Genomic DNA, 57,671 nt, shown 5'->3' on the forward strand with positions numbered 1-57,671 from the left:
GGCGTAACAAATGCATGGGTGCAGCCCATCAAAACCCGTATTGATATGCTGTCGACGGGCCTAAAAACCCCCTTGGGTATCAAAATAGCAGGGCCTGAATTGACTGAAATTCAACGGATTGGCAGTGAGCTAGAGGGGTTAATCAAGCCATTGCCGGGCGTGCAATCTGTCCTCGCGGAGCGGCCCGCCAGCGGTCGTTATATCGAGATTCGCCCTCGGTTGGAAGCAGCGGCCCGTTACGGCATTGATCAAGCAGCAATTCACCGCATGATTCAGTGGGCGATTGGTGGAGGAGTGATTGCTGAAACCATTGAAGGTACAGAGCGTTACCCGATTACATTGCGTTACCCACGGGCCGAGCGTGACCACCTAGCGTCCCTGAAAACATTGCCCATGTTAAGCCACGATGGGGCTTGGGTTACTTTGGAACAAGTTGCTGACATCCAGGTGACCGAAGGTCCTGCCATGATTCGTAGTGAAAATGCGCGTCCCAATGGCTGGGTCTTTGTTGATGTTGCGGAAGGAGTCGCTTTAGGGGATGTCATTCACGCGGCGGAATCCGTGTTGGCTGATTATGTTCTCCCTCCTAAATATAGTCTTGAGTGGTCAGGTCAATATGAGTCCATGCAACGGGTGCAAGGGAAGTTACAGCAGCTAGTTCCGGCAACGCTTGCCGTTATCTTTTTGCTGCTGTATCTAACGTTCCATTCGGTTAAACAGGCTCTGTTGATTTTGACCCTGGTCCCTATGGCGCTTGCTGGTAGCCTTTGGCTCATTTGGGCGTTAGGTTTTCACCTCTCGCTGGCTGTGGTTGTTGGCATGATCGCCCTTGCCGGGGTGGCGGCAGAGTTTGGCGTGATTATGCTGCTTTATTTAAATCAGGCTTGGCGTGATAGCCCGCAAATGAGTATTGCGGACTTGCGGCAAGCGGTTTTAGAAGGGGCAGTACAACGAGTGCGGCCAAAGGCGATGACAGTGATGACTATTATTGCGGGATTATTGCCTATTATGCTCACCGACGGCACCGGTAGTGAGGTTATGCAACGCATTGCTGCCCCGATGATTGGGGGGATGATTGCCGCACCATTGCTGAGTTTATTTTTAATCCCTGCGGTATTTTGGCTCTATCACCAACACCGTTTAGCGAAGCAATAACGCTTAAAGCAGTACCTGCCAGCCTTGTGTAGGTGCTGCTTTTCTTAATTGCTGGTGAATCATATCGGCCAAATCAGGCTTAAGATGATTGATCCAGATTGCTTGGGGCGGTTGAGTGAGTTCGTTGACCAGTTGTAAGCACAACGCTGGGGTCAAATGGTAACTTTTTCGTGCCACGCTTGCTAATTCGTTGGGGAACGAACATTCAAGTACTAAATGATCCGCGCGGTCAAACTCGTTGAGCCGTTTCACCAAGGCGGCAGAATAGCCGGTATCACTCACCCAAAGGGTTGTTTGTTGGTCTTTCACAATGGCAAAACCCAAGGTTGGCACACCGTGGTGTGTGAGAAACGGAGTGAAGGTGACGCCAGCGATGGTTATCGCGGTATCGGGCTGGAGTTCATGCCAGCGAATCACAGGGGCATCATTGGGTTGTGTTTGCTCAAAATCAGGCCAAATTTGCCAATTAAAGACATGTTGCCGCAGCGAGAGGATGGTATCGGGGTGCGCATAAATGGTCACCGGATCCTTGGCTGATGTGGTGGCTGCGAGCATGGCCAACAATTGTGGCAAACAGCAAATATGATCGCTATGGCTATGCGTCAGAACAATATTCCGAATCCGTTGCAATGATTTTAACGGCAATTGCATGAGTCCTGTTCCTGCATCGAGGATCAGCTGGTTATTGATTTGTACACAAATACTGCCAGTGAGACCGCCCAGACCACCACTGGCTCCTAATACCGTTAAATTCATTTTACTCGCATCACCACGGCGTACATGATGGGCACCACCACCAAGGTCAACAGGGTGGCAAAGCCTAGTCCAAACATAATTACGACCGCCATACTGACAAAGAATTCATCAAACAACAACGGTGCCATGCCAACAATTGTTGTGGCGGCCGCCATGGTCACTGGGCGTACCCGTGACACGGAGGCATCCAGCAATGCTTGTAGAGCGTTCTTTCCGGCATGCAACTCTGCCCGCACCTGTTCGAGTAATACCACCCCATTTTTAATCAGCATGCCCGATAAGCTCAGGAATCCCAGTAATGCCATAAAGCCAAATGGCTGCTGCGTGATGATTAAGCCAAAGGTCACGCCAATTAAACTGAGTGGCACTGCCGTCCATAAGACAAATGCTTGGCGGATTGAGCTAAATAACAGCACGGTAATAATAAACATGACCATAAATGCGACCGGCAAGGCATCAAACACGGCTTTGGTCGCCTTCTGTGAAGCTTCCAGTTCACCCCCCCAGTGCAGCTCATAGCCCAAGGGGAGCGGAATGGCTTCAATGTCGGCTCGAACACGTGCGAGCACCATGCTTGCTGTTTCATTCCCAAAAATATCGTGGTCCGCCATGACCGTGAGCGTTCGCTTCCGATCGCGGCGAATAATCAGGTGGTCTTCTGCTTGTAACTGAATGTCTTGGACCACTTGGCCGAGCGGAATCGAGCGTTGCAATACGGAGCTATAAACTTGCAGTTCTTGCCAGTTATCAATATCTTGGCGCTCAGCAAGCGGGGCGCGCATCACAATGGGGAGTAACTCGGTGCCATCGCGATACACCCCAACGGTTTGGCCACTGAAGTTACGCTGTAAGACGCTATCAATGTCCGCTTTTGTCACTCCCAGTCGGCGGGCGGCGGCTTCATTAAACTGAGGCTGCAACACCTTGGTACGCTGGCGCCAATTATCACGTAAATTACGGACGCCACTGTCAGCGGCGAGGATTGCATGGGCCTGTGCCGCCAGTTGCCGTAAGACGACGGGGTCGGGGCCGCTAAACCGCGCTTCAATCTTAGCTGCTTGCGTCGGCCCTAATTCCAGAGGCTTCATTTGATATTCCACGTCAGGCTGACGTTGCTGAATAAAGGTCTCAAAATCTTGCAACACTGCACGCATTTGTTCGGTCGTCGCGGTACGAACGATGAGTTGGGCATAGCTTTCGTACGCTTTTTCGACCATGTAGGTTAACGTAAAGCGCGGCCCCCCTTGGCCAATGGTGCTGGCAACATAATCAATGCCATAGTCTGCCTCGTGAGCCGTTAAATAATCTTCTAACTCTCGCAGTTGGGTTGCCGTGGCTCGAATATCTGTGCCTTGCGGGTACCAGATATCAATAAAGGCCATCGGCGTGGTACTCGGAGGGAAAAACGACTGTTTGATGGTCGTGAACCCAAATCCGGCCGCAATTAACAAGGCAAGCAGGACGGTCAGCGTGGTTTTGCGCCAGTGGAGGAACCATTGCAGTAATCGCCGATAGCCTTGAAAAATCCAGTGGTCATACACATCGTCAGTATCAGTCGGCTGTTCTCGTGCTGTGCGTGCTCGTGCATCCTTGCGAAAGAGAATGTTTCCTAAGAAAGGCGTGAGCGTGATGGCGGTGAACCAGCTTAGTAGGAGCGAAATAAACAGCACCCAAAACAAGGAATTGGCATATTCACCGCTGGCATCACTGGATAAACCAATGGGGGCAAAGGCAATGATGGCGATGGCGGTGGCACCGAGTAAAGGCCAAAGATTCTGCTGCACCACAGTGCTGGCGGCTTGAATCCGGGATAGCCCGCGACGTACACCGACCAGCATACCTTCGGCAATCACAATGGCATTATCAACCAGCATCCCGAGCGCGATAATTAAGGCACCCAGCGACACGCGTTGCAATTGAATACCCATGGCGGACATAAAAATAAAGCTTCCGAGTACGGTGACCAGCAACACCCCCCCAATCAAAATGCCCGAGCGGAGCCCCATGGTGAGCAGCAGCACCAGCACCACAATCACCACTGCTTCAACTAAGTTGAGTAAAAAGCTATTGACCGAGGCCTGTACTTCGTTCGGCTGGTTGTAAAGCTCGGTCATTGTCATTCCCACCGGCTGGGCATAGCGTAACTCTTGAATGCGCTGTTGAACTCGCGCGCCCACCTCAACCACGTTCACGTTTTCCGCAAATGACACTGCCAGCCAAAGGGAATCGTCGCCATTAAAGCGCACAATATGGGAGGGGATTTCCTGAAATTCCCGAGTCACTGTGGCGACGTCCCGCAGCAAAATACGTTCGTCAGCGCCGGGGTTGCTGATAATTAAGTCAGCCAGTTCAGACACGCTACTAAATTCGCCGCTGGTTTGGAGACGGATGCGCTCATGACCGAGCATAAACCGACCTGCATCAGTGACGGCATTTTGGGTTTGCAATAAATTCATAACTTGTTGCGGTGGAATGCCAAAATTGGCGAGCTTCGAACGGGAAACTTCGACCACCACCTGGGGTTGCTGCTTCCCCACCACGGTCACTTTGCCGACGCCAGGCACTAAGACCAATTCTCGCCGCATGTAATCTGCATAATCGGCGATATCTTGATAACTGTAGCCTGCGCCTGTCACCGCAAAGGTCATGCCGAACACATCAGAGAAGTCATCTTTGACCATGGGGTCAGCGCTACCGGGAGGAAGGAATTTACGCGTGTCATTCACTTTACGTCGGAGTTCATCCCACACTTGGGGCATTTGGTGCTTCCGCAAGGTGGCATGCATTTCGACCGTGATTTGGCTTAACCCGGGCTGCGAAATGGAGGTAACAAAGTCCACGTAAGGAAGTTCTTGAATCGCGTTTTCTAGCCGATAAGTGACTTCTTCTTCAACCTGCTGACTCGTCGCGCCAGGATATTGCGTGATCACCATGGCTTGTTTAAGCGTAAATTCTGGATCTTCTAAGCGTCCCATTTGCAGCAGGGTGAACGTTCCACCCACCAATAAAATTAACAGCAACAACCAACTGGTAGTGGTACGCTTCATGAAATAGCGAGCAATTTTCATTATAAGCCTCGCTCTTTAAGCCATGGGCGAACTTGTTGTTGGTCTGTCAGCGCATGGACTCCAGCGACCACAATTTGCTCACCTGCCTGTAATCCTGCACTGATTTCAGCCCCCTTGTTGGTGATGGCATGCACGGTAACGGCGCGCAGACTGACGCGCTGATTGCTTGGGTTATAAACCCATACCGAATAACTCTCTGAAGGTGCCTGGTGCGTTGGCGAGAACAATGCCGAAGCAGGCACCAACTGCGTGAGCTGGCTTGCGGAAGCGGCAAGATTGGCGCCGATCATCACAGTGGCAGACATGCCAGGCAAAATATTGACGTCGCTGGGGGTTGGTAGTGTAAAAACAACGCGATAGGTATTGGTTGCTGGATCAGCGGTGCTGTCCCACTCTTTCAGTCGCGCGGTAAAAGATCGCTCTGGAAGCGCTGGGAAAATGACTTCGGGTTGATAATCTACTTGGCGCTGTACCCGTGCAAAAAGTGTCTCAGGGACACGAATACTGACATCAATGGCGTCATCCAATTGCAAGGTAGCAATCGGCCGTTGGGGTTGGACGGTTTCAAATTGTTCGACCAAAACATTTGCAATGGTGCCCGCAAAGGGGGCGCGCAACTCGGTGTAACGCAAATTGGCGCGGGCAGTTTCCAAGTTCGCCCGAGCGATTTCAAGGTTGGATTTAACTTCGTCAAATTGTTGCGGCGAAATAACGCCTTCGGTGACTAAGTTGTAAGTCCGTTGGTATTGCGCTTCGGCAAGGTTGAAGCGAGCGGTTGCTTGATCCACCACCAGTTGATAGTCGGTTGGATCGAGTTGCGCAATGAGCTCACCGGGCTCGACTTGGACGCCGGGTTTGGCAGGGAAGGCAATAATTTCTCCCCCTACGCGGAATGCCAGTTGTGCCACTTTGGCAGCTTCAACAACGGCCGGAAATTGGCGAACTAAAGGTTCATCCGCGGCGCCCACCGTATAGAGCTTTACCGGTTGAACCAGCGGTTCGTGGGGCGCTAACTCCGAGCGTTCGCCGCATCCACTGATTGCCAGTGACAAGGTTAACGTTGCAGTACCGATTAAAATATAACGTCGAAGATGCATGCAGTACTCCTTGGAATAAGAACTCGTGTTAAACCGATCACTGAAATTTTCGTCAACTGATTGAGTCGTTCATTGCTTTAGTTGTTAGTTGCTTTAGTTTAGCGCATTGAACGTAAAGTTATATTGAATTAATCTTCACACCATGTTCAATAAAACTTAATATACTTGTGGGTTGGGCCGTCGATGATAAAAATTCAGCAACTACAAATGCTTAATGCGTTAAGCGAAACCGGAACTTTGCAAGGTGCTGCGGAGCAACTGCATCGAACTCAAGCTGCTGTCAGTATGGCACTAAAAAAGCTTGAGGACGATGCAGGGTTCCCGTTATTTAATCGCCAGAGTTACCGCTTGCAACTCACTGCCTATGGTGAGCAGTTTTTGCGCCAGGCACGGGAAGTGCTGCGGCAACAGCAACGCCTGCAATCACTGACCCAACAGCTCCGCGAGGGAGCCGAATCAATTGTCCGTATTTCTTATGATAGAACCTGTGCCCCCAGCTGTTTATTTCCAGCGGTGCAGGCCATGCATGAGCGATATCCAGCCACGGATTTGCACTTATCCGGAGAAGCCCAATTGCGTTCGTTGCGAGCCGTCAGGGAAGGGGATGCCGATTTAGCATTAATTCCGTGGTTACCAGTGTTTCGGCAACACGGTGACTTTGAAACCAAGCGTATCCGCCCGTTTGAGTTGCTGGTCGCTGTTGCCCCGGCACTGGTAGCACGCTATGGCATGCCGGTGCATCGCCGCGATTTGCTGGATATTCCGATGCTCATTCCACAAAACCAAGACATCGGGATTGATCTTGATCAAATGGTTCGGATGCCGGGGCTGCAGCGTATTCGGGTGAATGATTCCATTGCGCAACGAGAGTTATTGGTCGCCGGCATGGGATGGGGGATTATTCCGGGAGATATTGTGCAGGGGGAATTAAGTCGTGGCGAGTTGATTGCCGTTGATATTCCAGATTTTATTCATCAGGTTTATCTCGAAATCCATTTGGTGCGCTCGGCGGAACGAATTGCAGGCCCAGCCGTGCAGCAAATTTGGGAGCATTTCTAGCATTCACCCCATTTATCACAAAGATACACACTTATAGTGTCAGATGAATTTAATTCAGACCTGAAATCACGTATAATTCCAGATACATTATTAACCACAACGGCAAAAGGGGTACCCAGTGCTGCAAGAGTATCGTAAGCATGTTGAAGAGCGGGCTGCAGAAGGCATTCCGCCAAAGCCACTCACCGCAGAGCAAGTGGCTGCATTAGTCGAATTATTGAAGAACCCACCAGCGGGCGAAGAGGATTTCCTGTTTGAACTGCTTGCTGAACGCGTACCACCTGGTGTTGATGAAGCCGCTTATGTGAAAGCTGGTTTTTTATCGGCCATCGTGAAAGGCGAAACAACAAGCCCAGTGATCAGCAAAGAAGCGGCAGTTTCCTTGCTAGGAAACATGCATGGTGGTTACAACATCACCACGTTAATTGAGTTGCTTGATGACGCTGAATTAGCGGAGCTCGCGGCGGCTGAATTAAAGCATACGTTGTTGATGTTTGATGCATTCCACGACGTGGAAGAAAAAATGAAAGCTGGGAATGCCCTAGCGAAAGAAGTGGTTGAATCATGGGCGAACGGGGAATGGTTCACCAGCAATGAACCGTTACCACAGAGCATTAAAGCCACGGTATTTAAAGTAACGGGCGAAACTAATACGGATGACCTGTCACCAGCGCCTGATGCTTGGTCACGTCCAGACATTCCGTTGCATGCCAAAGCCATGTACAAAATGCCACGTGAAGGCATTACCGATGCCGCGAAGCAAATTGAAGAGCTGAAAAAGAAAGGCCACCCAGTTGCTTTCGTTGGTGACGTTGTCGGTACCGGGTCATCACGGAAATCAGCCACTAACTCGGTCTTGTGGTATATCGGTGAAGACATGCCGGGCACTCCAAACAAGCGTGCTGGCGGTATCTGTATTGGTGGGAAAGTTGCACCAATCTTCTTCAACACCATGAAAGACGCGGGTGCGTTAGTGTTTGAAGCCAACGTTGATAAAATGAATATGGGTGATGTCATCACCATTTATCCATACGATGGCAAAATTGAAAATGAAGCGGGCGAAGTCATTGCTGAGTATGATTACTCATCACGGGTAATTTTAGATGAAGTACGCGCAGGTGGTCGGATTAACCTGATCATTGGCCGTGGCTTAACTGAAAAAGCGCGTGAAGCATTAGGTTGGGGCCCATCCGATTTATTCTTGAAGCCTGAGCAACCAGCTGATACAGGCAAAGGTTATACCTTAGCTCAGAAGATGGTTGGTAAGGCATGTGGATTACCAGGCGTGCGCCCAGGTACCTACTGCGAGCCTAAGATGACCACCGTTGGTTCACAAGACACCACCGGCCCAATGACTCGTGATGAATTGAAAGATTTAGCCTGCTTAGGCTTTACTGCCGATTTAACCATGCAGTCATTCTGTCACACCGCGGCGTATCCAAAGCCAGTCGACATTGAAACTCAGCACACGCTGCCAGACTTTATTATGAACCGTGGTGGTGTGAGCTTACGTCCAGGTGACGGGATCATTCACAGCTGGTTGAACCGCATGTTATTGCCTGACACTGTGGGAACAGGTGGCGACTCACACACCCGTTTCCCATTAGGTATTTCCTTCCCAGCAGGTTCTGGTTTAGTCGCGTTTGCGGCTGCCACCGGAGTGATGCCACTAGATATGCCTGAGTCAGTGCTGGTACGTTTCACCGGTGAAATGCAACCTGGTATTACGCTACGTGACTTGGTTCACGCGATTCCATTGTTTGCGATTAAGAAAGGGTTACTGACCGTTGAAAAACGCGGTAAGAAAAACGTTTTCTCAGGACGCATTTTGGAAATTGAAGGCCTTGACCATTTAACGGTTGAGCAAGCGTTTGAGTTGTCTGACGCATCTGCTGAGCGTTCTGCTGCAGGTTGTACCATCAACTTGTCAGAAGAGTCAGTCGCTGAATACTTACGCTCCAACATCACCATGTTACGTTGGATGATCAACGAAGGTTACGGCGATGCGCGTACACTTGAGCGCCGTGCACGGAAGATGGAAGAGTGGTTGGCTAATCCGCAATTGATGCGTGCCGATGCTGATGCTGAATATGCAGAAGTGATCGAAATTGATATGTCGACCATTAAAGAGCCGATTGTGTGCTGTCCAAATGACCCAGATGACGCGAAATTCTTAAGCGATGTCGCGGGTGATAAGGTCGATGAAGTCTTCATTGGTTCATGCATGACCAACATCGGACATTTCCGTGCGGCAGGGAAACTGCTTGAGAAAAACACGCAGGAATTGAGTACCCGCTTGTGGATTGCACCACCAACGAAAATGGATGAGGCACAACTGCGCGAAGAAGGGTATTACGAGATTTACGAGAAGAATGGCGTCCGTACTGAAATGCCAGGCTGCTCACTGTGCATGGGGAACCAAGCGCGTGTTGAGCCAGGTGCGACGGTGCTGTCAACGTCTACTCGGAACTTCCCGAACCGTTTAGGTGATGGTGCGAACGTGTACTTGACCTCTGCTGAATTGGCAGCCGTTGGTGCAATTCTAGGCAAGCTTCCGACTCCGGAAGAGTACATGGTCTATGCGAAAGACATTGATGCCATGGCCGATGAAGTATTCCGCTACCTGAACTTTGACCAAATGGATGCGTTCCGCGAAGCAGAAGCTGCTGCTAAAGCAACGATTATTCCGACCATTCAGTTGTCATAAGTTCGAGCACAACCTTGTAATAAAAAGCCGAGTCAATGACTCGGCTTTTTTATTGTTACCTTTTAGTGCTGAAACACAGCCAGGTATTATTGAGCGTGAGCTTGCACTTGGCTGTCAATCCAATCACGAACTTCTTGTTCCAATACGTCGAGTGGAATGCTGCCATTTTTCAGCACCACGTAGTGGAATTCACGCAAATCAAAGTGACCCCCTAAGGCTGTTTCTGCTTCTTCACGCAACTGGCGAATGAGCATTTCACCCAGCTTGTAAGATAACGCTTGGCCGGGCCAGGTGATATAGCGGTCGATTTCAGTCCGCACGTTGTGCAGGCTGAGGGCAGTGTTGGATGCCATAAACTCCATCGCTTGGTCACGCGACCAACCCATGGCATGCATTCCGGTATCCACGACTAAGCGCGCTGCCCGCCACATTTCATAACTGAGGCGGCCAAAATCGCTATAAGGGTCTTGGTAAAAGCCCATTTCTTGCCCTAACCATTCTGCATACAGCCCCCAGCCTTCACCGAACGCTGAAATGTAGGTGTAACGACGATAGTCGGGTAAGTTTTCCATTTCCCGGGCTAAGGCGCCTTGGAGGTGATGTCCGGGCACTGCTTCATGCAGGGTTAAAGCTTCCATTTGATACAACGGACGGCGCTCTAACGCATAAGTGTTCACCCAATAAAAGCTAGCGCGATCGCTGCGGTTAGTTCCGGCATAGCGGCCCGTGGTGTATTTAGGAGCAATTTCTGCTGGAACTGGCGCAATGCCGTATGGCTGGCGCGGTAATAATTTGAAAAACTTAGGCAATTCGCCATCAGCTTTCTTAGCAATGAAGGCCGCTTCTTTTAATAACTCGGCTTCAGTTTTTGGATAGAACTGCGGGTCATTACGAAGGAAGTCAGTGAACTCTTCGAAGGTTCCTTTAAACCCGGTTTTTTCAATAACCACCGCCATTTCATTGCGAATCCGTTGGACTTCAGCCAACCCGCGCTGGTGAATTTCTGCCGGCGTTAAGTCTAACGTGGTGAAGTGACGAATGCGGTTTTGATAATAGTCCAAGCCGTTCGGTAACTCGCTGGCGCCGACTGATTCACGGCTATTGGGTAAGTAGTCCATCACCATGAAATCAAAAAATGCTTGGTAAGCAGGTACTACGGCTTCGTCAATGACTAGGGCGGCTTGTTGTTGCAACGCTTGCCAATCATCGGCACTGACAAAGATCGGCTTGGGACCACTGAATGGTTGATAAAATAAGCTATCTTGAGGATTTTGCGCGATAAAGGCGGTAATACTTTCTTCAAACCCTTGCATGGCTGCTTTCGGTTGGGTGTAGCCTTTTGCCATGCCCACTTTCAACCAGCCGGTTTGTTGTTCCATGTATCGTGGAATATCTTTCAACCGCGCAACATAGTTGCGGTAGTCATCGACGCTGCGGAAGCTGGCATTGCGCACCATGAAGCCAAGATTACTGTGGAATCCACCCTCGGCGTTCAGCGGCATGTAATGTTCGTTGTAAGTGAAGCCATCAACCTCATTTTTTAGACGATAGGTAATCATGCGGTGGTTAATTTGATTTTGACGTGAGAGCGCGCTGACATCGATCTGTTCAAGTTGGGCTAACCATACACGCTGCTCCGCCGCGCGTTTGGCGAGTGCGTCCGCAGACATATCGGGTAGACGATCACTGGCCCAGGGGTTTTGCGCTTGCAACTGCTTAAAAATGTTATTGGCGAGGGCTTCGTATTGATGATCTGCACTGGCCTGAACTTGGGCTACGTTCGCAGCAGAAGGTGCTTCGGTGGTTGCACACCCTGCTAGGGAAAAGGCAATGGCAGCGGCGATAATTTTGAAACGCATGATTTCTCCGGCTATTCGCTCTATGAATGATATCGTTATAATGTAAAAGATATTTGTTAGACTATGACAGCGACTCCTGTCAATAATAATGGTAGATATGGCATAGCATAAGGGAGACCACAAGCCGATTGCGATTGATGCGCCACTTTTGGCGAGGAACCGCAGCACATCGTGGGATGGATGAGGAAACTATGAACCAACCGCAAACGGGCGTCTACGCAGAACCGAATTTACATGGCATGACCATGCTACTCAATGTCATGACGGACGATGTTGAAGTGATGCAACGCAAGGTTGCGCGAATTCCACAATTACTGGATGAGTTAGAGCGTCGTTTTTCGGAAGCGATGTTGAATGGTTTTGTCGCCATTGGGAGTGATTACTGGGATATTCTTTATCCGTCGGTACGGCCCCTGCAATTAGGCGGCTTTCCGGATTGCAGTGACGGTGATCGACAAACGCCACGCGAGTCTGCTGATTTATTGATCAGCATACGTTCTGACCGCTACGATGTGAATTATCTGGCCGGCCGCACACTCTTGGAGTGGCTTGGGTATGATGTTGAAGTCATTGAGCAGATTACCAGTTTTCGCTATCTCGATGGGCGTGACTTATTTGGTTTTATTGAGGCGCCTGATAATCCTCGCGGGATCCGCCGTCGTGATGTTGCCGTGATTCAAGATGACCCGGTATTTCAAGGGGGGAGTTACTTGTTCACCCAAAAATTTCGTTATGACTTGCGCCGCTGGGAACAATTAAGTGTGACCATTCAAGAGCATGTCATGGGGCGTAAAAAGGTGTCTGGGGAGCGAATCAGCGAGGCAACGTTGAGCCTCGTCACCCATGCCCAAAAGAATCGATTATTGGACGCTAATGAGCAGCCATTAGAGCTGCTCCGACAAAATATGCCTTGGGGAAATTTGCGTGAGCAAGGGCAGTTTGCCATGTACCTCAGCCATCAACCACAGCATGTGGTGCAGTGGTTACGTACGCGCTATCAGGCCGATGACCAAGGGGATTACGACCCCTTATTGGATTACATGGAAGCGGTGGCTAACGCGGCTTATTTTGTACCAGCTATTGAGTTTCTCCAACGCCGTTAGCGTGGTTCTTCAAACAGTTGGCGGACATTTTGTAAGGTAAACTCAATGTCTGCCACTTTCATGGGCGCAATAAAAATTGTGTCGTCACCGGCAATGGTTCCAAGAACGCCTTCTTTTTGTCCCACCGAATCAAGTAATCGAGCGATCAATTGAGCGGCTCCTGGCGTGGTCCGAATAATCACCATCACATCATTGTGCTGTATATCCAAAACAAGTTGATTTAATGGTGCTCGGGTACTTGGGATGCCCAGTTCAGGGGGCAGGCAGTAGACCATTTCTTGGCGTGCGTTGCGCGTGCGAACAGCACCGTACTTGCTCAACATGCGTGAAACTTTGGATTGACTTACGTTGGTAAACCCTTGTTCTTTAAGGGCATCTACAATTTCGCCTTGAGAACCATAGCATTCTTCTTTGAGTAATGCTTTGAAGGCCTCAATCATATCTTCTGGTTTTTTTTGGGGCATGAACTTCGCTCAATTGTTCTAACATCACGTCGTCATCTTAACCTTGAACAACGGGATTGCAACACTTTCGATCGCTGAAACCATGTCGGTTTAGTTGTAATTTTAGCGTAAAAGGAGTAGAGTTTTTTGCCTGAATTTCCCAAATAACTGGATGGAGTCTGAGATGAAAGTTGCAGTTTTAGGTGCGGCTGGTGGTATCGGTCAAGCACTGTCATTGCTTTTAAAAACCCAATTGCCGGTTGGTTCTGAATTAGCCTTGTATGACGTGGCGCCAGTAGTTCCTGGTGTTGCCGTTGATCTCAGTCACATTCCAACCTCAGTGAAAGTCACTGGTTATGGCAAAGACGATTTGAGTACCGCATTGGTGGGCAGCGATGTTGTCCTGATCCCAGCAGGTGTGCCACGTAAGCCTGGCATGGACCGTTCTGACTTGTTTAATATCAACGCAGGAATTGTTGCCAGCTTAGTTGAAGCGATTGCTGATAACTGCCCAAATGCATGCATTGGGATTATCACGAACCCGGTGAATACCACGGTAGCGATTGCGAAGAAAGTGCTCGAGAAGAAAGGTGTGTATAACAAGAACAAACTGTTCGGTGTGACCACCCTTGACGTGATTCGTGCGGAAACCTTTGTTGCTGAAATTCACGGTAAAAACCCAAGTGAAGTGACTGTTCCAGTGATTGGCGGGCACAGCGGTACAACCATTCTGCCGTTGCTGTCACAAACTGGCTTAAGCTTTACCGATGAGCAAATCGAGCAGTTAACTAAGCGAATTCAAAATGCGGGCACCGAAGTGGTTGAAGCAAAAGCTGGCGGTGGTTCAGCAACGCTTTCCATGGGGCAAGCCGCAGCACGTTTTTGCTTATCGCTTGTTAAAGCACTGCAAGGTGATAACAGCGTGGTGGAATACACTTATGTTGAAACCGATGGCGCAGATGCCTTGTTCTTCGCTCACCCAGTTCGTTTGGGCACCAATGGCGTTGAAGAAATTCTGTCCTATGGTGAATTAAGCGACTACGAAGCAAGCGCAAAAGCTGCGATGTTGGATGGTCTTAAAGCAGATATCCAGCTCGGTTTGGACTTCGTTAAGTAAGTTCATCTCTATGGCCGCTAAGCAGAGCCTGTTCGTCCCAATTGGCATCAGTGTTCTGCTTATTGTTGGCTACTATCTCCTAGCGCCTTGGCATCCACAATTGATGTTGCAGGCGCCACAGTTTTATCAAGGCGCTTGGTGGCAGCTCGTCACCGCTCAATTACTTCACCACAACCCACCGCATCTTTGGTTTAATCTTGCCGGGTTGTGGATTCTATGGCTACTCTTTCCGCAGCAGTTTCGTCGCAACCAAGATTGGTGGGTGGTGCTGCCTATTGGTATCGCAAGTAGTCTATTTGAAGTATTATTAAGCCCAGTGAGTTTGACGTATGCCGGTTTTTCCGGTGCTTTATATGGGCTTTATTTTTACGCAGCCGGAAAGGATGCAGTCAATAAACAATGGATTGGTATGCTTGTGATGGTCGGTCTCGCGCTTAAATTAGGCTGGGATTTTATGTACCCTAGTGAAACCGTCCAGCTTGCAGTTTTTGCCCACCTCGGCGGGGTCGTGGCAGCCATGGTGCTGATTCTGCTGGAGCAATATCGGCAGCATTCAGCTTAGGTTGGTCTCACAAAGGGTACGCAATGAGATAAATTGGTGTACACTGAAGACCTTCAATTTATTGTGATAGTGATGCTATGAAGTTATCCGAAATCAATGCCTTAATGGCTGATGATATGGCTGGTGTGAACCAGCTGATTAGCTCCCAGCTGCAGTCTGATGTCGCACTGGTGAATCAATTAGGCATGTATATTGTGAATAGTGGCGGCAAACGCTTGCGACCATTATTAGCGGTCACAGCAGCTCGTGCCGTGGGGTACCGTGGTGAAGGGCATTTAACCTTGGCCACCATCATCGAATTCATTCACACCGCTACCCTGTTACATGATGATGTGGTTGATGCCTCAGAGTTGCGTCGCGGGAAAGAAACAGCGAATGCACTGTTTGGCAACGAAGCCAGTGTCTTGGTCGGTGACTTCCTTTATACCCGAGCGTTTCAACTTATGGTGACGCTAAACTCGATGAAGGTCATGGGCATTTTAGCCGATGCCACCAACATGATTTCGGAAGGTGAAGTATTGCAGTTGATGAACTGCAATGACCCCGATACGACGGAAGCCAGCTACTTTGAAGTGATTTACGGAAAAACTGGAAAGTTGTTTGAAGCAGCGACTCAATTGGGTGCGGTGTTAGCAGAACAACCACCTGCCGTTGAAGTCGCATTAGCTGCCTATGGTCGTCATTTGGGAACCGCATTCCAATTGGTGGATGACTTACTGGACTACACCTCCAACAGCGAAACCATGGGCAAAGAGGCCGGTGATGATCTCGCTGAAGGGAAACCGACCTTGCCGTTGCTCTATGCCATGTGGAATGGCGACGAGGCTGAATCTGCGTTAATTCGTAGTGCCATTGAACAAGGCAATGGGCGCGAGCTATTAGGAGAAGTCTTGACCATTATGGAGCGGACTGGAGCTCTAGATTACACACGAGAGCACGCATTGAAAGAAGCCGCTTTGGCACAAGAGCAGCTGATTGCATTACCTGACTCGCCCTATCGCGATGCTCTGTATGCGCTGGCCGATATTGCCGTAGAACGGGTGGCGTAATCGAGAGCCAATTGGGGCTTTACTCACCGCATGAGTTCGAGTACAATTCGCGGCCTGAATTTATTTCAATTTAAGCCCCTCAGGGGGATCGGAGAAAAACATGTACGCAGTATTCCAAAGTGGCGGTAAGCAACACCGTGTAACTGAAGGCCAAATCGTCCGCCTGGAAAAACTGGAAGCAGCCACAGGTGATGTGGTTGAGTTCGACCAAGTATTGATGGTGTCGAACGGTGACGACGTTAAAATCGGCGCACCTTTTGTTTCTGGTGGCTCTGTTAAGGCGGAAATTATCAATCATGGTCGTGCTGACAAAGTGAACATTATCAAGTTCCGTCGTCGTAAGCATCACATGAAGCGTCAAGGTCATCGTCAGTGGTTCACCGAAGTGAAAATCACTGGTATCAACGGTTAATTTAAGGAGTAACGACAGATGGCACACAAGAAAGCCGCAGGTTCCACACGTAACGGTCGTGACTCAGAAAGTAAGCGTCTTGGTGTTAAGCGCTTCGGTGGTGAGTCGGTATTAGCTGGTAGCATCATTGTTCGTCAACGTGGTACTAAGTTCCACGCTGGTGACAACGTTGGTATCGGTCGTGACCACACTTTGTTCGCATTAGTGGACGGTAAAGTTTCCTTCGCGGAAAAAGGTCCGAACAACCGTAAGTTCGTTAGCATCGTTACTGAATAATCAGCAATGATGTCGTAGCCGCCCCATAAGGCAGGCGCGAACGAGCCTTTACGGTGATAGATGAAATAGACAAACCCCGTCCGCAGTGACGGGGTTTTTTGCTTGTTAGCAGGTAGGTTTAAGATGAAGTTTGTAGATGAAGCCGAAATTCGCGTCGAAGCCGGTGATGGTGGTAACGGCGTCGTTAGCTTCCGTCGTGAAAAGTATATCCCTAAAGGCGGACCTGATGGGGGTGATGGCGGCGATGGCGGCGATGTGTATCTTGAGGCGGATGAAAATCTTAATACCTTAATCGACTACCGTTTTGAACGCTTTCACCGTGCTGAGCGGGGTGAAAATGGCGCAGGCAAAAACTGCACGGGTAAACGTGGCGCAGATTTAGTGCTTAAGGTGCCTGTGGGAACACGGGCAACGGATGTGGATACCGGTGAAGTGATTGGTGATCTTACCAAGCATGGTCAACGGCGCATGGTGGCCAAAGGCGGCTTCCATGGGTTAGGGAATGCCCGTTTTAAAAGTTCAACCAACCGCGCGCCACGCCAAAAAACCATGGGTACTCCCGGTGAAATTCGAACCTTGAAGTTAGAATTGATGTTGTTGGCGGACGTGGGTTTGTTAGGCATGCCGAATGCGGGTAAATCCACCTTTATTCGTTCCGTGTCCGCAGCGAAACCTAAAGTTGCGGATTATCCGTTTACCACCTTGGTGCCTAACCTAGGAGTGGTGCGGCCAGCTCCGCATGCAACCTTTGTGATTGCTGACATTCCTGGCCTGATTGAAGGGGCCGCGGAAGGGGCTGGGTTAGGGATCCGGTTTTTAAAGCACTTGGAACGTTGTCGCTTGCTGTTGCATTTGGTGGATATTGCTCCTTATGATGAAAGCGATCCTGCTGAACAGGCTGTGAAAATTGTCAATGAATTAGAAAAGTATGATGCTGAGTTAGCCAGTAAGCCGCGTTGGTTGGTGGTGAATAAGGTTGATTTATTGACGGCTGAAGAAGTGAACGAACGGATTCAACAAATTAAAGATGCATTAGCTTGGGATGGCCCTGTGTACCAAATTTCCGGTTTGACGCACCAAGGCACTGAAGCGCTCTGTAAAGAAATCCTGCATTACCTTGAAAGCTTGCCAAAACCAGAAGTGGCTGACGAAGAAGCTGCTCCGGTTGAGTTTAAGTGGGACGATTATCATCGTCAGCAACTCGCTGATTTCGACGATTTTGATGACGATTACGATGACGATGATTACGATGATGATGACGGTACTGAAGTTATCTATCAGAAGTAATTATGCACGCGATTGAAGGGAGAGCGGATTCATGCGAATAGCACTGGTTGCGGCAATGGCTGCCAATCGTGTCATCGGTAAAGATGGTCGTATGCCTTGGCACTTGCCGGCTGAATTACAGCATTTCAAACGGGTGACCTTAGGCAAACCCGTGGTAATGGGGCGGACAACCTTTGAATCCATTGGTCGGCCGTTACCAGGGCGGACCAATATCGTGCTAAGCCGCCAAGTCGCAGCACCTCGGATTGATTCGCAAGGGGTGGTGTGGGTCAATTCGCCTGCCCAAGCCATTGCCGCGGCAGCAGACGCTGAAGAATTGATGGTGATTGGCGGCGGTCATATTTATCGTGAGTTCCTCCCCCACGCCACACGTCTTTATCTGACGGAAATTGAGCTTGAGACAGCAGGGGATACCTTTTTCCCTGATTTTCAGGCTGAAGCAACCTGGAGCTGTGTTGAGCAGGAACTCCATCCCGCTGATACGAACAATGCTTATTCGTTTGTTACAAAAATATTTGATCGGTGCTGATTCTTCGGCTATCGCAATTTGATTGTAAACACGCTGTTAAATAACGGATATTGTTAACAATATAATCCGTTGCAGAGCGAATACAGGCTGGCTAACATAGTTTGCAATCTTAGTAACTGTGAGTAGCTATGACGAGTCGCAAGTTGGTTCAGCAAGGCCTCATTGGGGCGTTGGGTTTCGTGCTTTATGCGGGAGCACAAGCGGCGGTTGCCCAAACTTATATCACGTCGATTGGTGATGAGCTCGCATTGTTATTTTGTAGCCAAGTTCGTTATAACAACACCAGTCAGTTCCGTAATACCCTCCGTGAATACCGGTTGCGTATTCGTGATATATATCCACGCGTACGCTGTAACGGTGAAACCATGATTCAATTTGCCCAGCGCCATCAAGCTGTGGACATGGGGTTATTCTTAGCGGCGAGTGTCCCATTACGTGAGCTTGAAGCTTCGGATGATAGAACATGGTCAGAGAAACTTCCCGAGCATAATGTTATTCGGCAAGCCATTGAACAGCGCTTTGAATAGCGCCGCCTAAGTCATCTATACAAAGATTTACAGTTTGTTACTTCCCCCTCTTCGTGACACCCGCTAAACTAGTGCTAATTGTTACAACTGGATAACAAACTATGCATTATCAGGGATTGTTAGGGATTATATTTCTCGTTGCTATGGCGACGCCACTCGCTCCAGCCCATGCGCAAGCAGCAGCGAAGTTAGAGTCATGCTATTTACCTCGAATTAAGGAGCAAGTGCTTTGTGGGCAACTGCAAGTCCCCGAGGATTATGAGCAACCTTCGGCGCGACAAATCAGTATCAATTACGCCGTACTACCCGCGATAAGAGAAAACAAGAAACCGGATCCTTTGGTGATTTTGGCAGGTGGCCCAGGCCAAGCTGCAACTGAATTAGCCGCAATGATCGATCGCGTGTTTAGTGACGTTCGTAAGCAGCGGGATATCGTCTTAATCGATCAGCGGGGCACCGGAAAATCCAATCCCCTGTCGTGTCAATTAAGTTATGTCGACGAGTTGGTCAAGGCTGATGACGATGTCGAGCTGACGCGCATTGCCGGTGAATGTTTAGCGCAGTTTAACGACATTGATTTAACTCAATACCATACCGTGAATGCCGTGCGCGATTTTGAAGCGGTACGGGAACATTTAGGCTACTCCCAAGTGAACCTTTATGGCGGTTCGTATGGCAGTCGTGTTGGGCTGGTCTATTTACGTGAAGCGCCGGCCTCGGTTCGCGCCACCATCCTCGATGCCGTGGCGCCGCCAGAAGTGGTGGTGGGGCCATTTGGTTTACACGGTGCGCAGTCATTTAATATGCTCTTAGACCAATGTGCCGCATCACCCGATTGCGCGAAAACTTTCCCCAATTTGTCACAACTGTATCAAGAGACGTTACAGCAATTAACCGACCATCCAGTGGCATTAACGGTTAAGGACCCGCTCTCCAACGAACCTACCGATATGTTAATTACCGCAGGGCGCTTTACCTCGGTGATGCGGGTTGGGTTATATCATCCCATGACACGGCAACTGCTCCCTTATGTGATTCAGCAAACCCATCTGGGTAATTACACGCCATTAGTTGGGTTATTAGGCAGCACGATGGCCCAAGCTGAAATGTATATGGGTTTAACCTTATCCGTATTGTGTAGCGAAGATTTACCGCGGGCAACGGACGAAATACTGGCTGCGGATGGTGATAATGATTTTATTGGCAGTCGTACTGCTGACGCTTTCATTGAAATGTGTTCTGTGTGGCCGCAAGCGTTTCGTCCGAACTCTTGGTTTGAGCCGGTCGTAAGTGATGTGCCTAGTTTATTGTTGTCGGGCCGTTTGGACCCAGTTACTCCACCTACATGGGGAGCGTTGGCGGCGCAAACATTAACGCAGAGTCGTCACCTGATTGCACCGCAAGGTTCTCACACGATTGTGAGCCATACCTGTGCGAATAAGTTAGTGGCACAGTTTCTTGATACTCTCGACTTGGCAGCTTTGGATGAGAGCTGTCTGCACCAACAAAAACCTTTACCCTTTGTGCTTAACGCCAACGGTAAAGGAATGTAAGGCCGCGTAGCATGATAGAAGTGAACGAACTTAGAAAACAATTTGGTCAAGTGACTGCGTTGGATGGGCTCTCTTTTACTGCGCCCGAAGGCCAAATTACCGGCTTGCTGGGCCCCAATGGCGCAGGCAAAACTACTTGCTTACGTACCATTTATGGACTGTTGAAAGCCGATTTAGGACAGGCGTTAATTGATGGCGTTGATGCGAGTGCAGAGCCGTTAGCGGCGCGGAAGAAAATTGGTATTTTCCCGGATAAATTTGGCTTATATGAGCGGCTGACAGCACGTGAGCAAGTGGCTTATTTTGCGCAACTACACGGGATGAACAAAGTCGATGCGGCGGTGGCTGTACAACAGGTGTTTGAACGTTTAGATATGTTAGCCATTGCAGATCGACGGGCCACCGGGTTTTCTCAAGGGCAACGAATGAAAGTGGCGTTAGCACAAGCCATTGTGCACCATCCTAAACATTTAATCTTGGACGAACCAAGCCGAGGCTTGGATGTGATGAGTACACGCATTTTGCGTGACTTATTGCGCGAACTACGTCAGCAAGGTACCAGTATTTTGTTTTCCAGCCACGTGATGCAAGAAGTCGCCGCCTTGTGTGACCAAGTGGTGGTTGTTGCAGGTGGTAAAGTGGCGGCTCAAGGGACCCCAGAAGAGCTGTGTGAATTAACGGGTGAAACCGCATTGGAAGAAGCCTTTGTGAAAATTATTGGTACTGATGAAGGAATTGCGGCATGAGTGGTCGGTCTCGTAAGTTTTCACAAAGCCTCACCCGAATTGTTTTAATGAAAGAGCTGCGTGACGCCATCCGTGACAAACGGTCGGTCATGGCGGCGATGTCCTACGCCTTTTTTGGACCCTTGTTGATGGCTGTTGCGTTTTTCTTTTTAATTAGCCAATTAACCGATCCCAGTGATGTCGAAATTGATATTCAAGGGGCCGAGCATGCGCCAGCTTTCATCGACTTTTTAGCGCAACGTGGGATTGTCGAACGCCAACAGGCGTGGCCAGCAGGGCAACATCCAATTACGCTTGAAATTGGTGCTGATTGGGCCTCAAACATCGCGCAAGCGTTGCCTGCTCCGGTAACGCTGACGGCTGATTTTAGCTCAACCAAACAGCGCTCGGACATTCGTCGGATTGAGCAAGCTCTGGAAGGCTACAGTCAGCAAATCGCTTATGTTCGGTTGCAAATGCGTGGGCTTGATCCCCGTGTGATGCAGCCCATTGATGTGATCAAACAAGATACCGCCACCAAGGGGTCACGGTCGGCGCTGATTATGGGCAGTGCGATGATTTTTATCCTGTTGTCTGTGTTTTTCTCAGGAATGAACGTGGCCATCGACATTAGCGCTGGTGAGCGCGAGCGTAATTCACTGGAACTTTTGTTGTCCCAACCCATTCCCACGCAGCAATTGGTCATGGGGAAAGCCCTTGCCGCAAGTTGCTTTGCGATGGCAGGCGGCGTGCTGAGTGTGGTGCTGATCCCTTGGGTATTCCAATTCCTGCCGTTACATGAAATAGGCATTAGTGTGGTGATTTCGGCAAGTGATATTTTGCTCATGGCGGTGATGTTATTGCCTTTAGCGCTGTTTGCCACCGCTTTGCAATTGTTTGTGAGTTTCCGGGCCAAAAGCTTTAAAGAGGCGCAAACTTATATTTCCTTTGTGCTGATGCTGCCAATGATGGTGGTATTCGGGGTGGAATTTACGAACACTAAGAATCCGCTCCTCTATTATGCACCGCTCACAGGTCAGCACCAGGCTCTCTTAGATATCATCAAAGGTGAAATGATTCAGTGGCTACCGCTGGCTATCAGTAGCCTGGTGACGCTCTTGGTTGGCTGGATTATTTTGCGCTTGATTGGTCGTATGTTGGCTAGCGAGAAAGTGGTATTTGGTCTATAAGACCGTACCAGCCATAGTAGAGTCGCTGCGCGATACGCCGCAACCGAGGCAAGGGAAAGCGAGGTAGCGGCGTTTGATAGAAGGGCAATGCAGGCAATGGTTCGCCCATGGCTAATTGCGCGACTCGTTGCCCTGCCAGTTGCGCAAAGGTAACGCCAGCACCACAATAGCCCATACTGGTAAAGACACCGTCGGCTGGTTGATACACCCTGGGGTAGTTATCAAATGCGGCGGCAACCCACCCGCTCCAAAAATAAGCGGGCGGCTCTAGCAGTAAATCTTGCAAGGTTGGGAAGGTCGCGACTAACGCCCGCAACAACCGATCCGCATAACGTGAATGTTCTGCGTCTTTGCCCCGCACTGCACCACGCCCTCCAAATAATAACCGTCCATCAGGCAACAATCGAAAATAGTACTTGAGGGTGCGGGTATCCATCACCAGTTCACGTGGGCTCAGTGCAATGGATTGTTGCTCTAATGCAGTTAATGGGCGAGTTACCAATACACTGGAGAGAATGGGTAAGGTTCGGCCATGAACACTGGCGTGTAGCTGGTTAGGCGTGTAACCGTTGGTAGCAATAATCACTTTGGCGGCCTGAATGCCCCCCCGTGAGGTTTGCAGGTGGTGTGGATAGGCACCGCCGGGCATGGTCTGCCAATCGGTCACGGTGGCATGAGTGACCAATTGAACATTCGCTGCCGCTGCTTGACGGGCGATGCTCGCCAAGAGCAGTAATGGATTCAGTCCAAAGCTTTGAGGATAGTGAATAGCTGCATAAGCGTTGGGACTGCGCACGCGCGTTTGAATGTCGGCTTGGTTGAGCCAGCTGGTCGCGGGCTCATAGTGGACTAATCGTTCATACTGACGATATAACTCCGCCACAGTACGAGGGTGATGGGCGATTTTTAAGTAGCCACCCAGTTGTGCTTGTAATTGTTCCGGGCAGGCCTGCTGATGGCGTTCGAGCCGAGCAAATGCTGCTTGGTATTCGTGTTGAATGGCTTGAGCAACAGCCTCGCCATACTTTGTTTGCCAATGGGAGTAACCTAAACGACCAGTGCCCGGCATCGCAAAGCCTGCATTACGTGTTGAACAGCCCCAGCCTAAGTCATTGGCCTCGACCACCACAACTTCCTGTTGGTAGCGTTCAGCGAGCTCTAAGGCCGCATTTAAGCCGGTGTAGCCAGCGCCTATCACAACTACTTCAGCAGTGGCAGGAAGTATCGCAGAGGTTGATGGCCAGAGAGGTTGGGTATGGGCATGCCAGTAACTTGGTGCTGGTGCTGCCTGCGGGCCGGGAGCGACATGGTACAGAGGGTCGTACATCCAACCTCCTAGGGTTCGGTGACGCTTAGAAGATTAAGAGCATCTCTGCTGCACTGCAATAGCAGATGCCATCACAGACTGGGCAGTGATAGCCTTCGTAGAGGGAAAGATCATGCCAGCGGTTAGGATGCTCACGAATGAGTTGACCACCACAATGTGTAAAGTATTCAAAGGCAGCGTTGCCGGGGCTTTGCATCCAGATATGAGCGAGGCCTGCGCGGCAGCCCAAGGTTTTTGCCCCAGCAATGGAACGGTTTAAGAGTTCACGGCCGATGCCGGTGCCGCGGGTTTTGGGATCCACGGCAGCACATTTAAAGTAACACAGTTGTTCGGCAGGGAAGGGCCACTGGCCGGGGCTACATTGCGCATCCAGCTCCCATTGGCCGGGGGCAAAGGTTAACCGAATTCCCGCCAACTCGCCGTCGAGAAACGCCAGCCAATTGAGATTCGCTGCGCCAACACGACCGCGACGGTCATAGTCGGCGAGCGATTCCAAGGTCAAGTAATTGTCGCCGTGAATGCGATTGCCAAGCTCGATCACGGCGTCATAGTCAGTAGTGGTTAAGTGTCGATACTCAATCATGCACGTTAGTAGCGATAATCATCGGTTTTAAATGGACCATCGATATCAACATGAATGTAGTCAGCCTGAGTTTGAGTGAGGCGTGTCATGACACCACCAAACCCTTGCACCATGTAACGTGCGACCTCTTCATCCAGTTGTTTCGGTAACACTTCAACCCGTAGCTTGACAGCTTTTTCTGCTGCTGGCAACTGTGCAAACTTCTCGCTAAATAAATGAATTTGCGCCAATACTTGGTTAGCAAACGAACCATCCATGACCCGGCTTGGGTGCCCAGTAGCGTTGCCTAAGTTCACCAAACGACCTTCGGACAACAGCAAAAGATAATCATTGATGTCGTCGCTGCGGTAAACTTTGTGGACTTGCGGCTTCACTTCTTCCCAGCGCCAGTTGTCACGCATGAACTTGGTATCGATTTCGTTATCGAAGTGACCAATATTGCACACCACCGCAGTTGGTTTTAAGGCCGCTAACATGTACTGATCACAAACATTCACGTTGCCTGTTGTGGTCACGATCAGATCGGTGTTTTCCAGCAACTGGCGGTTAATTCCTTCCGCTGATTGGGTATTGATGCCGTTTAAGTACGGAGAGACCACTTCGTAGCCATCCATGCAAGCTTGCATGGCACAAATCGGGTCAATCTCGGTGACTTTAACAATCATGCCTTCCTGACGTAAGCTGGCTGCAGAGCCTTTACCCACATCACCGTAACCAATCACTAATGCTTTTTTACCTGCCAGCAGATGGTCGGTGGCACGCTTGATAGCGTCATTAAGGGAGTGGCGGCAACCGTATTTATTGTCATTTTTAGACTTGGTAACGGAATCATTCACGTTGATAGCTGGAACTTTTAGGGTGCCTTGCTTCAGCATTTCTAGCAAACGGTGAACACCCGTAGTGGTTTCTTCCGTGATGCCGTGAATTTTGTCCAGCATTTGTGGGTATTTTTCATGGATAAGCAGGGTTAAGTCGCCCCCGTCATCCAAAATCATATTGGCGTCCCACAGCTCGCCATCTTTATGACAGGTTTGCTCTAAACACCACAAGTATTCCTCCTCGGTTTCACCTTTCCAGGCAAACACAGGAACTCCTGCAGCAGCCATCGCTGCAGCGGCGTGATCTTGGGTTGAGAAAATATTACATGATGACCAGCGTACTTCTGCGCCCAGTTCTAATAAGGTTTCAATTAATACCGCGGTTTGGATGGTCATATGAATACAACCTATAATACGAGCACCTGCCAATGGTTGGCTCGCAGCGTATTTCCGGCGAATGGCCATCAACGCGGGCATCTCTGATTCGGCAATGGCGATTTCTTTACGCCCCCAATCAGCTAAATTGATATCTGCGACTTTATAATCTTGCATAACAACCTCTTAATTCGTTGATGACAGCTTAAATTCAGGCTCATGTTGTAACCGAATGAGCAATTGCTGTTGTTTATCACGGGTCAAGCGCGGGCCAAAATTAGAAACAACTTCGGCAGCAGCGTGACTCGCTAATAGGCCACATGCGGCCAATGAATAATTTCGGATCAGGCCAAACATCATGGCCCCGGCAAACATGTCGCCGGCACCATTGGTATCAATGGCTTTAACTTTCACACCCGGAACGGCAACTTGGCGTTCGCCATCGCCGACCAAAGCTCCATTCTTACCTAAGGTTAAGGCAACGAGTTTGGCTTTTTGTTGCAACAGTTGCAGTGCTTCTTGCGCATCGTCGGTGCCCGTTAGCAACTTGCCTTCTTCTTCGTTACAGAACAATACATCGACACCGCCTTCTAGGATCAAATCAATGCCATCGCGAAAGTACTTCACCATGGCTGGATCGGAACAAGTTACGGCGATTTTAGTGCCGTTCGCGCGGGCAATTTCCTTCGCACGAACAATGGCTTGGCGAGCAATAGGAGAGGTAACCAAATAGCCTTCAATGTATAAGTATTTGGCGCGTGCAATGGCATTTTCATCGAGCTCATCGACGGATAAATCTGCGGTGATGCCTAAATAGGTGCGCATGGTCCGCTCTGCATCAGCGGTGACCATGACCAGACAGCGACCGGTTTTGCCTTCATGCTTCTTATGACCAATGCTCGTGGTGATACCAATTCGCTCTAAATCATCACAATAGAATTGACCGGCTTGATCATCGGCGACTTTACAGCAATAAAATGCCTTCCCGCCAAATTGTGCAAACCCTACCAATGAGTTGGCTGCAGAACCGCCACCTGACTGTTTTTTCAACTCGCCTTGTTGGCTGAGTAATTGAATGAGACGCTCTTGGTCTTCATCTTCAATAAGGGTCATTAATCCCTTTTCAATACGGTGCTGCTGCAAAAACTCGTCAGTGACTTCAAATTCTTGGTCAACCAACGCGTTACCAATGCCAACAATGTCAATCGGTTCCATGCCTTTCTCGTGTAGGGTTTTCATTATGTTCTAAAACAAAAAATCCGGCTGCAAAGTATACCGCAGCCGGATTGGGAGGTCGATAAATAGGTTAAGCTTTATATCCGCCAGTGACGCCTTTGGTGGTGATGCTGACCGCATCATGGGCGTGTAATGATTCATAGTGATTCACGCGAATCCAGAAATCGGTGTATTGTGGCAGCTGATTTAGGGTGTGCTGCAGCCGGCGGGCGGCGTCTTCACAAAACATCAAGTTTTGGCCATTCAAGCGCGCAAACTCTTGTTCGTCTTCACGTTTTACCGCTGCTTGAACCGGAGTTTTCAATGAATCTTCAATCGCGTCAATGAGTAAGCTAATGGGTAATTCGGTCATGTCGTTGCTCATGATGACTTTCACTTGCGCGACCGAACGTTGACTGTGCGGGGTGGCAACAATCCCTTGTGTGGTACCTAGCCAACGGTGTACCATTTCAGCATCAATGTCAGTATCGGTGCCAAACTTCTCGGCAAAGGCGTCTTGAATGAGCTGACGTGCCAGAGCAGCCGAGCATGGGCAAGTACTGGAGTAAGGAACGTCAACGCCTAATTCAAGCACTAATTGACCGTTATCATAACGTCCAGTGACAGTAACAGGGTATGCTTTCCAGCCTTGTTTTTTACTGATCAAGGATTTACGACGTAAGTGATAATCGAAACTAAAACGCACATAGGCTTGATCTGACAGCCCTTCGTGGCTATCTATAAAGTCATGCAGTAATTTTTTTAACGACTGGTGATTAAGCACGTCATTGTTGGAAAGCTCTTCCAACAACAAGTACAAGCGCGACATGTGAATGCCTTTGGCTTTGGGGTCAGTCAGGTTGACGAAAGCGTCAACATGGGCGCTGACAGGGCGCTCAAGTTCTTGTGCAGCACCGACCACCAGTGGCATCTCGATATTGCTCATGCCGACCCAATCAAGAGTGCCTTCAGTTTGGGCACGGGTTTGATTGGCAATATCTGGCATCATTGTTGGGGTAGCTGTTGACATGCTAATACAACTCCAAACGGTAAATAAACGAGTCCCTTACTAAGGGGGCGATAGTATACAAGAATTAATCTCAATACGATAGTTTGCCAGATTGGGTTTACAACCCAAGGACAAAAATTCGATTGCTTGTATCGAATTTTATGGATAATAAAGCAAGGATGAGGTACCCATCATGTTAGATGAAACACTGCTTGAGCAGTTTTTAGAGTTACTTGGACCACCAGGTGTTCAAGAAATGTACGCGACATTTGATGACAACATTAGCGGGTACATTGACCATATGCAAGATGTGGTGGCGAAACGCAATGAGGAAGAAACACGGCGTCAAGCTCATCGTATTAAAGGCGCATGTCGCTCGGTCGGTTTAAGCCAACTAGCGCTGCCGATGGAGCGTCTTGAACGCGATGCGTGGGAATGGAACGAAGTGGATGATGTGCTGGAACAGTGGGTACTTGAAGTCCCACTGCATCAGCATCAATTGAAACGTTGGTTAAAGGTCCGGGCTGTTTAGCGACGGTTGTTCTAAATGGCGGATGCTCACATCACCGACAAACCGATAACCTTCGCCATGAATGGTGGTGATCAGGTTGGGGGAGTCTGGTAACGCCTCAAAGTGCCGTCGAATACGACGAATCGCAACGTCGACGGTACGGTCATTGGGGCGTAATTCCCGATCCAGCATTTTCTTTACCAAGGTTTCCCGGTCTAAAATTTTACCCGGGTTTGTTAAAAAGAGTTCCATTGCGCGGTATTCACTTTTGGGCAGGCGGAACATTTTGCCATCGGGTGAAAACAGGCAACGGCTATCGCTTTCTAAGCGCCAACCGTTAAACTCATACACCACGCTGTCGTGACCAACACTTTGTTGTTGGCTTTTCAATACTTCAATTCGACGATAAAGATTACGTACCCGAATAATGAGTTCCTTCGGGTTATACGGCTTGATCAAATAATCATCGGCTCCTAGCTCAAGTGCGAGAAGACGGTCTTCATCCGCATCACGGCCAGTCAAAAACACCAAACCAATGTTTTCGTTTTCACGCAACTTCTCGGCCAGCTCAAGACCACTTTTACCGGGTAAGTTAACGTCCATAATGACCAAGTCAATTTGTTGACGAGCCATGATTCGTTGCATCTGCATACCGTCAGCTGCATCGAACACATCGTATCCCTCTTGTTGAAACAACCGAGTGAGGGTATTTCGTGTGACGACTTCGTCTTCGACGATTAATAATCTGGCGCTCATATAAGGTTCCGAAAGTTCAGAAAATCCGATAACATCTGTTGGAATTTGGTGAAAAGTAATAGTTTAGCATGTAATTTTATATACAGCGGGCGCAACCTGCAACCTTTGCGCGAAAGTTTACTTTGCGAAGGTGGCACGTCGCACGGGGATGGTCAAGTGAAACTCGGTTCCTTGGTCGGCTGCGCTTTGATACTTAATATGCCCTTGTAGGATGACGGTGACCAAGTTAAATACGTAGTGCAGCCCAAGCCCCGTGGCGCCTGCGAAGCGTTTCGTGGTAACGAATGGAGTGAATACTTCGTTCCGAATTTCTGGCGGGATGCCATCCCCATTATCGCGATAAATAATGGTTAGCTCAACACGCTCATCCTCATTTGGTAGGGCAGCAATGCTCATGGTTAATTCAATTCGCGGCTGTTCAGTGCGGGTAAACGCGTGTTGCAATGAATTGAGTAGGAGCTGGGTGAGCACTTGCTGCATGGGCGCTGCCCGCACAATCACGGTCAGCTCAGCGGGAATGGTTGGGGTAATGGTAACCTGGGCAAGCTCAGGATAACGTTTGATGAGTGATTGGATCATCTCCTGCCAAAAGTTGGCCAAATTAACCACGCGCTCATCTTGGTTGATTTGGTCCATCGACAAACTACTGAAACGACTGATAAGGTTTGCGGTACGCTTAATATTTCGAATGACCACATCCAGGTTTTCTTTGAACGCCCCAAGATGGCGCTCGAATTCCTTACTGGTCAGACTCTTATCAAAAAACTTCTTTTCAAGCGCCGCTAAATGGTCTTGCAGAATGGATGACGAGGTAACCGCGAGGCCGACTGGCGTGTTGACTTCATGAGCAACCCCCGCCACGAGCACGGTTAAACTTTTCATTTTTTTCGCTTCAACCAGCTCGTTGTGGTACTGGTGGGCGGTATCGAGAGCTTCTTGTAAATCCGAGATAGAACGTTTCCATTGTTCCGTTCGTTGTTCCACTTGCTGCTCTAATTCGGCATTCAATTCATTGGCTTGCTGTTCGGCAAGCTGTTGCCGTTGGATGTGTTGCTGAATGCGATGCAATAAGCCATTAAACGCTTGAGCTACCCGATCAAGCTCTTGTAATTCGAAGCTCTGCAGGGTTTTGTCGTAGTGCTTTTGGCGGGCAATGTCTTGAATGCTATTGACCATAACATCGAGCGGGTGCGTAATGCTGCGCCGTAACCACAACGACATCACCCAACTCAGGATCAAGCTCGCGATGGTGACTGCCACACTGATCACCAGCGATAAGGTTCGCGCTTCATCGTAGGCTGCTCTGGAAGTGCGCACATACACATAGCCCTGGAGCGAATCTTGCAGCTTCACGGCGCGTGCGGCTTCAATATAGTTATCCGTCATCACTGCGCCGGAGAGTTCAGCGACTCGGTCAAAGCGCACCGGAATGGGCGCTTCCTGGATATGGTAATAACTGGCTAAAAAGTTTAGCGAGTCGTCACTGAGCTCGTAGCGATATAAGTGAATGTGTTCGACTTCGTCAAAGGCTGCGAATGGCTGTAACCAGCGGTTGGCATTTTCCGCTTGTGCATAAACCATAAATGGCGCGCTATGGCTTGCCACTAAATCAGTGATGTGTTCCGTCAACTCAATGGAGCGAGTGTAGGTTTGATGAATGAAATTTAAACTCACTACCAAACAAGACAAGGCCACCAGTAAGGTTGTGATAAGAATCACAAGGGTGGTGACACTGCGCTTGATGGAGCTGACTTTAAAGATCAACATGGCTACTTAGCTTCGCTGTTGGGCCCGGTAAACCGCAAATTTATTGTCCTCGGCGACGCGCTCACAATGGCCGAAGGCCTGTTCGATTAACTCTGGCCAAGGTAAAAAACGATTCGCAACGAGCCAAAGCTCGCCATTTTTGCGTAAATGTTGAGCCACTTGCCCTAAAAACTGTTGCCCAATTACATAGTCGGTCGCTAAACCGGTATGAAAGGGAGGGTGACTCACCACGTAATCAAATTTCCCCAGGGACGTCTGTAGCCCTTCACTGGCAACACAGTCTCCTTGCAACTGGTTTAATGCCAAGGTGCGCTTGGTCGCGGCTAACGCAATGGCGCTGACATCTAAATAAGTGATTTGGAGTGCCGGTGCTTGGCGATTGAGCCAGGCTCCTAACACACCATGGCCACAGGCAAAGTCGAGTACCTGACCCTGCTGCCAGTGGGGCAGGTGCTGGAGTAACATCGCACTACCAGCATCAATGCCAGGAAACGCAAATACTCCGGGCAAACTGGCTAGTTGTAATGGCGTGTCTTGGCCGGGTTGCGGTAGCTCACAATATTCAAAGTAACTTTGGTAATCAAAGTGCTTGGTCGACTGCACAACCTGGGTGCAGATCAGCAAGGAATGACAGCCTACGGCAACCTTTTGTGAGGGGGCCACCGCATCCGTGAATTGTTTATGGATGCTTTTGATGCCGCTACGATTTTCCCCTACCAGCCAAATTGGCGCGCCGGGCGGTAGTAAATGGCATAAAGCATCGAGGACATAAAGTGTGAGTTGTTTTTCTTTTGGCAGCCAGACCAGTGCTGCTTCGGCCGTGGTCGTGGCTGGTGGCGCGACATCGAAATGATGGGCTACTTCGTGCTGCTGGTGTTGCCAGCGTTCGGCATAGCCTGCATGCCATTGCCAATGGGCTACCACAGGTAAAATATCGGCAACTTCCGGATCGGGAGCGTTCACCACTAACAATGATTGTTGCGTGAGACGCTCATGTTGGCGAATCACTAATTGAGAAGGAAGACTTAAATGTTTCAACCGCAAATTCTCCACAAAGTTAGAGGATGAGTTAAATCGGTTTTAGTTGGTACGCTTCAACAAACACATCAACATTTTCGCTCGCGGACTCGATTCGCTCGCCATTAAATTGAGCAACGTTAAATAGGGCCTCACCTTCATTGGCGACAGGAATATTGCTAATGCCAATTACAATCCCATGATAAGGGCTGCGGATGGCATGCACTTCGTCACCATGCGGGTTGACTGTTTGAGCAACAACTTGCCCTTTGTTAATGGTTTGGCCTAATTCAACTTTAGGCAACACCAAACCGTCGTATTCGTTGCGGATCCAAGCGCTGCGCTGAGCAATCACCGGCTGTACTTTCTTGCGGGTACGGCGGCCTTTGATCATTTTTAAACTTTTCATCACGTTTTGTACACCGGTGACGCCGGCTTTAATGGCGGCATAATCAAACCGCAACGCTTCACCCGCTTCATAAAGAATCAATGGGATACCAAGTTCGGAGGCCAACGCACGTAGAGAACCATCTCGTTCTTTGCTGTTTAAAATAACGGGTGTGCCGAACGCCTCAGCCATTTGTAACGCTTCTGCATTATCCACATCAACTCTAATTTGGGGCAAATTACTGCGATGGATTGCCCCGGTATGCAAGTCGATAACATGGGTGGCATTTTGTACCAAGGTTTCATTAAACAAATGGGCCAGACGGCTGCCTAATGCTCCGCGCTCTGAGCCGGGGAAGCAGCGATTGAGATCACGGCGGTCGGGAAGATAGCGTGATTGATGAATGAACCCATAAATATTCACGATAGGTACAATAATCACGGTTCCGGTCAGTTGCAACGGATCCAATTCGCTCATCAGTTGACGGCAAATTTCAATCCCGTTGAGTTCATCGCCATGAATCGCGGCACACACCAATAACGTGGGACCCGGCTTGACCCCGTGAAACACCTCAGCATGTAAATCCAACGGGGTATCGTTATACAAACGCGCTGCAGGAATTTTAACGCTATGACGTGAGCCTGGAGCGACGCGTTGGTTGGCGAGCTGATAGGAGCGGTGCTTCATACCGAAATTACCCTCGACCTTTGGTGCGGGTTTTATTCGCCTTGGCATTTTTTTCAATAAAGCTAATGATTTGGTCAGCCACGTCTTTACCGGTGGCCCCTTCAATACCTTCTAGCCCAGGTGAGGAGTTCACTTCCATGACGAGCGGACCATGGTTGGAGCGCAAAATATCCACACCGGCCACATTTAAGCCCATGGTTTTGGCTGCTTTAACTGCGGTGGCACGTTCGGCCGGAGTTAATTTCACTAAGCTGGCCGTTCCACCACGATGCAAGTTTGACCGGAACTCGCCAGATTTGGCTTGACGTTTCATGGCGGCAATCACTTTATCGCCAATCACAAAACAGCGGATATCTGCCCCACCGGCCTCTTTAATATATTCCTGCACCATGATGTGCGACTCGAGCCCCATAAAGGCTTCAATCACACTTTCTGCTGCTTGTCGTGTTTCGGCCAACACCACCCCAATGCCTTGCGTGCCTTCAAGCAACTTAATGACCAGCGGAGCGCCGCCGACCATTTCAATTAAATCGGGAATATCTTGGGGTTGGCTCGCGAAACCAGTAATGGGTAACCCGATGCCTTTACGGCTCAGCAATTGCAACGAACGCAACTTGTCGCGGCTGCGAGAAATCGCGACCGACTCATTGAGAGGGTAAGTACCAATCATTTCAAATTGGCGTAAGACAGCCGTACCGAAGAAAGTAATAGACGCACCAATCCGCGGAATAACCGCGTCGTATTGCGGAAGGTCTTTTCCTTTCATATGGATGGATGATTCGCGCGCGTTGATATTCATATAACAACGAAGCGGATCCAAAACATCAACAGTGTGTCCTCGTGCTTCGCCGGCTTCCACTAAACGACGTGTGGAATAGAGGCGGGGGTTGCGCGATAAAATTGCAATTCTCATGCGATGGCTCCAGGCTGGCCAAGTAAATAAGATTTATCGGGGTCGACGATAAAATGTTGACGCATCGCTTGGCGCCCTAACAACATCCGAAACTTCATGGTGTCACGGTTGGTTAACGTCAACTCTATCGGTTGTGAAAAATCCCCTAAGACAAGAGTGGATAGAATAACATATCGTAGCTCACTATGACCGCCTGAATCGGTGACTTTACGTTGATCATGTATTTTTGCTTCACACACTTGCTCACGGAGCGAATCTTGTTCCGGGTGTAGCCAAATACGGAGCCAAGCTTCCCCATTTTTTTCAAATGGTTCTAATTTGAACGCATGCAAGCACGATGTCCGTGCGCCGGTATCCACTTTCATTTTTATGGCTTGAATGCCGAGCTCTGGAAGCGCTCCCCACTCTCGCCAACCTAGTGTTTGCATCATATTGTTACTCGTTGTTTGATTCGGTGTCACCGTTAGAGACTGGTTGACGACTCCTTTCTAGGGTTTGTAACCAACCGATAAATTCTTCTAAATCACGGTCTAACGTGGTGGCCGATAGCACTAAATCATACCCCAATAATTCCCGAAAGTGTTCACATCTTTTTGCGAACATAGCCTGCACCCCGTAGTAGGTCGTGCCAGAATTACCAAGGAAACGGTCTGGTACTTCGTAGTAGGGCGTAAAGTCATTTAAATGCGGCTTTTCCGAGCGGAGTGCGGTGGCGAGCAAATGGCGTTGTTCGCGTAATAGATAAACGGCTAAACGAGGCGTAATGGCGATAATCACGGGTTCAATATCACGAACACGAAAGCCCAAATAGGGTAAGGACTCATGCCCTAAGCCCTGCTGTATGGTAGGCACGCCATAGCGCAGAATATTCTCCCAACGTAGTTGCCAGCTGCCGCGTCGATGCAGGTAGGTAATTTCCTGCGGTGTAATGGCGAGGCTGATTGGAGGTTCGATAAGTTTGGCACAGCCTAACAAAAATAACACCGCACTGGCGAGCCAGAGCAACCCATAGGCGGCAGGTGCTAACGCTGTATTGGTCAACCACAGGAACATCGTAACGGCAAAAATAGCCACCCCGAAACAGCAGAAAAAGACGGCGTAAGCACGGGTAAAGGGGTGCACATACACGATCCGATCATCGTGCGGGCGGGGCATGAGGAACCTCAAAGGTTTGCGCGATAATTTGGGCAGTAAAGTGCGTTTTCAAATAAAAACCACGGGGTAACGTTTGAATCAGCTGGCCATCCGGACCAATGGCATCGGTTAATACGCGACTATTGGCTGCTTTGGGGCGAAGCTGAAGCACTTCGCCTTGATGCGCGGTAATCGTTTCCACCTCGCCTAATGCAATTTTATCCATATGTTCTTGCCAATCCGCTTTCAGCTGAGCATCTTGCGCTGGGGTAGGTTGCCATAAAAACGCCGTCCCAATTCGCCGCTCGGCTAACGGCACATCGCGGCGGCCATCCACAGGAATCCACAGCACACATTGTAATTTATTACGGACATTGCTGGTTTCCCAGGTTAGTTGGTCAATATCTACTAACGGGGTGGTGCAAACAAAGGTGGTTTCTAAGGGTTTCCCCTGTGCATCTAAAGGGATGGTTTTTAACTCCACCCCGAGCTCCGGGAAGTCCTGCAATGCTTGTGAACCGGCGCTGGCGCCAAGTGCAGCTTCTAATAATTGCCCTACCCAGCCTTTGTTGCGCCGCAGGTTTTCTGGCATCGGAATATTCAACGCGGCGGCAACATCGGCAAAGCGATGCCCAGCGAGGGCGCTTGCACGTTCAAAGAGTTGGTTCAGTTGCACTTTTCACTCCGCCTTTATGGATTAGTCCTTTCATTCATGTCGCGATTATGGAAAAATCCTAGCAAGATGTCGAATTTATGAGGGCGCTCGCGTGATAGACGCAGAAGGATTCCGAGCCAATGTAGGAATCATTATCTGTAACGAACAAGGACAGGTATTTTGGGCGCGTCGATTTGGACAACATAGTTGGCAATTTCCGCAGGGCGGAATTGACGGGGGCGAAACCCCTGAACAAGCCATGTATCGAGAACTATGGGAAGAGGTTGGTTTAAAACCTGAGCAAGTCGAAATTATTTACGCCAGCCGTCATTGGTTACGTTATCGGTTACCCAAGCGGTTGGTACGACGCGAACAACGGCCAACCTGTATTGGTCAAAAGCAGAAGTGGTTCTTACTACGGCTTAAGTGTAGTGAGAAAGATGTGAATGTGATGCAGTCTCAGCATCCAGAGTTTGATGATTGGCGTTGGGTCAGTTACTGGTACCCAGTCCGGCAGGTGGTGTCGTTCAAACGGGAAGTATATCGGCGAGTGTTGAAGGAATTCGCGCCCATGGTGATTCACACTATGGCTCGTCGGTCACGACCAGCTCGTCGTCGCCGCAATTCCTAAACAAGGCCGTGTATGCTGCGAGTATTACAACGAATCGTTGAAGCCGTGAATCAGGCGCCAGATTTTAATGTGGCGCTGCAGACCATGGTGCGCCAAGTAAAGGAAGCTTTGGTGACAGATTCGTGTACCGTGTACCTAGCGAATCACGATCAGCAGCAATTTGTGTTAGCGGCAACAGACGGCCTGGAAATCAAATCTAAAAAACCGATTTATGTCCCCTTCGGCGAAGGGGTCATTAGTATGGCAGCATTTCGAGAAGAGCCGCTAAATATTCCGAATGCCCCTGAGCATCCTGCGTTTTATAAACTGAAACAGGTGGACGAACAACGCTATAAAGCAATGTTGGCCACACCCTTGATTCATCGTCGCCGCTTGTTTGGAGTGCTCGTGGTACAACAAGCGGAAGAGCGCGCTTTTACCCGTGATGAAGAGGCATTTATTATGACCTTGGCGGCGCAGCTTGCAGTGGTCATTGCTCATGCTGATGCGAAGGGTATTTTGCAGCTCACGCAACCGAAAACGACCTTGCATACGCTAAAGGGAATCCCTGCCGCACCTGGTGTGGCAATTGGTGAGGCTTTGGTGTTAACACCGCCAGCACGACTGAGTGAAGTGGTAGCGAAACGCACTGATATGCCGGAGCATGAAATTCGCGCATTTCGAGCTGCGGTGGCGCGAACACGCCACGAGCTAAGTACTATCAGTGAGAGCATGCGCGGACAAGTTGCTGAAGAGACCTTGGCAATTTTTGATGCGTACCATGCCATGATTGATTCGGCCAGTTTGGGGGCTGACGTTGAAAAAGCGATCAATGAAGGCTGGCGCGCACAAACTGCCTTGAAAATCGTCGTGGAACAGCTCGTCACGCAGTTTGAAAGTCTGGATGATGAATATATTCGAGAACGTGCGAGCGATGTGCGCGATTTAGGGAATCGTATCTTAGCGCATTTACAACATCGTGAAACACGCCGTCTCAACCCTCCTGCGCAGTGTATTTTGGTTGCCGATGAAGTCACGCCGACCATGTTGGCAGAATTGCCTCATACCGAGTTTTTAGGAATCGTTTCACTACGTGGTTCAAGCAATTCTCATGCTGCTATTCTGGCGCGTAGTATGGGCATTCCAGCTGTGCTGGGGGCTGATAACGTCCAATTAAGCGACGTGAACGGTGAGTTGCTAGTGGTTGATGGCTATGTGGGAGATGTGTTTATCAATCCTCCCTTGCAGTTGGAACAAGAATATCGACTGTTAGCCGATGAAGAGTTGGTATTGCGCCAAAAAATTATGAGCGCACGTGGGTTGCCAATAGAAACAACCGATGGCGTTCCAGTCCAATTACACCTCAATTGGGGGTTAAATACGGAACGTGGTTGGCTGAATGAACTGGACGTCAATGGTGTGGGACTATACCGCACCGAAATTCCTTTTATGATGCGTGATCGATTGCCCAGTGAATCGGAGCAGGAAGAGATTTACCGGCAAGTGCTGCAACAGTTTTGTGGCGCTCCAGTGGTTATGCGCACACTGGATGTTGGGGGGGATAAACCCTTACCTTATTTGCGCCTGCATGAAGAAAATCCATTCTTAGGTTGGCGTGGCATCCGCTTAACTCTGGACCATCCAGAGATTTTTTTGGTCCAGATTCGGGCCATGTTACGCGCTTCGCTGGACTGTAATAATCTGCAGATTTTGTTGCCAATGGTGACCAGTGCAGAAGAGGTCGATGAGTCCATTCGTCTCATTCATCAAGCGTATTATGAAGTCTCTGATGAGTTGGGTGATGATCGTTTGCAACAGCCACAAATCGGGGTGATGATTGAAGTGCCTGGGGTGATCTATCAGTTACAGAACATTGCTAGTAAAGTCGATTTTTTTTCAATTGGTACCAATGATCTCACCCAGTATTTATTGGCGGTCGATCGCAATAACAGCCGTGTCGCAAACTTGTATGATGCCTTTCATCCCGGCGTGTTACATGCACTAAAAGCAATTTTAGATCGGTGTACGGCGCTAGGAAAACCCGTTTCTGTGTGTGGTGAGCTTGCTGGCGAACCGGGTGGCGCAATGTTGTTGGTGGCGATGGGTTATCGCGACTTAAGTATGAATAGTTATAACGTGGATCGAATCCGCTGGATTATCCGTCATCTCGCTGCTGCTGACTTAGAAGAGGTTCTGGCCCGCGCATTGCGTGCACGAACCGTTGAAGAAGTTCATCAAATCGTCGTGTTGGCACTTGAAAATGCTGGTTTAGGCGGGTTCGTCCGAGCTGGTTCTTAAGATAAGAACAGAAGGAGTTGACGTGCTCTTAACGGGCTGGTTGTGGTGTTTAGGGGGCGGTATGTTCGCTGGCCTATTAGCTGGCTTGCTTGGCATTGGCGGCGGCTTGGTGATTGTCCCTTTACTCATTTATTTATTGCCCATTTTGGGCGTGCCGCAAGAACTTGTGGTGCAAATGGCAGTTGCGACATCGCTAGGCACAATTGTCATGACCACCATGAGCTCTGCTCGTTCCCATCTGCGTCATGGTCAAGTGAGCTTTTTCTGGGTACGGCGGTTGGTACCTGGGCTCATGGTGGGAGCTGCCCTTGGTGCGTGGCTGGCCACCATAATGAATCCTGCATGGTTACAACGAATCCTGGCTGTGGTGCTGTTGCTGTTAGCAGTCCGCATGTTGATTCCGCAGCGGGGCGGGGCGCCGCTAACCGGGGTATCAAAACGGCTCATTGCGCTGATAGCAAGCGCCATGGGGTCGCTCTCTGGGTTGGTTGGTATTGGTGGAGGCTCGTTAACGGTACCGTTGCTGCAACGGTTGAATGTTCCCATTCGTCAAGCCATTGCGGTATCCTCTGTGGGGAGTTTAAGTATTGGAGTGGCGGGAGTATTGACCTATATCCTGCTTGGCCAGCAGCACGCGGCAACAGATAGCTTGTTCGGTTACGTTCATGGGCCTGCATGGTTCGCTATTTCCATCACTTCCATCATTTTTGCGCCATTGGGTGCCCACCTGACACAGAAATTACCGGTAACATATTTGCAGCGTGGTTTTGCCGTACTGCTAGCAGTGTTGTCATTAAAGTTGGTTATAGGATAAGTCATGCAAACAAACTATCTCGTACACCCTAACATTGACCCCATTATTATCAGTATTGGGCCCCTGGATTTGCGTTGGTATGGCTTGATGTATCTCGTGGGTTTTTTGTTTGCTTGGTGGTGGGGAAATCGCCAGTGCCGTCAACCACACTATGTGGCCCAAGGGTGGAATGAAAAGCTCTTTAGCGATCTTTTGTTCTGGGCATTTATTGGGGTCATTGTCGGGGGCCGAGTTGGCTATGTGCTGTTTTATCAATGGCAATACTTCCTCGATAACCCACTCTATTTGTTCGATATTACCAGTGGTGGTATGTCTTTCCATGGTGGCTTGCTAGGCGTGATTGCGGTCCTTTGGTGGTTTGCTTGGCGTAATCAGCGTTCGCTCTTAGCCGTCGGTGATTTTATTGCGCCACTAGTCCCCATTGGTTTAGGCGCTGGCCGCATTGGTAACTTTATTAATGGTGAGCTGTGGGGACGAGTCACTGAGGTGCCGTGGGGAATGGTGTTTCCGGCTGCCGGGGAGCTCCCTCGCCATCCTTCGCAGTTATATCAAGCAGGGCTGGAAGGGCTGCTACTGTTCGTGATTCTTGCGCTTTACAGTCGTAAACCACGCCCGGTTGGCAGTATTGGAGGCTTATTCTTGGTCGGCTATGGTTGCGCTCGATTTGTGGTGGAGTATGCTCGTGAGCCCGATAGCCATTTGGGACTGTTAGCCTTTGGTTGGTCTATGGGACAATGGTTGTCGATGCCGATGATTGTGATTGGCTTAGGCTTGATAGTGCTGGCTTACAAACAACAAAATAAACAATAAGGAGCCGCTGCATGAAACAATATCTTGAGCTTTGTCAGCGCATTGTTGATGAAGGTGTATGGGTGAGTAACGAACGGACGGGGAAGCGTTGTTTAACCGTTATCAATGCCGATTTAGAATACCGAGTTGATCGCAATGAATTCCCGCTCATCACCACGCGTAAAAGTTATTGGAAAGCGGCTATTGCTGAATTACTGGGATACATTCGTGGCTACAGCAGTGCCGCAGATTTTCGCGCGTTAGGCACGCCTACTTGGGATGCCAATGCGAATCAAAACGAAGCTTGGTTGGCCAACCCCCATCGGCAAGGTCCGGATGATATGGGGCGAGTTTATGGCGTGCAAGCGCGCGCTTGGGCCAAGCCCGATGGCGGCACTCTTGATCAGTTGCGTAAGGTGGTCGATAACTTGCGCCGTGGTATAGATGATCGGGGGGAAATTATCACCTTCTATAACCCCGGTGAATTTCATTTAGGCTGCCTGCGACCGTGCATGCATACTCATAACTTCTCGTTGCTCGGCGATACACTTTACCTGACCAGCTATCAGCGTTCATGCGACGTGCCATTAGGCTTGAACTTTAACCAAGTACAAGTGTTTACCTTGTTGGCTTTGATGGCACAGATCACCGGCCATCAAGCAGGCACAGCCTACCATAAAATTGTCAATGCCCACATTTATGAAGACCAGTTAGCACTCATGCGTGATGTGCAACTGAAGCGGCAGCCTTTTGCAGCCCCCCAATTGGAGATCAATCCTGATATTCGTACCCTTGAGGATCTCGAAACTTGGGTTACCGTGGACGATTTTATGGTTCACAACTATCAATCTCATCCAGCCATTGCCTATCCATTCAGTGTATAGAGGCAGAGGATAACAATCATTATTAAGTGAGTCTGAGATGTCTGTTGTCGCATGGATCGCATTAGAAGCTAGAATTTCAGCCTGAAATTCCAAAGGGGAAAGCTCGTAACACATTGTTGAAGTTAGCTTTTCCCTTTTTTTCGATTTTTATTCCCGGCCGGATTTTGGGGTGATTGGGTCTTTAGCAAAAACCGCGTAAACCCTCGCCCAATCGGGAGGGGAGCAGTCAAAAGCCCTTGTTACAGCCGCAACAGATAGTCTGGTTATTCAGTAACAACCGCTCTAAGCAGCGGTATATTCATGCATTTTTTGTGTTAAACTATCTCCGGTTTTTTAACAGTCATTTAAGGAAATACGATTATGAAAAAACTGGGTTTGATTGCCGCTCTAAGTGCAGTAATGGGTTTGACTTCAACAGCAGTACTTGCGGCTGAATCACAACCGTCATTCGATTATATGAGCGCCTCATACTTGAACGCTGATGTAAGCGATATTCACGTTGGTGGTGCCAAGATTGATTATTCTCAGTCATTCAATGACAAGATCTTTGGCTACGCACAAGCGAGCTTCCTAACAAAAGGCGACCTTGACAACATTCAAGCGGTCGTTGGTTTCGGCTACAAGCACGCTATTGCGCCAGCAACAGCTTTATATGGTGTTATTGGGGTGGCTCATGATCGGATTGAGCTGGGCTCACTAAGCGATAGTGACACAGGTTACACGGCACTCGCAGGGGTACGTCATGCCTTCAATAACAAGTTTGAACTTGATGCCCACATTCAACACTTAGATGTGTGGGACGAAAGCGACCAAAGCTACGTTGTAGGTGGTAAGTATTACCTGAACCCATCATGGGCTTTGCAGGCCAATTACTCCTACATTGATAGCGACACAAGCATGCTGTCTTTTGGTGTGAGCTACAACTTCTAATTCCATCCGTGAATGATTCCTTGTTGGTTTAGGCACTCCTCTTGGGGTGCCTTTTTATTTAGGTTTCGGTTCATAGAGGTTTTTCAACGCCAAGACAGCAAAGCCCAATCGGTAGCGTGAATGACTGTTCTTGATAGTATTTTTCATGATGACTTAACACACCAAGAAGGAAATTTATCATGAGCAGTCACGCTACGTTCATGAAAGTTTACTGGTACCTATCGAGGAATAAATCCACTTCCAAGAGCGTGTGAATACTGGGTGACACCTGCTAGAATAGGGCGCTGGCGGTTACGGAGTAAGGTTTTCATGAGTAAAGAACGGTTTGCGGGAATACAGCGCGTTTACGGGACGGCAGCAGCCCAATCATTTCAATCCCAGCATGTGGCCGTGATCGGTCTTGGCGGCGTTGGCTCGTGGGCGGTGGAGGCACTTGCCCGTTCTGGCGTGGCGGGGTTAACCCTCATTGATCTTGATGATGTTTGTGTCACCAACATCAACCGCCAATTACCGGCCTTAACAAGCACCGTGGGGCAGCTGAAAACGGAAGTATTGGCCGCGCGGGTGAAAGATATTAACCCTGAATGCGACGTGCGCGTTATCGACGACTTCTTGACCGCTGATAACCTTGATGACTATTTGGGAGCGCCCGTTACTGCCGTGCTCGATGCTATTGATAGTGTGCCCGTCAAAGCCGCACTCATTGCTTGGTGTAAACGTCACAAGTTGCCACTAGTAATTTGTGGGGGTGCTGGGGGACAAATTGATCCCAACCAAGTCACCGCCACAGATTTAGCCAAAGTCACCCAAGATCCCTTGTTAGCCAAGGTTCGCTCCTTACTTCGTCGTGACTATCATTTTACCAGAACCCCCGGTCGCAACTTTGGCGTCACCGCAGTGTATTCGACGGAACAGCTTCGCTACCCCACCGCGGATGGTGGGTGGACCCATCAAAAGCCTGGCTCTGGAAGTATGCGGATGGATTGTGCGACAGGGTTTGGGGCGGCGATGCCGGTGACCGCGACCTTTGCGATGCACGCCGTCGCCTTATTATTACAAAAACTGCAGAACCTCAGAGTTCCCTCTGCTTAAGCACAGCGTTGAATGGCCTGCACCACTTGCTGCAGGCCATTGCGGCGTGAACTGCTTACAAACTCCGTTAACCCCAACGCTTGTAAGTAAGCGGTTAAGTTAAATGCTTGTACTTCGGCTGGGCTGGCGCCTTGCAACGCTTTGGCGAGCAACTGCAATAAACCAAGAATGGTTCGTGACTCACTGTCGAGTTGTAGCATCAACCCCTGTGCTGACCAGGTTACCTGAACCCATACCCGCGCCTCGCAGCCAAACACTTCCCGTTCCGACTGGCGAAAGTCATCGGGCAGTTTCGTTTGGCGTGCCAATTGGACCAAATAACGCAGCCGCTGTTCGCGCTCACCGAGAGCCTGGCGAAGTTGTTTGAGATCAAGTTCCGAGAGTTTGCCGTACATGAAAAGCCTAATAAAAACTATGTGATTGGAGGGTTTCATCAATAAAATCGTGCATAAGAGTACCATTATTGCTGCGAAAAATGTTAATCTTGCAGCGAGTTAAAAACCTCTAAACAGAACTCTAAACAACAGGAACGATAACATGAAAGTATTAGTGGCGGTCAAACGCGTCATTGATTACAACGTGAAGGTACGCGTGAAGGCGGACCAATCCGACGTTGATCTCGCTAACGTGAAAATGGCCCTGAACCCGTTCTGTGAAATCGCGGTTGAAGAAGCCGTTCGTTTGAAAGAGAAAGGGATTGCTAGTGAAGTGGTGGTTGTGAGTATTGGTCCAAAAACCGTACAAGAGCAACTTCGTACAGCACTTGCGCTCGGTGCTGATCGCGCCATTCACGTTGAAACCGATGACATGCCAGATTCACTGGCAGTCGCAAAATTGCTGCAAGCAGTGGTTGCCAATGAACAACCGCAATTGGTGATTTTGGGCAAACAAGCCATCGATTCCGATAACAACCAAACCGGCCAGATGTTGGGTGCTTTGACCGGCATGCCGCAAGGCACCTTCGCGTCTAAAGTCTCGGTTGAAGAAGGGGTGGTGAAGGTTACCCGTGAGGTTGATGGTGGCTTGCAAACCGTGCAACTTCAATTACCAGCCATTGTGACTACCGACCTTCGTTTGAATGAGCCGCGTTATGCGTCATTACCAAACATTATGAAAGCGAAGAAAAAACCACTCGATGTGACGACTCCTGCTGATTTAGGAGTGACCGTGGCGCGCACGGTGAAAGTGTTAAAGGTTGAAGCGCCTGCAGAACGGAGCGCCGGTGTGAAAGTTGCCGATGTCGCTGAGTTGGTTGAAAAATTAAAGAATGAGGCAAAAGTGCTATGAGTATTCTTGTCATTGCCGAACACGATAATGCTCGCTTAAATGCGGCAACATTGAAGACCATTGCGGCCGCAACCCAAATTGGTGGCGATATTACTGTCTTAGTGGCAGGACATCAGTGCCAAGCGGTGGTCACCGAAGCTGCGCAAGTTGCTCAAGTAAATAAAGTATTGCACGCTGATCATGCGGCCTATGAGCATTTTTTAGCGGAAAACTTGAGTGAGTTAGTGGTGGCATTGGGAGCTGGCTATCAACACATTTTAGCGCCAGCCACGACGACCGGTAAAAACTTTATGCCGCGGGTGGCAGCGTTGTTAGATGTTGCCCAAATCTCCGACATTATTGCGGTGGAAAGTGCGGACACCTTTAAACGCCCTATCTATGCGGGTAATGCGATTGCTACCGTACAGTCGAGCGATCCGGTGAAAGTGATTACTGTGCGTTCAACCGCATTTGATCCCGTTGTAGCAACAGGCGGCAATGCCTCTGTAGAGGTGATCAGCGAAGTGAAAGAAACAGCACAAGCTCAATTCGTTGGTGAAGAGTTAGCCCAGTCTGAACGTCCTGATTTAACGGCTGCTCGGGTTGTCATTTCGGGCGGACGAGGCATGCAAAACGGTGAAAACTTCCAAATGCTGGAGCGGATTGCCGATAAGTTAGGAGCTGCGGTTGGAGCGTCACGCGCTGCAGTTGATGCTGGCTTTGTACCGAACGATATGCAAGTGGGGCAAACCGGTAAAATTGTTGCACCTGAATTGTATATTGCCGTTGGGATTAGCGGCGCGATTCAGCACTTAGCGGGGATGAAAGACTCGAAAGTGATCGTGGCCATTAATAAAGATGAAGAAGCACCTATCTTCCAAGTGGCAGATTACGGCCTTGTTGCCGATTTGTTCGAAGTATTACCAGAGCTAGAGCAACAACTGTAACTGATTCATCAGTCGTTTATCGAGGAATCTCCGTCCACACTTTGTGGGCGGAGATTTTTTATTTTGGGTTAATAACGAGTTAATTTTTCCACACGAATCACTTGCATATTTGCAACTCATCGGACATGATTGTTGCTATAACATCCTAATTGGATTAGGTGGCTAACATGAAAAGAAGAACAACTATGCTTAAAAAATTACCGATCGCGTCAGCAATCGCGCTGGCATTAGCAGGCACAGCAAGCGTTCAGGCAGCGGATTTCGAAGTGGGTGATTTCCGTATTAAGTTTGATTCTATCATCTCTTATGGTGCAGCTTGGCGGATGGAAGACCAAGACCTTCGCTTTATTCATCCAGGAAATATGGCAGGTGGTACAGGGCAATCAGGTGTTGCTGATGATGGTAACTTGAACTATGACAAAGGCGATATGGTATCGTCGGTGATCAAAGGGGTTCATGACTTGAGTATTGATGGCGGTAACATCGGTGCTTTCGTACGTTTTAAATATTGGTATGACGACGTAATTAGAAATCAAGAAGTTGCACACGGTCATACAGCCACGAATTATTATCCAGATGTGACGTTAGATCATGATGGTCTCGATAGCTGGTCCAGCGGTTCTGGTATTAAGCTACTCGATGCTTTCGTCTATGGCTATTTTGACCTAGGTGATATGCCAGTCAACGTACGCTTGGGGCGTCAAGTTCTGAGTTGGGGTGAAAGTACCTTTATCCTGAACGGCATCAACGCGATCAACCCAATTGACGTGAACTCGACTCGTCGACCTGGGGTGGAAATTAAAGAAGCGTTATTGCCGGTAGGCATGTTAAACGTGAACTTGGGCTTAGGTGACAACACCAGCTTAGACATGTTCTACCAATATGAGTGGGATGACTACAAGTTGGATGGTTGTGGTACCTTCTTCTCTACCGTAGATATTTTAGGCGGACCAGGTTGTAACAAGGTGACGTTAAACCCTACCTTGGTGCCGAACGATCCTAGTTCTAACTTAAGTGACCGTGACTCAGTCATGTACGGTACTTATATTGATCGCCGTGCGGACATTACCCCGGATGATGGCGGCCAATACGGTTTCGCGCTGCGTCATTATGCCACCAGCATTGATACTGAGTTTGGTCTTTACTTCATGAATATCCATACTCAAACGCCAATTATTTCGGCGTACAACTGGATTGAGCAACCGTCACCGGCGTTGAACCACCCAAATGGCCTTCCAATTGCAGGGCCTGACTATGTGTTGGAGTTCCCGGAAGATCAGAAAATCTTCGGTGTGAGTGCGTCAACCTTAGTTGGTAGCTGGTCAGTAGGTGCTGAAGTGAGCCACCGATTGGATATGCCGGTACAGATTAATACGACTGAAATCTTGACCGCTGGTTTACGTGCGGGTGTGCCAAGCACTTTCAGCAACCGCATCAAGTATGACAACGCCGGTAACATGACCAACTTGGGTGAATTGCAACACGGCTATGATGAGTATGATGTCACTCAGTGGCAGTTGACCGGGGTACGCTTCTTTGAGCGTTTCTTGGGTGCTGACCGTTACACCTTTATTGGTGAAGTTGCGGTGAGCAAGGTGCATGGTCTGGTCGGTCTGGACGAGCAACGTTATGGTCGTAACCCAGTGTTTGGTAAGTGTTTAACGGTTGCAGATCAAAACGCATTGGGGAACCCAACAGCAGCGTTAGACATTAACTGTGAAGGCTTTGTCACCTCATCCTCATGGGGTTATCGGACGCGTTTAGTGGGTGAATACAACAACGTATTTGCTGGTTGGAACGTTAGCCCGACTATCGCTTTCGGCCATGACGTTCATGGTTACTCTGCCAACTCGAACTTTATTGAAGGTCGTAAGACCATTGGTTTGAGCGTTGATTTCAGCTACTTGTCGAAGTACAAAATTGGTGTGGCGTACAACATCACCGATGGTGCTGCTTACGATCCAGCGGATGACCGTGATTTTGCAGCAATTAGCTTTAGCTACAGTTTCTAAACGACTGTGATGAAAAAAACCGCCATTACGGCGGTTTTTTTTTACCATTAGTCGCGTTCGGCATGAACTTCGGTGCCATATTTCCGATAGTAACCTCACCAACCAATAAAAAAGACAACAAGGATATCCACCATGAAAAGGTTTTTACCCCTGCTGATGGTATTCGCCACCACGAATGCGGTTGCTCAGCCTGCTGATACCAGTGCAGCTCAACACCAGTTGTTTCAGCTCGAGGATGTGTTTCAACTAGAATATGCATCACAACCAGCCGTTCACCCGGACGGAAGTTACACGGTGTTTGTGCGTAATTACATGGATATTATGTCCGACCGCCGGCTAGGAAACTTATGGCGAGTGGATCATCAAGGTGAGATGCGCCCATTAACCGGTGGGGTTGCCAATGATCATTCGCCTACCTGGTCACCGGACGGCAGTGTGCTCGCTTTTGTCTCCAATCGTACCGGCAGCAATCAAATTCACCTGTACTGGACGGATACGCGTGATCATGCGCCTATGACACGTTTAACCGGCAGTCCGAGTCAATTAACTTGGTCACCTGACGGGCAATGGTTGGCGTTTACGATGTTTACTCCGCAGCAGAAGTCTGCTCCGGTGAAGCTGCCAGGGAAACCCAAAGGTGCAAATTGGGCGGAGCCGGCCATATACATTGATAAAGACAATTACCGATTCGATGGGGCTGGTTATGCAGCTGATGGCTATACGCAGATTTATGTGGTTCCCGCTGCTGGAGGAACCCCTCGTCAGTTAACCCATGACGAATTCAACCATGGGGGACAGCTCACTTGGACAGGCGATAGCAAGCACATTATTTTTTCGGCGAATCGTCGAGACGATGCATTCCATCAACCGAATAACTCTGAGCTTTACCAAGTATCAGTCACCGATGGTGCAATTGTTCAGCTCACCGACCGCAACGGTCCCGATCGCTCTCCACAAGTTAGCCCTGACGGTAAAAAGTTGGCATGGCTGGGGTACGACGACGGCTATATGAGTTATCAGCTGACTCATCTGTATGTCATGGAATTAGACGGTAAAAGTTCGCCCAAACTGCTCACTGCTGATTTAGATTATGCGGTGGCCAATGTGAAATGGTCGGCCGATAGCAAGGGGGTGTATTACAGCTTTGACCGTGAAGGGAAGGGGGTGATTGCGTATCAAACTCTCACCGGCGAACGTCGAGAGTTGACCGATGCCATGGGTGGTTTAAGTTACACGCGCCCCTACAGTGGGGGTACCTATGATGTCAGTAAACACGGTGACCTGGTGTATACCCTTGCCCACCCTTATCGACCTGCCGATTTAATGTTGCAGGCTGGCACCGCAACCCGTCAACTGACTCAGTTGAATGAGGATGCGTTGGCGCATAAGACGTTGGGACGGGTGGAGGAAATTTGGTATGACTCACAGCATGGAGATTACAAAATTCAAGGCTGGATTGCTTATCCACCTAACTTTGATCCGCAACAAAAATACCCACTGATTCTTGAAATCCACGGCGGTCCTCATACGGCGTATGCCGGTTCGTTTGCGGCAGAAATCCAATTAATGGCAGCCAACGGCTATGTGGTGTTATATACCAACCCGCGCGGGAGCACGAGTTACGGTGAAAAGTTTGCGCAAGAGATCCATCATAACTACCCGAGCAAAGATTACACGGATTTAATGGATGGTGTTGATGCGGTTATCGCCAAAGGCTTTATCGATGAGCAGCGTCTGTATGTGACTGGTGGCAGTGGCGGTGGCGTACTGACCGCATGGACGGTATCACACACCGATCGCTTCGCCGCTGCGGTGGTGGCAAAGCCGGTGATTAACTGGTACAGCTTTGTGTTAACGGCCGATAGCTATAACTACTTTAGTAAGTACTGGTTTCCGGGCAAGCCTTGGGAGCATCAGGAACATTACATGAAGTACTCACCGATTAGCTACGTGGGGCAAGTGAAAACACCCACCATGTTGTTGACCGGCGACGCGGATTATCGAACGCCTATTTCAGAAACAGAGCAGTACTATCAAGCCCTGAAATTAGCAGGGGTCAAAACAGCGATGGTTCGTGTGCCAGATGCCCCTCATGGGATTGCCAACCGACCGTCAAACTTAATGGCGAAAGTGGCTTATATTCTGCACTGGTTTAATGAGCACGCAGAGCAAAAATAAGTCTTTTGGGAATCGTTCAGCTGGGTGGCGCAACCGTTATTGCGCCACCAATTCCTGTAGTAACTGTTCATAACGCTCATTCATGAGCTCTTTGCTGTAATTCACAAAGGCATGTTCGCGGGCGCGCTGGGCCATTGCTGCCGCACTTTCATCCTGTTCCATCAGTTGACGCAATTGAGACGCTAAGTGGTCAGCATCACGATGACGATGCAGTAAGCCGAAGGATTGCTCCGCCAGCACCTCTTGCACACCAGGCACGGCACTGCCGATAACCGCACAGCCTGCCGCCATGGCCTCTAATAAAGTAAGCGGCATGCCTTCATAATGGGTGCACTGGACAAAGTATTTATGTTCAGCCAGTAATTCTGGAACTTGATTGGAATACCCCCGCCAATCGATTAAGTCCGCAACACCTAAGTCGGCGCCCAGTCGCTGCAAGGCGTCAACCATGCGCGACTTTCCTTTGCCGACAATGGTAAGCGGTAACTCAATGCCTTGTTGGCGTAATTTGGCGATTGCGGCAATTAAGGTGGCATGATCTTTTTGCTTGGCAATTCGCGCTACCATTAATACTTTGGGCAAGCGACTGGACCATGGCGGTGGCTCCGCGGCAAACGGCTGAAGATTGATGCCATTAGGAATGGCGATGCATTTTTCGGCAGGCAACCCTTGTTGCAATAACGCCAGCCGTACCCCTTCGGAACACCCCACAATTTTATCGGTGTATTGTGCCAACCAACGTGATTGAGCAAGTCGCCAGTGGGTGTAGCGTTCCTTGGTATTATGTTCCACTTGAACCACCACCGGTACTTTGGCGAGTAAAGCGGCATAGCGTCCCCACAAGTGCTCACTGAAGCCGTGTGCTAACACCACATCCGGTTTGAATTGGCGACAGAATGCCGCCAGTTCCCAAATGGTGGTGAGGTGGGTCCAGTTATTCACTTGATGCAAGGGCACCCCTGCCGCTTTCAGCTCTTGCACACGACGTTGATCGCCTCGCGCTTTCTTGCGCAAAACCAACATGGGCTCTTGGTCATTCGATTCCATACCAGCGCGGACGAGACCTAGGGCGACTTGGGTCGCGCCGCCGGAAAAACCGCCGGTGACAAAATGCAGCACCCGAATCTTTTTCAAGCCATTCATTTGTGGGAGTAGTTTCCGTATGATGTTGAGAGTGTCAAAACTATACCACAGGTTGAGAACGATGATCAGTTGGACAGACGTGCTAGATTGTGAAAAACAGCAACCCTATTTCCAAGAATTGTTAGCGCGTGTTGCCAGTGCACGAGAGCAGGGGAAAGTCATTTATCCGCCCCAGCAGCAAGTTTTTGCTGCGTTCAAGGCCACGCCTTTACAGCAGTTACGCGTGGTGATTTTAGGGCAGGATCCGTATCACGGCCCTGGCCAAGCCCATGGTTTGAGCTTTTCAGTGCCTGCCGGGGTGCCGCACCCACCGTCGTTACGTAATATTTTCAAAGCGATTCAACAGGATTATCCCGAGTTTCAAATCCCACAATCGGGTGACTTAAGTCATTGGGCTGCTCAGGGCGTGTTATTGCTGAATACGGTGTTAACTGTGGAACAAGGCAAAGCGCATTCACATGCCACGTGGGGGTGGGAGCAATTTACGGATACCGTGATTGCCGGCATTAATGACCATTGTCAGGGCATTATCTTTTTGCTGTGGGGGGCACATGCGCAAAAGAAAGGGGCGTTGATTGATCGTCAACGGCACCATGTTTTAGAGACAGCACATCCCTCGCCCTTATCGGCACACCGTGGCTTTTTTAGTGCTGGGCACTTTCGCCGAACGAATGAACTACTTGCTGCTCAGGGCAAGGGAGTCATTCAGTTTTAGAAATCGAAGTCGTCCAGGTCGCCATCGAAATCCAAGTTAATGTCTTGGAGTTCTTCGCGTAGGCGATACTTTTCTTTCAGCATTTCAATTTCGCGCCATTTGCCTGCTGATGACTTCTTACGTGACTTAGATGCAACTTGCTTGAGCTCTTCTGAATGATCCATGGGACCCTCCGGCTATTCTGTTTATTGTTTTAATGTGATGCATCGAGCATCATTCTTATAACATGGGTTGGTGGAAATGTGAACACTTGCATCCTTCCCCCTAAAAAACGTATAATTCGCGCCCATTAAAATTGTTCTTTTACAGCACAGGTAATTGGTATGCATCCGATGTTAAACATAGCGGTGCGCGCAGCGCGTGTGGCCGGCAAAATTTTAGTCAAAAGCTTTGGTGTCGAAGTGGACCTTAATGTCACGACGAAAAGCCAAAACGATTTCGTGAGTGAGCTCGACCGTGTTGCCGAAGATGCAATTATTAACGTCATTCGCAAAGCCTATCCTGATCACGCCATCATGGCGGAGGAAAGTGGTCATAACGAAGGGCGCGATAACGACCATCAATGGATTATTGATCCCTTAGATGGCACCACCAATTACGTGCGCGGTATCCCTCACTTTGCCATCTCCATTGCATACGCCTATAAGGGTGTGGTGCAGGCTGGAGTGGTGTATGACCCATTACGCGAAGAACTATTCACTGCGAGCCGTGGCCAAGGGGCCCAATTGAATGGCAGACGGATTCGTGTCACCAATCATAAAGATTTAAATGGCGCCTTACTGGCGACTGGCTTCCCGTTCAAACGCAAAGATTTAGTCGCAGATTACACCGCTTTGTTTACGGAATTATTTCAACATACTGCCGACATGCGTCGAGCGGGTTCTGCGGCGTTAGATTTAGCCTACGTGGCCAATGGCCGGATTGACGGGTACTGGGAGTTCAGCCTACAGCCGTGGGATATTGCAGCCGGTCAACTCATTGCGCGTGAAGCAGGAGCCATCGTGACTGATTTCGGTGGCGGTCATCACTTTATGAAAACCGGCCATGTGGTTGCTGGCGCGCCAAAAGTTGTTCAGCACTTACTGATGATCGCAAAAAACAAACTACCAGAGTCCTTGCGTTAATATGTTACAGCAGATTCGTATTGTGCTGGTGAATACCAGTCATACCGGCAACATTGGCTCAGTGGCTCGGGCGATGAAAACAATGGGCTTGAGCCAGCTGTATTTAGTGGATCCAGTTCAGCCTCCCGATAGCCATGCTTCTGCCTTGGCTGCGGGAGCAACGGATGTGCTTTATAGCGCGGTGCAAGTCGAGACCCTTGCGGAAGCCATTCATGATTGCGGGTTGGTTGTGGGCACCAGTGCTCGTAACCGTACGTTAGACTGGCCTTTGCTAGGCCCGCGTGAAGCAGCGAGCAAAGTGTTGGCGGAAGCATCTCATTATCCTGTGGCATTGGTGTTTGGGCGAGAAAGTAGCGGCCTGACCAATGATGAGCTGCATCAATGTACGCATCATGTGCATATTCCTACGAATCCTGATTACAGCTCTCTCAATTTGGCCATGGCGGTGCAAACCCTTGCGTATGAAATACGCATGCAATATTTAGAGGCGCACCAGCAACCAGAGCCGGACACGACGGTTTACCCCCGCGCTGAAGATCTCGAGCGTTTTTATGTGCATTTGGAAGCGACGTTAAAAGATACTGGCTTTATTATTAAAAACCATCCGGGCCATGTGATGACTAAATTACGCCGCCTGTTTAGCCGAGCACGCCCCGAAGAAGTCGAGTTGAATATACTGCGCGGAATCCTCACTTCGATTGATAAGAAAATCCGATAAGCGCTATCGATTTGCTCCCTGAATAATAGTTGACTAAATTGGTCGGGAATGACAAAATAAGGGCCTAACTAATTGGAGGCATCGCTATGCGCTTAACCTCAAAAGGCCGTTATGCAGTTACTGCAATGATCGACGTGGCGCTTCATACAGACCAAGGTCCGGTTCCGTTGGCAGATATTTCTGAGCGCCAGGGAATCTCCTTAAGTTATTTAGAGCAATTGTTTGCGCGTTTACGCAAGCATGGCTTGGTCAGTAGTGTTCGAGGCCCCGGCGGCGGTTATCGGCTGGGGTTAGAACCTCAACTTATTTCTATTAGTGCGGTCATTCAGGCCGTGGACGAAAGCTTTGATGCAACCCGTTGCCAAGGTAAAGGGGACTGTCAAGGCGGTAGCCGGTGTTTAACACACTCATTGTGGACCGGTTTAAGCGAACGAATTGAAGATTTTCTCGCCGGCATTAGTTTGGCTGAGTTGGTCCAGCAAGAAGATGTGGCAACGGTCGCAAAGCGCCAAAGTCAACGTATGGCCGACCAGAAAAAACGCGAGAACCAAATTGCATTGAGCCAGTAAGCAGTCTGGCAAGAGGAGTAGCTTGATGAAATTACCGATTTATTTAGATTACGCAGCAACCACGCCGGCCGATCCGCGCGTTGCTGAGAAAATGATGCAGTACTTGACCCTTGATGGGCAGTTCGGTAACCCGGCATCGCGGTCACACCGGTTTGGCTGGCAAGCGGAAGAAGCGGTGGACATTGCTCGTAACCACATTGCCGATTTAATCAATGCCGACCCTCGTGAAATTGTGTTCACTTCCGGTGCGACTGAGTCAGATAACTTAGCTATTAAAGGCGCGGCCCAGTTTTACAGTAAAAAAGGCAAGCACATTATTACCGTGAAAACTGAGCATAAAGCCGTGTTAGATACGTGCCGTGAGCTCGAGCGCGAGGGCTATGAAGTCACCTACTTAGACGTAAAAAGTGATGGGTTAATTGACCTTGACGTATTCAAGGCAGCCCTGCGTGAAGACACTGTTTTGGTCAGTGTAATGCACGTTAATAACGAAGTGGGTGTAGTACAAGATATTGAAACCATTGGAAACTTATGTCGCGCAAATGGCACTATTTTCCACGTCGACGGAGCGCAGAGCACCGGGAAGATTCCAGTCGATATGGCCACCATGCCAATCGATTTGTTTAGTATTTCTGGGCATAAAATGTACGGGCCAAAAGGAATCGGTGCCTTGTATGTACGCCGTAAACCACGGGTGCGTTTAAATGCTCAAATGCATGGCGGTGGTCACGAGCGTGGCATGCGTTCAGGCACTTTAGCGACGCATCAAATTGTCGGTTTCGGTGAAGCTGCGCGAATTGCGAAAGAAGAAATGGCTGCCGATCAAGAACGTTTCAAGCAGCTGCGTGAGCGGTTGTGGAACGGCATTAAAGACATTGAAGAAGTGTATATCAATGGTAGCCAAACCCATAGCGTTCCCAACATCTTCAACGTGAGTTTTAACTATGTGGAAGGTGAAAGCTTGATTATGGCATTGAAAGATCTTGCCGTATCATCAGGCTCTGCATGTACTTCGGCCAGTTTAGAGCCTTCGTATGTGCTGCGCGCACTTGGTCGTGATGATGAGTTAGCGCATAGCTCCATTCGCTTTAGCTTTGGCCGGTTTACGACAGAAGCTGAGATTGACTACGCCATCGCACAAATTAATCAATCGATTGGTCGTCTACGTGACATGTCACCCCTTTGGGATATGTATAAAGACGGCGTCGACCTGAGCAAGGTCGAATGGGTGGCACACTAAGAGAGGTAACAGGTTATGGCATACAGTGACAAAGTAATCGACCATTATGAGAATCCACGTAACGTTGGCTCATTTGATAAAGATGACCCGAATGTTGCAACCGGCATGGTAGGTGCACCAGCGTGTGGTGACGTCATGCGGTTACAGTTGAAAATTAGCGATGACGGCATCATTGAAGATGCGAAGTTTAAAACTTATGGATGTGGTTCAGCGATTGCGTCGAGCTCCCTGGTCACCGAGTGGGTGAAAGGCAAATCAGTGGAAGAAGCTGAGCAACTGAAAAATACCGCAATTGCAGAAGAACTTGCATTACCACCGGTAAAAATTCACTGCTCAATTTTGGCAGAAGATGCAATCAAAGCGGCGATTGCCGATTATCGCAACAAGAAGCAAGCAGGTTAATTGGGTTAGCAGATGGCAATTACCATGACTGAAGCGGCGGCCAAACGCGCACGGACGTTCCTCGAACAACGTGGCAAAGGAGTCGGTATCCGCTTAGGCGTAAAAACAACAGGCTGTTCAGGCTTGGCGTACGTGATGGAGTTCGTTGACGAAGTTGAGGATACCGACACCGTTATTGAAGACAAAGGCATTAACATCATTATTGATGGTAAAAGCTTGGTCTACCTAGACGGGACTGAAATCGATTTCGTCAAAGAAGGGCTGAACGAAGGCTTTGAGTTCCGCAACCCGAACGCCAAAGGCGAGTGTGGTTGTGGAGAAAGCTTCAACGTATAACAATGCCTGAATCGCATTAGGTAAGTCATGAATCATTTTGAACTGTTTGATCTTCCCGCCGCATTCAATATTGATGCGGCGGTATTGCAACAGCGTTACCGAAAATTGCAACAAACCATGCATCCAGACCGTTTTGCTCACGGCACGGATCGGGAAAAGTTACTTGCCGTGCAGCGAACAGCTCAGCTGAATGATGCATATCAAACGCTGCGCTCTCCCTTAACACGTGCAGAATATTTACTGGCCATGCGCGGGGTTGAATTAGCGCATGAGCAAACCACGGTGAAAGATCCTGAGTTTTTGATGGCCCAAATGGAATGGCGGGAACGCATTGCGACAGTGAAAGACTGGTCCATGCTGGAATCAGCCTATAAAGATTTGCAAGAAGAAATGCGTGATTTACAGGTCGCGCTGGAGCAATTCTTAGCGGCTGGCGCGGATCAAGACGCCGCGTTAACTGTGCGTAAATTAAAGTTTATGCATAAACTCCATCAAGAGCTGGAGCGGATTGAAGATCGACTCGACTAACGACTCACGAACCACGCCAAGAATTTAGAGGTACCCATGGCATTATTACAAATCGCCGAACCGGGGCAAAGTACCGCGCCTCACCAACATCGTCTCGCAGCAGGAATCGATTTAGGCACGACCAATTCATTGGTGGCGAGTGTCCGTAGTGGCTCGGCGACCATCTTGCGTGATGAACAGGATCGCGCCATGTTACCTTCGGTGGTGCATTATGGCGCAGCCACCCCGGTGGTTGGCTATGAAGCCATCAGCAAACAAGCTGACGCTTCCATCGCCACCCAAGATACCATCGTCTCAGTAAAACGTTTTATTGGCCGCACAGTGGCCGATGTTCAACGTCATTTTAGTAATCTCCCCTACCATATGAGCGAAACCGAGCACGGGGTTCCGGTGTTTCACACCAGTGCTGGTGAAAAAAATGCGGTGGAAGTCTCAGCCGATATTTTGCGAGCACTTGCGGCACGTGCGGAAGCATCATTAGGAGGGGAACTCACGGGTGTGGTGATTACCGTTCCTGCCTACTTTGATGATGCCCAACGTCAAGGAACGAAAGATGCTGCTCAGTTAGCGGGCTTAAATGTATTACGCTTGCTTAATGAACCAACGGCGGCTGCAGTCGCCTATGGCTTGGATTCAGGCCGAGAAGGCATTATTGCCGTGTATGATTTGGGTGGCGGAACCTTTGATATCTCTATTTTGCGTTTGCAGGGTGGTGTCTTTGAGGTGCTCGCAACTGGCGGTGATAGCGCGTTAGGTGGGGATGACTTTGACCAAAGCATTGTGCGTTGGCTGAAAGAACAATGGCAGCTTCCTGAGCAGGTTGAAGCACGCACCGAGCGCGAATTAATTAATGCCGCGAAGCAAGCCAAAGAACAATTAACAGAATTAGACAGCACGCTGATTGATTGGAATGGACAGCAGCTTGAGCTGACGCGTAGCCATCTCAATGCGCTGATTGAAAATCTTATCCGGCGTACCTTAACTGCATGTCGACGCGCATTGAAAGACGCTGGCGTGACCGCTGATGATGTCCTCGATGTGGTGATGGTAGGGGGCTCAACCCGCGTTCCTTTGGTGCGTGAGTTGGTGGGCGAGTTTTTTCAACGCGAACCGCTTACTTCCATTAACCCCGATCAAGTGGTTGCCATCGGGGCTGCCATCCAAGCAGATATTCTTGCGGGTAATAAACCCGATTCAGACATGTTATTGCTGGACGTGATTCCACTTTCCCTTGGGCTGGAAACCATGGGCGGGTTGGTCGAGAAAGTGATTTCACGCAATACCACAATTCCAGTCGCCAAAGCACAAGAATTCACCACCTTTAAAGATGGTCAAACCGCCATGATGATTCATGTGGTGCAAGGCGAGCGCGAGCTGGTGGACGATTGCCGTAGCTTAGCAAGGTTTGTGTTGACGGATATTCCGCCGATGGCAGCTGGAGCAGCTC

The 57,671-nt window shown here is 49.4% G+C and carries 57 protein-coding genes (2 of these 57 cut by a window edge); 36 read left to right on the plus strand and 21 right to left on the minus strand.

Features of this window, described 5'->3' with window-relative positions:
- Nucleotides 1–1,155 carry the 3' portion of an efflux RND transporter permease subunit gene (locus BLP64_RS03535; protein WP_092591818.1) on the plus strand. Its footprint begins 1,968 nt before the window's first position, so the window shows 1,155 of its 3,123 coding nt (coding positions 1,969–3,123); its start codon lies off the left edge, out of view; the stop codon is at nt 1,153–1,155.
- A 3-nt stretch (nt 1,156–1,158) separates the two neighbouring features.
- Here BLP64_RS03535 and BLP64_RS03540 read toward each other — a convergent pair whose 3' ends face one another.
- Genes BLP64_RS03540 through BLP64_RS03550 form a run of 3 tightly spaced genes read right to left on the minus strand, consistent with a single transcriptional unit; the run spans nt 1,159 to nt 6,076 of the window.
- Complete coding sequence (locus BLP64_RS03540; RefSeq protein WP_092591820.1) at nt 1,159–1,911, minus strand: MBL fold metallo-hydrolase; 753 nt, start codon at nt 1,909–1,911, stop codon at nt 1,159–1,161.
- Nucleotides 1,908–4,979: an efflux RND transporter permease subunit gene (locus BLP64_RS03545; RefSeq protein WP_092591822.1), complete on the minus strand. Its 3,072-nt coding sequence runs from the start codon at nt 4,977–4,979 to the stop codon at nt 1,908–1,910. The genes BLP64_RS03540 and BLP64_RS03545 overlap by 4 nt, the downstream gene beginning before the upstream one ends.
- Entirely contained in the window at nt 4,979–6,076 is a 1,098-nt protein-coding gene (locus tag BLP64_RS03550) for an efflux RND transporter periplasmic adaptor subunit (protein ID WP_092591824.1), read from the minus strand. Before BLP64_RS03550 ends, BLP64_RS03545 begins: the two co-directional genes overlap by 1 nt.
- Before the next feature lie 183 nt (nt 6,077–6,259).
- Between BLP64_RS03550 and BLP64_RS03555 the strand changes: the two genes are divergently transcribed.
- Both BLP64_RS03555 and acnB read left to right on the plus strand, forming a co-directional pair.
- Nucleotides 6,260–7,135: a LysR family transcriptional regulator gene (locus tag BLP64_RS03555; RefSeq protein WP_233340094.1), complete on the plus strand. Its 876-nt coding sequence runs from the start codon at nt 6,260–6,262 to the stop codon at nt 7,133–7,135.
- 118 nt (nt 7,136–7,253) lie between these two features.
- Nucleotides 7,254–9,842 (plus strand): bifunctional aconitate hydratase 2/2-methylisocitrate dehydratase, encoded by a 2,589-nt coding sequence (acnB, locus tag BLP64_RS03560; RefSeq protein WP_092591826.1) that lies wholly within the window; start codon nt 7,254–7,256, stop codon nt 9,840–9,842.
- Between the two features lie 86 nt (nt 9,843–9,928).
- Here the strand turns inward: acnB and BLP64_RS03565 are convergent, their stop codons facing one another.
- Nucleotides 9,929–11,701, minus strand: coding sequence for a DUF885 domain-containing protein (locus BLP64_RS03565; protein WP_092591828.1), 1,773 nt, complete (start codon nt 11,699–11,701; stop codon nt 9,929–9,931).
- A 191-nt stretch (nt 11,702–11,892) separates the two neighbouring features.
- On the opposite strand from BLP64_RS03565, the gene BLP64_RS03570 reads away from it, so the two are divergent.
- Nucleotides 11,893–12,804, plus strand: coding sequence for a Dyp-type peroxidase (locus tag BLP64_RS03570; protein ID WP_092592119.1), 912 nt, complete (start codon nt 11,893–11,895; stop codon nt 12,802–12,804).
- On the opposite strand, the gene argR is transcribed toward BLP64_RS03570, so the two are convergent.
- Nucleotides 12,801–13,268: a transcriptional regulator ArgR gene (argR, locus tag BLP64_RS03575; RefSeq protein WP_092591830.1), complete on the minus strand. Its 468-nt coding sequence runs from the start codon at nt 13,266–13,268 to the stop codon at nt 12,801–12,803. The two genes, BLP64_RS03570 and argR, sit on opposite strands and share 4 nt — an antisense overlap.
- A 163-nt stretch (nt 13,269–13,431) precedes the next feature.
- On the opposite strand from argR, the gene mdh reads away from it, so the two are divergent.
- From mdh to BLP64_RS03630, 11 genes are all read left to right on the plus strand, one after another.
- A complete protein-coding gene (gene mdh, locus BLP64_RS03580) occupies nt 13,432–14,364 on the plus strand; it encodes a malate dehydrogenase (RefSeq protein ID WP_092591832.1) in 933 nt (310 codons plus the stop codon).
- A gap of 10 nt (nt 14,365–14,374) precedes the next feature.
- Complete coding sequence (gene rrtA, locus BLP64_RS03585; RefSeq protein ID WP_176754905.1) at nt 14,375–14,926, plus strand: rhombosortase; 552 nt, start codon at nt 14,375–14,377, stop codon at nt 14,924–14,926.
- A gap of 77 nt (nt 14,927–15,003) precedes the next feature.
- Nucleotides 15,004–15,975, plus strand: coding sequence for an octaprenyl diphosphate synthase (ispB, locus tag BLP64_RS03590; RefSeq protein ID WP_092591836.1), 972 nt, complete (start codon nt 15,004–15,006; stop codon nt 15,973–15,975).
- A 100-nt stretch (nt 15,976–16,075) separates the two neighbouring features.
- Nucleotides 16,076–16,387 (plus strand): 50S ribosomal protein L21, encoded by a 312-nt coding sequence (rplU, locus tag BLP64_RS03595; protein ID WP_092591838.1) that lies wholly within the window; start codon nt 16,076–16,078, stop codon nt 16,385–16,387.
- Between the two features lie 18 nt (nt 16,388–16,405).
- Nucleotides 16,406–16,663, plus strand: a complete 258-nt coding sequence (gene rpmA / locus BLP64_RS03600) for a 50S ribosomal protein L27 (protein WP_092591840.1) — start codon at nt 16,406–16,408, stop codon at nt 16,661–16,663.
- Between the two features lie 123 nt (nt 16,664–16,786).
- Nucleotides 16,787–17,950, plus strand: a complete 1,164-nt coding sequence (gene cgtA, locus BLP64_RS03605; RefSeq protein WP_092591842.1) for an Obg family GTPase CgtA — start codon at nt 16,787–16,789, stop codon at nt 17,948–17,950.
- Between the two features lie 31 nt (nt 17,951–17,981).
- Complete coding sequence (gene folA / locus BLP64_RS03610; RefSeq protein WP_092591844.1) at nt 17,982–18,479, plus strand: type 3 dihydrofolate reductase; 498 nt, start codon at nt 17,982–17,984, stop codon at nt 18,477–18,479.
- 128 nt (nt 18,480–18,607) lie between these two features.
- A complete protein-coding gene (locus BLP64_RS03615) occupies nt 18,608–19,006 on the plus strand; it encodes a DUF3718 domain-containing protein (protein ID WP_092591846.1) in 399 nt (132 codons plus the stop codon).
- Nucleotides 19,007–19,107: 101 nt separating this feature from the next.
- Nucleotides 19,108–20,559 (plus strand): alpha/beta hydrolase, encoded by a 1,452-nt coding sequence (locus BLP64_RS03620; RefSeq protein WP_092591848.1) that lies wholly within the window; start codon nt 19,108–19,110, stop codon nt 20,557–20,559.
- Between the two features lie 11 nt (nt 20,560–20,570).
- Nucleotides 20,571–21,305, plus strand: coding sequence for an ABC transporter ATP-binding protein (locus BLP64_RS03625; RefSeq protein ID WP_092591850.1), 735 nt, complete (start codon nt 20,571–20,573; stop codon nt 21,303–21,305).
- Entirely contained in the window at nt 21,302–22,474 is a 1,173-nt protein-coding gene (locus BLP64_RS03630) for an ABC transporter permease (RefSeq protein WP_176754906.1), read from the plus strand. Before BLP64_RS03625 ends, BLP64_RS03630 begins: the two co-directional genes overlap by 4 nt.
- On the opposite strand, the gene BLP64_RS03635 is transcribed toward BLP64_RS03630, so the two are convergent.
- The 5 genes from BLP64_RS03635 to folE2 form a co-directional block, all read right to left on the minus strand.
- On the minus strand, nt 22,446–23,801 hold the full coding sequence (locus tag BLP64_RS03635) for an NAD(P)/FAD-dependent oxidoreductase (RefSeq protein WP_092591852.1): 1,356 nt from the start codon (nt 23,799–23,801) through the stop codon (nt 22,446–22,448). The genes BLP64_RS03630 and BLP64_RS03635 overlap by 29 nt on opposite strands.
- Before the next feature lie 25 nt (nt 23,802–23,826).
- Nucleotides 23,827–24,384: a GNAT family N-acetyltransferase gene (locus tag BLP64_RS03640; protein WP_092591854.1), complete on the minus strand. Its 558-nt coding sequence runs from the start codon at nt 24,382–24,384 to the stop codon at nt 23,827–23,829.
- Nucleotides 24,385–24,389: 5 nt separating this feature from the next.
- Entirely contained in the window at nt 24,390–25,754 is a 1,365-nt protein-coding gene (gene ahcY / locus BLP64_RS03645; RefSeq protein ID WP_092591856.1) for an adenosylhomocysteinase, read from the minus strand.
- Nucleotides 25,755–25,763: 9 nt separating this feature from the next.
- A complete protein-coding gene (locus tag BLP64_RS03650) occupies nt 25,764–26,792 on the minus strand; it encodes an adenosine kinase (protein ID WP_092591858.1) in 1,029 nt (342 codons plus the stop codon).
- Between the two features lie 91 nt (nt 26,793–26,883).
- Entirely contained in the window at nt 26,884–27,822 is a 939-nt protein-coding gene (gene folE2 / locus BLP64_RS03655) for a GTP cyclohydrolase FolE2 (RefSeq protein WP_233340095.1), read from the minus strand.
- Between the two features lie 172 nt (nt 27,823–27,994).
- Here folE2 and BLP64_RS03660 point away from each other — a divergent pair, with 172 nt between their 5' ends.
- Nucleotides 27,995–28,333 (plus strand): Hpt domain-containing protein, encoded by a 339-nt coding sequence (locus BLP64_RS03660; RefSeq protein WP_092591860.1) that lies wholly within the window; start codon nt 27,995–27,997, stop codon nt 28,331–28,333.
- Here BLP64_RS03660 and arcA read toward each other — a convergent pair.
- The 8 genes from arcA to mutH form a co-directional block, all read right to left on the minus strand.
- Entirely contained in the window at nt 28,313–29,068 is a 756-nt protein-coding gene (gene arcA, locus BLP64_RS03665; RefSeq protein WP_092591862.1) for a two-component system response regulator ArcA, read from the minus strand. The genes BLP64_RS03660 and arcA overlap by 21 nt on opposite strands.
- Nucleotides 29,069–29,185: 117 nt before the next feature.
- Nucleotides 29,186–30,835 (minus strand): sensor histidine kinase, encoded by a 1,650-nt coding sequence (locus BLP64_RS03670; protein ID WP_092591864.1) that lies wholly within the window; start codon nt 30,833–30,835, stop codon nt 29,186–29,188.
- A gap of 6 nt (nt 30,836–30,841) precedes the next feature.
- Nucleotides 30,842–31,873 carry a class I SAM-dependent methyltransferase gene (locus BLP64_RS03675; protein WP_176754907.1) on the minus strand — a complete coding sequence of 344 codons (1,032 nt, stop codon included), beginning with the start codon at nt 31,871–31,873 and terminating at the stop codon, nt 30,842–30,844.
- Between the two features lie 31 nt (nt 31,874–31,904).
- Nucleotides 31,905–32,927: a succinylglutamate desuccinylase/aspartoacylase family protein gene (locus BLP64_RS03680; protein WP_092591868.1), complete on the minus strand. Its 1,023-nt coding sequence runs from the start codon at nt 32,925–32,927 to the stop codon at nt 31,905–31,907.
- Between the two features lie 7 nt (nt 32,928–32,934).
- Nucleotides 32,935–33,840 carry a 30S ribosomal protein S6--L-glutamate ligase gene (gene rimK, locus BLP64_RS03685; protein WP_092591870.1) on the minus strand — a complete coding sequence of 302 codons (906 nt, stop codon included), beginning with the start codon at nt 33,838–33,840 and terminating at the stop codon, nt 32,935–32,937.
- Entirely contained in the window at nt 33,837–34,268 is a 432-nt protein-coding gene (locus BLP64_RS03690; protein ID WP_092592124.1) for an ATP-dependent zinc protease family protein, read from the minus strand. Before BLP64_RS03690 ends, rimK begins: the two co-directional genes overlap by 4 nt.
- Nucleotides 34,269–34,275: 7 nt before the next feature.
- Entirely contained in the window at nt 34,276–34,995 is a 720-nt protein-coding gene (locus tag BLP64_RS03695) for a DUF2982 domain-containing protein (protein ID WP_092591872.1), read from the minus strand.
- Nucleotides 34,976–35,650 (minus strand): DNA mismatch repair endonuclease MutH, encoded by a 675-nt coding sequence (gene mutH / locus BLP64_RS03700; protein ID WP_092591874.1) that lies wholly within the window; start codon nt 35,648–35,650, stop codon nt 34,976–34,978. The genes BLP64_RS03695 and mutH overlap by 20 nt, the downstream gene beginning before the upstream one ends.
- Nucleotides 35,651–35,741: 91 nt before the next feature.
- On the opposite strand from mutH, the gene rppH reads away from it, so the two are divergent.
- From rppH to tcdA, 7 genes are all read left to right on the plus strand, one after another.
- Entirely contained in the window at nt 35,742–36,260 is a 519-nt protein-coding gene (gene rppH, locus BLP64_RS03705) for an RNA pyrophosphohydrolase (protein WP_092591876.1), read from the plus strand.
- Nucleotides 36,261–36,272: 12 nt separating this feature from the next.
- On the plus strand, nt 36,273–38,537 hold the full coding sequence (ptsP, locus tag BLP64_RS03710; RefSeq protein ID WP_092591878.1) for a phosphoenolpyruvate--protein phosphotransferase: 2,265 nt from the start codon (nt 36,273–36,275) through the stop codon (nt 38,535–38,537).
- 22 nt (nt 38,538–38,559) lie between these two features.
- Complete coding sequence (locus tag BLP64_RS03715) at nt 38,560–39,351, plus strand: sulfite exporter TauE/SafE family protein (protein WP_092591880.1); 792 nt, start codon at nt 38,560–38,562, stop codon at nt 39,349–39,351.
- Nucleotides 39,352–39,354: 3 nt separating this feature from the next.
- A complete protein-coding gene (lgt, locus tag BLP64_RS03720) occupies nt 39,355–40,161 on the plus strand; it encodes a prolipoprotein diacylglyceryl transferase (RefSeq protein WP_092591882.1) in 807 nt (268 codons plus the stop codon).
- An 11-nt stretch (nt 40,162–40,172) separates the two neighbouring features.
- Nucleotides 40,173–41,024: a thymidylate synthase gene (locus BLP64_RS03725; protein WP_092591884.1), complete on the plus strand. Its 852-nt coding sequence runs from the start codon at nt 40,173–40,175 to the stop codon at nt 41,022–41,024.
- A 360-nt stretch (nt 41,025–41,384) separates the two neighbouring features.
- Nucleotides 41,385–41,954: an outer membrane beta-barrel protein gene (locus tag BLP64_RS03730; RefSeq protein WP_092591886.1), complete on the plus strand. Its 570-nt coding sequence runs from the start codon at nt 41,385–41,387 to the stop codon at nt 41,952–41,954.
- A 309-nt stretch (nt 41,955–42,263) separates the two neighbouring features.
- Nucleotides 42,264–43,046 (plus strand): tRNA cyclic N6-threonylcarbamoyladenosine(37) synthase TcdA, encoded by a 783-nt coding sequence (gene tcdA, locus BLP64_RS03735; protein WP_092591888.1) that lies wholly within the window; start codon nt 42,264–42,266, stop codon nt 43,044–43,046.
- Here the strand turns inward: tcdA and BLP64_RS03740 are convergent.
- The gene (locus BLP64_RS03740; RefSeq protein WP_176754908.1) at nt 43,043–43,441 is read right to left on the minus strand and encodes a SufE family protein; all 399 of its coding nucleotides are present in this window, start codon (nt 43,439–43,441) and stop codon (nt 43,043–43,045) included. The two genes, tcdA and BLP64_RS03740, sit on opposite strands and share 4 nt — an antisense overlap.
- 142 nt (nt 43,442–43,583) lie before the next feature.
- Here BLP64_RS03740 and BLP64_RS03745 point away from each other — a divergent pair, with 142 nt between their 5' ends.
- From BLP64_RS03745 to BLP64_RS03760, 4 genes are all read left to right on the plus strand, one after another.
- Nucleotides 43,584–44,333, plus strand: a complete 750-nt coding sequence (locus BLP64_RS03745; RefSeq protein WP_092591892.1) for an electron transfer flavoprotein subunit beta/FixA family protein — start codon at nt 43,584–43,586, stop codon at nt 44,331–44,333.
- Nucleotides 44,330–45,259, plus strand: coding sequence for an electron transfer flavoprotein subunit alpha/FixB family protein (locus BLP64_RS03750; RefSeq protein WP_092591894.1), 930 nt, complete (start codon nt 44,330–44,332; stop codon nt 45,257–45,259). Before BLP64_RS03745 ends, BLP64_RS03750 begins: the two co-directional genes overlap by 4 nt.
- Before the next feature lie 167 nt (nt 45,260–45,426).
- Nucleotides 45,427–47,271: a DUF1302 domain-containing protein gene (locus BLP64_RS03755; protein ID WP_233340096.1), complete on the plus strand. Its 1,845-nt coding sequence runs from the start codon at nt 45,427–45,429 to the stop codon at nt 47,269–47,271.
- Nucleotides 47,272–47,403: 132 nt separating this feature from the next.
- Complete coding sequence (locus BLP64_RS03760) at nt 47,404–49,449, plus strand: S9 family peptidase (protein ID WP_092591898.1); 2,046 nt, start codon at nt 47,404–47,406, stop codon at nt 49,447–49,449.
- Between the two features lie 36 nt (nt 49,450–49,485).
- Here BLP64_RS03760 and BLP64_RS03765 read toward each other — a convergent pair whose 3' ends face one another.
- Entirely contained in the window at nt 49,486–50,592 is a 1,107-nt protein-coding gene (locus BLP64_RS03765; RefSeq protein ID WP_092591900.1) for a glycosyltransferase, read from the minus strand.
- A 64-nt stretch (nt 50,593–50,656) separates the two neighbouring features.
- Here BLP64_RS03765 and ung point away from each other — a divergent pair, with 64 nt between their 5' ends.
- Nucleotides 50,657–51,307, plus strand: coding sequence for a uracil-DNA glycosylase (gene ung / locus BLP64_RS03770; RefSeq protein ID WP_199286037.1), 651 nt, complete (start codon nt 50,657–50,659; stop codon nt 51,305–51,307).
- On the opposite strand, the gene BLP64_RS03775 is transcribed toward ung, so the two are convergent.
- Nucleotides 51,304–51,471 carry a DUF3545 family protein gene (locus BLP64_RS03775; protein WP_092591904.1) on the minus strand — a complete coding sequence of 56 codons (168 nt, stop codon included), beginning with the start codon at nt 51,469–51,471 and terminating at the stop codon, nt 51,304–51,306. The genes ung and BLP64_RS03775 overlap by 4 nt on opposite strands.
- Before the next feature lie 159 nt (nt 51,472–51,630).
- Here BLP64_RS03775 and suhB point away from each other — a divergent pair, with 159 nt between their 5' ends.
- The 8 genes from suhB to hscA all read left to right on the plus strand — a co-directional run.
- Nucleotides 51,631–52,431, plus strand: coding sequence for an inositol-1-monophosphatase (gene suhB / locus BLP64_RS03780; RefSeq protein ID WP_092591906.1), 801 nt, complete (start codon nt 51,631–51,633; stop codon nt 52,429–52,431).
- 1 nt (nt 52,432) lies between these two features.
- Nucleotides 52,433–53,149 (plus strand): tRNA (cytosine(32)/uridine(32)-2'-O)-methyltransferase TrmJ, encoded by a 717-nt coding sequence (gene trmJ / locus BLP64_RS03785; RefSeq protein ID WP_092591908.1) that lies wholly within the window; start codon nt 52,433–52,435, stop codon nt 53,147–53,149.
- A gap of 86 nt (nt 53,150–53,235) precedes the next feature.
- Nucleotides 53,236–53,718: a Fe-S cluster assembly transcriptional regulator IscR gene (gene iscR, locus BLP64_RS03790; RefSeq protein WP_092591910.1), complete on the plus strand. Its 483-nt coding sequence runs from the start codon at nt 53,236–53,238 to the stop codon at nt 53,716–53,718.
- Between the two features lie 25 nt (nt 53,719–53,743).
- Nucleotides 53,744–54,958 (plus strand): IscS subfamily cysteine desulfurase, encoded by a 1,215-nt coding sequence (locus BLP64_RS03795; protein WP_092591913.1) that lies wholly within the window; start codon nt 53,744–53,746, stop codon nt 54,956–54,958.
- Nucleotides 54,959–54,973: 15 nt separating this feature from the next.
- A complete protein-coding gene (gene iscU / locus BLP64_RS03800) occupies nt 54,974–55,360 on the plus strand; it encodes a Fe-S cluster assembly scaffold IscU (protein ID WP_092591915.1) in 387 nt (128 codons plus the stop codon).
- 12 nt (nt 55,361–55,372) lie between these two features.
- Entirely contained in the window at nt 55,373–55,696 is a 324-nt protein-coding gene (gene iscA, locus BLP64_RS03805; RefSeq protein ID WP_092591917.1) for an iron-sulfur cluster assembly protein IscA, read from the plus strand.
- 27 nt (nt 55,697–55,723) lie between these two features.
- Nucleotides 55,724–56,224, plus strand: coding sequence for a co-chaperone HscB (gene hscB / locus BLP64_RS03810; RefSeq protein ID WP_092591919.1), 501 nt, complete (start codon nt 55,724–55,726; stop codon nt 56,222–56,224).
- 36 nt (nt 56,225–56,260) lie between these two features.
- Nucleotides 56,261–57,671, plus strand: partial view of a Fe-S protein assembly chaperone HscA gene (hscA, locus tag BLP64_RS03815; protein ID WP_092591921.1) — the 5' portion only. Its footprint extends 449 nt past the window's final position; 1,411 of the gene's 1,860 nt are visible here — the first part of the coding sequence; its start codon is at nt 56,261–56,263; the stop codon falls past the right edge of the window.

It is taken from the genome of Pseudidiomarina indica (assembly GCF_900104245.1).
Taxonomy (GTDB): domain Bacteria; phylum Pseudomonadota; class Gammaproteobacteria; order Enterobacterales; family Alteromonadaceae; genus Pseudidiomarina; species Pseudidiomarina indica.

Excerpts from the sequence above, each read along its gene's own strand:
- BLP64_RS03755 (WP_233340096.1), top strand. The coding sequence starts at position 45,427 with ATGAAAAGAAGAACAACTATGCTTAAAAAATTACCGATCGCGTCAGCA.
- rimK (WP_092591870.1), bottom strand. The coding sequence starts at position 33,840 with ATGAGAATTGCAATTTTATCGCGCAACCCCCGCCTCTATTCCACACGT.
- BLP64_RS03565 (WP_092591828.1), bottom strand. The coding sequence starts at position 11,701 with ATGCGTTTCAAAATTATCGCCGCTGCCATTGCCTTTTCCCTAGCAGGG.
- lgt (WP_092591882.1), top strand. The coding sequence starts at position 39,355 with ATGCAAACAAACTATCTCGTACACCCTAACATTGACCCCATTATTATC.
- BLP64_RS03640 (WP_092591854.1), bottom strand. The coding sequence starts at position 24,384 with ATGATTGAGTATCGACACTTAACCACTACTGACTATGACGCCGTGATC.
- rpmA (WP_092591840.1), top strand. The coding sequence starts at position 16,406 with ATGGCACACAAGAAAGCCGCAGGTTCCACACGTAACGGTCGTGACTCA.
- BLP64_RS03545 (WP_092591822.1), bottom strand. The coding sequence starts at position 4,979 with ATGAAAATTGCTCGCTATTTCATGAAGCGTACCACTACCAGTTGGTTG.
- BLP64_RS03670 (WP_092591864.1), bottom strand. The coding sequence starts at position 30,835 with ATGTTGATCTTTAAAGTCAGCTCCATCAAGCGCAGTGTCACCACCCTT.
- BLP64_RS03630 (WP_176754906.1), top strand. The coding sequence starts at position 21,302 with ATGAGTGGTCGGTCTCGTAAGTTTTCACAAAGCCTCACCCGAATTGTT.
- BLP64_RS03615 (WP_092591846.1), top strand. The coding sequence starts at position 18,608 with ATGACGAGTCGCAAGTTGGTTCAGCAAGGCCTCATTGGGGCGTTGGGT.
- BLP64_RS03690 (WP_092592124.1), bottom strand. The coding sequence starts at position 34,268 with ATGCAAACACTAGGTTGGCGAGAGTGGGGAGCGCTTCCAGAGCTCGGC.
- hscB (WP_092591919.1), top strand. The coding sequence starts at position 55,724 with ATGAATCATTTTGAACTGTTTGATCTTCCCGCCGCATTCAATATTGAT.
- arcA (WP_092591862.1), bottom strand. The coding sequence starts at position 29,068 with ATGAGCGCCAGATTATTAATCGTCGAAGACGAAGTCGTCACACGAAAT.
- BLP64_RS03775 (WP_092591904.1), bottom strand. The coding sequence starts at position 51,471 with ATGGATCATTCAGAAGAGCTCAAGCAAGTTGCATCTAAGTCACGTAAG.
- BLP64_RS03650 (WP_092591858.1), bottom strand. The coding sequence starts at position 26,792 with ATGGAACCGATTGACATTGTTGGCATTGGTAACGCGTTGGTTGACCAA.
- BLP64_RS03550 (WP_092591824.1), bottom strand. The coding sequence starts at position 6,076 with ATGCATCTTCGACGTTATATTTTAATCGGTACTGCAACGTTAACCTTG.
- BLP64_RS03620 (WP_092591848.1), top strand. The coding sequence starts at position 19,108 with ATGCATTATCAGGGATTGTTAGGGATTATATTTCTCGTTGCTATGGCG.
- rrtA (WP_176754905.1), top strand. The coding sequence starts at position 14,375 with ATGGCCGCTAAGCAGAGCCTGTTCGTCCCAATTGGCATCAGTGTTCTG.
- folE2 (WP_233340095.1), bottom strand. The coding sequence starts at position 27,822 with ATGTCAACAGCTACCCCAACAATGATGCCAGATATTGCCAATCAAACC.
- BLP64_RS03635 (WP_092591852.1), bottom strand. The coding sequence starts at position 23,801 with ATGTACGACCCTCTGTACCATGTCGCTCCCGGCCCGCAGGCAGCACCA.
- BLP64_RS03680 (WP_092591868.1), bottom strand. The coding sequence starts at position 32,927 with ATGAAGCACCGCTCCTATCAGCTCGCCAACCAACGCGTCGCTCCAGGC.
- BLP64_RS03750 (WP_092591894.1), top strand. The coding sequence starts at position 44,330 with ATGAGTATTCTTGTCATTGCCGAACACGATAATGCTCGCTTAAATGCG.
- BLP64_RS03660 (WP_092591860.1), top strand. The coding sequence starts at position 27,995 with ATGTTAGATGAAACACTGCTTGAGCAGTTTTTAGAGTTACTTGGACCA.
- rplU (WP_092591838.1), top strand. The coding sequence starts at position 16,076 with ATGTACGCAGTATTCCAAAGTGGCGGTAAGCAACACCGTGTAACTGAA.
- folA (WP_092591844.1), top strand. The coding sequence starts at position 17,982 with ATGCGAATAGCACTGGTTGCGGCAATGGCTGCCAATCGTGTCATCGGT.
- BLP64_RS03725 (WP_092591884.1), top strand. The coding sequence starts at position 40,173 with ATGAAACAATATCTTGAGCTTTGTCAGCGCATTGTTGATGAAGGTGTA.
- BLP64_RS03540 (WP_092591820.1), bottom strand. The coding sequence starts at position 1,911 with ATGAATTTAACGGTATTAGGAGCCAGTGGTGGTCTGGGCGGTCTCACT.
- argR (WP_092591830.1), bottom strand. The coding sequence starts at position 13,268 with ATGCCCCAAAAAAAACCAGAAGATATGATTGAGGCCTTCAAAGCATTA.
- iscR (WP_092591910.1), top strand. The coding sequence starts at position 53,236 with ATGCGCTTAACCTCAAAAGGCCGTTATGCAGTTACTGCAATGATCGAC.
- BLP64_RS03555 (WP_233340094.1), top strand. The coding sequence starts at position 6,260 with ATGATAAAAATTCAGCAACTACAAATGCTTAATGCGTTAAGCGAAACC.
- BLP64_RS03745 (WP_092591892.1), top strand. The coding sequence starts at position 43,584 with ATGAAAGTATTAGTGGCGGTCAAACGCGTCATTGATTACAACGTGAAG.
- BLP64_RS03695 (WP_092591872.1), bottom strand. The coding sequence starts at position 34,995 with ATGCCCCGCCCGCACGATGATCGGATCGTGTATGTGCACCCCTTTACC.
- cgtA (WP_092591842.1), top strand. The coding sequence starts at position 16,787 with ATGAAGTTTGTAGATGAAGCCGAAATTCGCGTCGAAGCCGGTGATGGT.
- iscU (WP_092591915.1), top strand. The coding sequence starts at position 54,974 with ATGGCATACAGTGACAAAGTAATCGACCATTATGAGAATCCACGTAAC.
- iscA (WP_092591917.1), top strand. The coding sequence starts at position 55,373 with ATGGCAATTACCATGACTGAAGCGGCGGCCAAACGCGCACGGACGTTC.
- BLP64_RS03570 (WP_092592119.1), top strand. The coding sequence starts at position 11,893 with ATGAACCAACCGCAAACGGGCGTCTACGCAGAACCGAATTTACATGGC.
- ispB (WP_092591836.1), top strand. The coding sequence starts at position 15,004 with ATGAAGTTATCCGAAATCAATGCCTTAATGGCTGATGATATGGCTGGT.
- tcdA (WP_092591888.1), top strand. The coding sequence starts at position 42,264 with ATGAGTAAAGAACGGTTTGCGGGAATACAGCGCGTTTACGGGACGGCA.
- ahcY (WP_092591856.1), bottom strand. The coding sequence starts at position 25,754 with ATGCAAGATTATAAAGTCGCAGATATCAATTTAGCTGATTGGGGGCGT.
- BLP64_RS03730 (WP_092591886.1), top strand. The coding sequence starts at position 41,385 with ATGAAAAAACTGGGTTTGATTGCCGCTCTAAGTGCAGTAATGGGTTTG.
- BLP64_RS03740 (WP_176754908.1), bottom strand. The coding sequence starts at position 43,441 with ATGTACGGCAAACTCTCGGAACTTGATCTCAAACAACTTCGCCAGGCT.
- ptsP (WP_092591878.1), top strand. The coding sequence starts at position 36,273 with ATGCTGCGAGTATTACAACGAATCGTTGAAGCCGTGAATCAGGCGCCA.
- BLP64_RS03760 (WP_092591898.1), top strand. The coding sequence starts at position 47,404 with ATGAAAAGGTTTTTACCCCTGCTGATGGTATTCGCCACCACGAATGCG.
- mdh (WP_092591832.1), top strand. The coding sequence starts at position 13,432 with ATGAAAGTTGCAGTTTTAGGTGCGGCTGGTGGTATCGGTCAAGCACTG.
- BLP64_RS03795 (WP_092591913.1), top strand. The coding sequence starts at position 53,744 with ATGAAATTACCGATTTATTTAGATTACGCAGCAACCACGCCGGCCGAT.
- trmJ (WP_092591908.1), top strand. The coding sequence starts at position 52,433 with ATGTTACAGCAGATTCGTATTGTGCTGGTGAATACCAGTCATACCGGC.
- suhB (WP_092591906.1), top strand. The coding sequence starts at position 51,631 with ATGCATCCGATGTTAAACATAGCGGTGCGCGCAGCGCGTGTGGCCGGC.
- BLP64_RS03625 (WP_092591850.1), top strand. The coding sequence starts at position 20,571 with ATGATAGAAGTGAACGAACTTAGAAAACAATTTGGTCAAGTGACTGCG.
- BLP64_RS03765 (WP_092591900.1), bottom strand. The coding sequence starts at position 50,592 with ATGAATGGCTTGAAAAAGATTCGGGTGCTGCATTTTGTCACCGGCGGT.